38 protein-coding genes are annotated in these 44,056 nt (G+C 73.0%); 19 read left to right on the top strand and 19 right to left on the bottom strand.

Annotation, left to right across the window (positions count from 1 at the left end; all coding sequences use genetic code 11):
* Positions 1–122: 122 nt before the first annotated feature.
* The 3 genes from ACIA8D_RS25740 to ACIA8D_RS25730 are packed head-to-tail and all read right to left on the bottom strand — an operon-like array spanning position 123 to position 1,875.
* On the bottom strand, positions 123–713 hold the full coding sequence (locus tag ACIA8D_RS25740; RefSeq protein ID WP_399235826.1) for a dTDP-4-dehydrorhamnose 3,5-epimerase family protein: 591 nt from the start codon (positions 711–713) through the stop codon (positions 123–125).
* A 16-nt stretch (positions 714–729) separates the two neighbouring features.
* Positions 730–1,416 carry a sulfotransferase family protein gene (locus tag ACIA8D_RS25735; protein ID WP_399235785.1) on the bottom strand — a complete coding sequence of 229 codons (687 nt, stop codon included), beginning with the start codon at positions 1,414–1,416 and terminating at the stop codon, positions 730–732.
* A gap of 15 nt (positions 1,417–1,431) precedes the next feature.
* Positions 1,432–1,875: a carboxymuconolactone decarboxylase family protein gene (locus tag ACIA8D_RS25730; protein ID WP_399235786.1), complete on the bottom strand. Its 444-nt coding sequence runs from the start codon at positions 1,873–1,875 to the stop codon at positions 1,432–1,434.
* A 287-nt stretch (positions 1,876–2,162) separates the two neighbouring features.
* Between ACIA8D_RS25730 and ACIA8D_RS25725 the strand changes: the two genes are divergently transcribed.
* Genes ACIA8D_RS25725 through ACIA8D_RS25710 form a run of 4 tightly spaced genes read left to right on the top strand, consistent with a single transcriptional unit; the run spans position 2,163 to position 7,248 of the window.
* A complete protein-coding gene (locus tag ACIA8D_RS25725; RefSeq protein WP_399235788.1) occupies positions 2,163–3,467 on the top strand; it encodes an amidase in 1,305 nt (434 codons plus the stop codon).
* A gap of 2 nt (positions 3,468–3,469) precedes the next feature.
* The gene (locus tag ACIA8D_RS25720; RefSeq protein WP_399235790.1) at positions 3,470–4,978 is read left to right on the top strand and encodes a glutamine synthetase family protein; all 1,509 of its coding nucleotides are present in this window, start codon (positions 3,470–3,472) and stop codon (positions 4,976–4,978) included.
* A 39-nt stretch (positions 4,979–5,017) separates the two neighbouring features.
* Positions 5,018–5,353 (top strand): 4Fe-4S dicluster-binding protein, encoded by a 336-nt coding sequence (locus ACIA8D_RS25715; protein ID WP_399235792.1) that lies wholly within the window; start codon positions 5,018–5,020, stop codon positions 5,351–5,353.
* On the top strand, positions 5,350–7,248 hold the full coding sequence (locus ACIA8D_RS25710) for a hypothetical protein (RefSeq protein WP_399235793.1): 1,899 nt from the start codon (positions 5,350–5,352) through the stop codon (positions 7,246–7,248). The genes ACIA8D_RS25715 and ACIA8D_RS25710 overlap by 4 nt, the downstream gene beginning before the upstream one ends.
* A gap of 67 nt (positions 7,249–7,315) precedes the next feature.
* Here ACIA8D_RS25710 and ACIA8D_RS25705 read toward each other — a convergent pair whose 3' ends face one another.
* From ACIA8D_RS25705 to ACIA8D_RS25680, 6 genes are read right to left on the bottom strand one after another with little or no spacing between them, the layout of a single operon-like run.
* On the bottom strand, positions 7,316–8,059 hold the full coding sequence (locus ACIA8D_RS25705) for an antibiotic biosynthesis monooxygenase family protein (RefSeq protein ID WP_399235795.1): 744 nt from the start codon (positions 8,057–8,059) through the stop codon (positions 7,316–7,318).
* Between the two features lie 13 nt (positions 8,060–8,072).
* Positions 8,073–9,527 (bottom strand): FAD-dependent monooxygenase, encoded by a 1,455-nt coding sequence (locus ACIA8D_RS25700; protein WP_399235828.1) that lies wholly within the window; start codon positions 9,525–9,527, stop codon positions 8,073–8,075.
* Positions 9,528–9,561: 34 nt separating this feature from the next.
* On the bottom strand, positions 9,562–10,761 hold the full coding sequence (locus tag ACIA8D_RS25695; RefSeq protein WP_399235796.1) for an FAD-dependent monooxygenase: 1,200 nt from the start codon (positions 10,759–10,761) through the stop codon (positions 9,562–9,564).
* Positions 10,758–11,717 (bottom strand): aromatase/cyclase, encoded by a 960-nt coding sequence (locus ACIA8D_RS25690; RefSeq protein ID WP_399235797.1) that lies wholly within the window; start codon positions 11,715–11,717, stop codon positions 10,758–10,760. Before ACIA8D_RS25690 ends, ACIA8D_RS25695 begins: the two co-directional genes overlap by 4 nt.
* Before the next feature lie 17 nt (positions 11,718–11,734).
* Complete coding sequence (locus ACIA8D_RS25685; protein WP_399235800.1) at positions 11,735–13,222, bottom strand: FAD-dependent monooxygenase; 1,488 nt, start codon at positions 13,220–13,222, stop codon at positions 11,735–11,737.
* A 56-nt stretch (positions 13,223–13,278) separates the two neighbouring features.
* On the bottom strand, positions 13,279–14,307 hold the full coding sequence (locus ACIA8D_RS25680) for a methyltransferase (RefSeq protein ID WP_399235802.1): 1,029 nt from the start codon (positions 14,305–14,307) through the stop codon (positions 13,279–13,281).
* A gap of 250 nt (positions 14,308–14,557) precedes the next feature.
* Here ACIA8D_RS25680 and ACIA8D_RS25675 point away from each other — a divergent pair, with 250 nt between their 5' ends.
* The gene (locus ACIA8D_RS25675) at positions 14,558–15,175 is read left to right on the top strand and encodes a DsbA family protein (RefSeq protein WP_399235803.1); all 618 of its coding nucleotides are present in this window, start codon (positions 14,558–14,560) and stop codon (positions 15,173–15,175) included.
* Positions 15,176–15,212: 37 nt separating this feature from the next.
* On the opposite strand, the gene ACIA8D_RS25670 is transcribed toward ACIA8D_RS25675, so the two are convergent.
* Both ACIA8D_RS25670 and ACIA8D_RS25665 read right to left on the bottom strand, forming a co-directional pair.
* The gene (locus tag ACIA8D_RS25670; RefSeq protein ID WP_399235805.1) at positions 15,213–16,343 is read right to left on the bottom strand and encodes an NmrA family NAD(P)-binding protein; all 1,131 of its coding nucleotides are present in this window, start codon (positions 16,341–16,343) and stop codon (positions 15,213–15,215) included.
* A gap of 89 nt (positions 16,344–16,432) precedes the next feature.
* Positions 16,433–17,161: an SDR family oxidoreductase gene (locus ACIA8D_RS25665; RefSeq protein WP_399235806.1), complete on the bottom strand. Its 729-nt coding sequence runs from the start codon at positions 17,159–17,161 to the stop codon at positions 16,433–16,435.
* A gap of 234 nt (positions 17,162–17,395) precedes the next feature.
* Between ACIA8D_RS25665 and ACIA8D_RS25660 the strand changes: the two genes are divergently transcribed.
* From ACIA8D_RS25660 to hemG (ACIA8D_RS25650), 3 genes are all read left to right on the top strand, one after another.
* Positions 17,396–18,916 (top strand): FAD-dependent monooxygenase, encoded by a 1,521-nt coding sequence (locus ACIA8D_RS25660; protein ID WP_399235808.1) that lies wholly within the window; start codon positions 17,396–17,398, stop codon positions 18,914–18,916.
* Between the two features lie 11 nt (positions 18,917–18,927).
* The gene (locus ACIA8D_RS25655) at positions 18,928–20,385 is read left to right on the top strand and encodes an FAD-dependent monooxygenase (protein ID WP_399235810.1); all 1,458 of its coding nucleotides are present in this window, start codon (positions 18,928–18,930) and stop codon (positions 20,383–20,385) included.
* Positions 20,386–20,500: 115 nt separating this feature from the next.
* Positions 20,501–21,982, top strand: a complete 1,482-nt coding sequence (gene hemG, locus ACIA8D_RS25650; protein WP_399235812.1) for a protoporphyrinogen oxidase — start codon at positions 20,501–20,503, stop codon at positions 21,980–21,982.
* Positions 21,983–22,074: 92 nt separating this feature from the next.
* On the opposite strand, the gene hemG (ACIA8D_RS25645) is transcribed toward hemG (ACIA8D_RS25650), so the two are convergent.
* From hemG (ACIA8D_RS25645) to ACIA8D_RS25635, 3 genes are all read right to left on the bottom strand, one after another.
* Positions 22,075–23,556 carry a protoporphyrinogen oxidase gene (gene hemG, locus ACIA8D_RS25645; protein ID WP_399235812.1) on the bottom strand — a complete coding sequence of 494 codons (1,482 nt, stop codon included), beginning with the start codon at positions 23,554–23,556 and terminating at the stop codon, positions 22,075–22,077.
* A gap of 115 nt (positions 23,557–23,671) precedes the next feature.
* On the bottom strand, positions 23,672–25,129 hold the full coding sequence (locus ACIA8D_RS25640; RefSeq protein WP_399235810.1) for an FAD-dependent monooxygenase: 1,458 nt from the start codon (positions 25,127–25,129) through the stop codon (positions 23,672–23,674).
* A gap of 11 nt (positions 25,130–25,140) precedes the next feature.
* Positions 25,141–26,661: an FAD-dependent monooxygenase gene (locus ACIA8D_RS25635; protein ID WP_399235808.1), complete on the bottom strand. Its 1,521-nt coding sequence runs from the start codon at positions 26,659–26,661 to the stop codon at positions 25,141–25,143.
* Positions 26,662–26,895: 234 nt separating this feature from the next.
* Here ACIA8D_RS25635 and ACIA8D_RS25630 point away from each other — a divergent pair, with 234 nt between their 5' ends.
* Together ACIA8D_RS25630 and ACIA8D_RS25625 are read left to right on the top strand one after the other, a co-directional pair.
* Positions 26,896–27,624 (top strand): SDR family oxidoreductase, encoded by a 729-nt coding sequence (locus ACIA8D_RS25630; protein WP_399235806.1) that lies wholly within the window; start codon positions 26,896–26,898, stop codon positions 27,622–27,624.
* 89 nt (positions 27,625–27,713) lie between these two features.
* Positions 27,714–28,844, top strand: a complete 1,131-nt coding sequence (locus ACIA8D_RS25625) for an NmrA family NAD(P)-binding protein (protein ID WP_399235805.1) — start codon at positions 27,714–27,716, stop codon at positions 28,842–28,844.
* 37 nt (positions 28,845–28,881) lie between these two features.
* Here the strand turns inward: ACIA8D_RS25625 and ACIA8D_RS25620 are convergent, their stop codons facing one another.
* Positions 28,882–29,499, bottom strand: a complete 618-nt coding sequence (locus ACIA8D_RS25620) for a DsbA family protein (protein WP_399235803.1) — start codon at positions 29,497–29,499, stop codon at positions 28,882–28,884.
* A 250-nt stretch (positions 29,500–29,749) separates the two neighbouring features.
* On the opposite strand from ACIA8D_RS25620, the gene ACIA8D_RS25615 reads away from it, so the two are divergent.
* The 6 genes from ACIA8D_RS25615 to ACIA8D_RS25590 are packed head-to-tail and all read left to right on the top strand — an operon-like array spanning position 29,750 to position 36,741.
* A complete protein-coding gene (locus ACIA8D_RS25615) occupies positions 29,750–30,778 on the top strand; it encodes a methyltransferase (protein ID WP_399235802.1) in 1,029 nt (342 codons plus the stop codon).
* Positions 30,779–30,834: 56 nt separating this feature from the next.
* The gene (locus ACIA8D_RS25610; protein ID WP_399235800.1) at positions 30,835–32,322 is read left to right on the top strand and encodes an FAD-dependent monooxygenase; all 1,488 of its coding nucleotides are present in this window, start codon (positions 30,835–30,837) and stop codon (positions 32,320–32,322) included.
* 17 nt (positions 32,323–32,339) lie between these two features.
* On the top strand, positions 32,340–33,299 hold the full coding sequence (locus ACIA8D_RS25605; protein ID WP_399235797.1) for an aromatase/cyclase: 960 nt from the start codon (positions 32,340–32,342) through the stop codon (positions 33,297–33,299).
* The gene (locus tag ACIA8D_RS25600; RefSeq protein ID WP_399235796.1) at positions 33,296–34,495 is read left to right on the top strand and encodes an FAD-dependent monooxygenase; all 1,200 of its coding nucleotides are present in this window, start codon (positions 33,296–33,298) and stop codon (positions 34,493–34,495) included. Before ACIA8D_RS25605 ends, ACIA8D_RS25600 begins: the two co-directional genes overlap by 4 nt.
* Positions 34,496–34,529: 34 nt before the next feature.
* The gene (locus ACIA8D_RS25595) at positions 34,530–35,984 is read left to right on the top strand and encodes an FAD-dependent monooxygenase (RefSeq protein ID WP_399235828.1); all 1,455 of its coding nucleotides are present in this window, start codon (positions 34,530–34,532) and stop codon (positions 35,982–35,984) included.
* A 13-nt stretch (positions 35,985–35,997) separates the two neighbouring features.
* Positions 35,998–36,741, top strand: a complete 744-nt coding sequence (locus ACIA8D_RS25590) for an antibiotic biosynthesis monooxygenase family protein (RefSeq protein WP_399235795.1) — start codon at positions 35,998–36,000, stop codon at positions 36,739–36,741.
* Positions 36,742–36,808: 67 nt separating this feature from the next.
* Here the strand turns inward: ACIA8D_RS25590 and ACIA8D_RS25585 are convergent, their stop codons facing one another.
* From ACIA8D_RS25585 to ACIA8D_RS25570, 4 genes are read right to left on the bottom strand one after another with little or no spacing between them, the layout of a single operon-like run.
* On the bottom strand, positions 36,809–38,707 hold the full coding sequence (locus ACIA8D_RS25585; protein WP_399235793.1) for a hypothetical protein: 1,899 nt from the start codon (positions 38,705–38,707) through the stop codon (positions 36,809–36,811).
* Entirely contained in the window at positions 38,704–39,039 is a 336-nt protein-coding gene (locus ACIA8D_RS25580; protein WP_399235792.1) for a 4Fe-4S dicluster-binding protein, read from the bottom strand. Before ACIA8D_RS25580 ends, ACIA8D_RS25585 begins: the two co-directional genes overlap by 4 nt.
* A 39-nt stretch (positions 39,040–39,078) precedes the next feature.
* On the bottom strand, positions 39,079–40,587 hold the full coding sequence (locus ACIA8D_RS25575) for a glutamine synthetase family protein (protein ID WP_399235790.1): 1,509 nt from the start codon (positions 40,585–40,587) through the stop codon (positions 39,079–39,081).
* A gap of 2 nt (positions 40,588–40,589) precedes the next feature.
* Positions 40,590–41,894, bottom strand: a complete 1,305-nt coding sequence (locus ACIA8D_RS25570) for an amidase (RefSeq protein WP_399235788.1) — start codon at positions 41,892–41,894, stop codon at positions 40,590–40,592.
* 287 nt (positions 41,895–42,181) lie between these two features.
* Here ACIA8D_RS25570 and ACIA8D_RS25565 point away from each other — a divergent pair, with 287 nt between their 5' ends.
* The 3 genes from ACIA8D_RS25565 to ACIA8D_RS25555 are packed head-to-tail and all read left to right on the top strand — an operon-like array spanning position 42,182 to position 43,934.
* On the top strand, positions 42,182–42,625 hold the full coding sequence (locus ACIA8D_RS25565; RefSeq protein WP_399235786.1) for a carboxymuconolactone decarboxylase family protein: 444 nt from the start codon (positions 42,182–42,184) through the stop codon (positions 42,623–42,625).
* Positions 42,626–42,640: 15 nt separating this feature from the next.
* Positions 42,641–43,327, top strand: coding sequence for a sulfotransferase family protein (locus ACIA8D_RS25560; protein WP_399235785.1), 687 nt, complete (start codon positions 42,641–42,643; stop codon positions 43,325–43,327).
* Positions 43,328–43,343: 16 nt separating this feature from the next.
* Positions 43,344–43,934, top strand: coding sequence for a dTDP-4-dehydrorhamnose 3,5-epimerase family protein (locus ACIA8D_RS25555; protein ID WP_399235826.1), 591 nt, complete (start codon positions 43,344–43,346; stop codon positions 43,932–43,934).
* The last annotated feature ends 122 nt before the right edge of the window (positions 43,935–44,056 follow it).

Genomic DNA, 44,056 nt, shown 5'->3' with positions numbered 1-44,056 from the left:
ACTATGTCGGCCCCGCCCCCGGGGGGTGGCCCCCCCCCGGGGGGGCGGGGCGGGGGGGGGGGCCCCACCCCCCCGGGCCCCCCCCCCGCCGCCGTACCCCGTGAACCGCCCCGTGCCCCGGCTCAGCCCGGCCGCGCCCCGGCCGCGGAGCGCGGCCTGCACTGCTCGTACGTCGGAAGCAGCCCCGCGGCCGCCGCCTGCGCCAGGGTGGGCGCGGCGGCGTCCTTGTCCGAGCGGATCGGCGGCTCCTTCAGGTCCCACGGCAGCGCGAGCCCCGGGTCGAGCGCGTCGACGTCGATCATGGTGCCGGGCACGTACTCCTCCCCGCACAGATAGCTCATGCACGTGTCGTCGGTGAGGGCGAGGAACGCGTGCCCGATCCCGTCCGGCAGATACACGGCCACTCCCGACTCCGGGCTCTGGTGCGTGACGTCGTAGTGGCCGAACGTCGGCGAGCCCACGCGGAGATCGACGGCAATGTCCAGGGCGGCGCCCCGTACGCATGTCACGAACTTGGCCTGTCCGGGCGGGAGTTTCGTGCCGTGAATACCGCGCAGCGTATTCCGTTTCGACACCGAGTAATTCACCTGCCGGACCTGGAAGTCCCAGCCGCTCGCGGCCGAGATCTCCGCCGCCCGCACCGATTCGAAGAAAAGGCCGCGGCGGTCGCTCAGCGGCTCGGGCTCCACCCGATAGGCGCCGGGCACCGACATTTCCGAGATCCGCACCTCAAGCTCCTCTGGCCGGGGCCGGAGCCGTGTCCGTGGCCGGTCCCGCCGAGGCGGCGCTCGCGATCCGCTGCCGCATCGCCGAGCTGTCGTTGGCGCGCGGGAACTCCACGTCGGGCACGTCGGCGCCGAGGAACGCGCACAGCGGCTCCCAGCCCTGGCGGACGTCGTACACGAGGACCCGGTCGGCGCCGAGGGCCCGGACCACGTCCTCGTTGTGCCGGCGGTAGACCTCCATCGCGTGCTCCTGGTCGGTGAACCGGCCGCCGAACAGGCCGTCCCAGACCATGGTGCTGGTGACGCGGAGCAGCCTGGCCTGGTGGGAGCCGGGCGCCGGCGGGTGCTCGGCGCTGCGCAGCACGAACTGGTAGAGGGTGTCGTAGGTGCTGCGCCACCAGCTCTCCGCGTCGCGCACCGTGAGGATCACCTTGGCGTCGGGGCAGGCCGCGGCGAGCTGCTCGTAGTACACGGCGCAGGGTCCGTCCACGGCGGCGCGGGAGCCCTCGAAGAGGACGTCCCAGTCGGGGCGTTCGCCGTCACAGACGACGCTCTCCCACTGCCGCAGCCGGCGCTCGTCGCTGACGATGTCGAACATGTGGAAGGAGGGGCCGAGGCCGAGGACGTCGAGGGCGGCCTTGAGCGAGGTGGTGCCGGTTCTGCCCAGTCCCGCGTTGAAGATTTCGAGCACGGTGTCGTCTCCTTCTCAGCGCCAGGCCGCGGCTTCTTGGCGGGTGGCGACGTTCACCCGGTTCCAGAAGTTGACCAGGCCGATGTGCATGACCAGGGCGCCCAGCTGCTCGTCGGTGTAGAAGCGGGCCGAGTGCTCCCAGATCTCGTCGGTCGCCATGTCCTGAGGGTCCGTCATGAGCGTGATGGCCTCAGCCATTTCGAGGGCGGCGCGCTCGGCGTCGTCGAAGCAGGTCTCGGTGCGCCAGGTGGCCACCTGCGGCAGCCGACCGTCGGCGCCCGCGGCCCCCGGGTCGTCCGGTAGGTCGTAGGCGCGGCCGTTGATCTCGCTGACCCGCAGCCGCACGAGGTCGAGCGTGGCCCGCGGCACGCCGACCGTGCCGATGACCTTGGTCAGATCGAGCAGGGGTTGCAGGGCACCGGGAACGACCAAGGAAGGGTTGTCCATCCGCGGGGTCATCGATTTCCTCCTGTGCGGCAAGCGAGTATGAAATACCCGGGAAATCCTGCTCAGGTCACTGATCCTTGGCAACAGCCGGCCGTTCAATAGCGCCGTTCAACCGCGGAATACGCGCAGATGAAACATCAACATTCCGTAAGTTGCGCGGAATTGAAGCAATGGCTTGTAGTGGTCCGGTGTCAGAGTCCACCAAGACCAGGAGCAGACCGCGGGTCTGCGGAACCATTCATGAGACGCGGCAGGCTTTTCTCGACGGTGATTCCACGGTCACGGAGCATGTCGCCGGCGTGCTCGACGCCGTCCGGGCCGCGAACCCGCGCCTTCGCGCCTTCGTCGAGGTCGCGCACGGCACGGCGCTGGACGAGGCGCGCGCCGCGGACCGGCTGCTCGCCGCCCGTGGCGAGGCCGCGTTCGCCGGGCGTCCGCTGCTGGGCGTCACCGTGTCGGTGAAGGACCTGATCCAGACCGAGCAACTGCCCACGCGGCGCGGCTCCCTGCTCCCCAACCGGCGGGCCGCGGTGGACGCGCCGTCGGTGGCCCGGCTGCGGGCGGCGGGGGCGGTGGTCATCGGCAAGACGGCCACGTCCGAATACGGCTGGAGCGCGAGCACCGTCGGCCGAACCGGCGCCGCCACCCGCAATCCGTGGTCCGCGGAGCACAGCGCGGGCGGCTCCAGCGGCGGTTCGGCCGCGGCCGTGGCGGCGGGGCTCGGCACGGCGTCGCTGGGCACCGACGGCGCGGGCTCGGTCCGCATCCCGGCGGCGTTCTGCGGCGTGGTGGGCCTCAAGCCGTCCTTCGGGCAGATCCCCTACGTACCGCCGTGCCCCGAACGCCTCTCGCACGTGGGCCCGTTGACCCGGTGCGTGGCCGACGCCCGCGCGCTGTTCCGGGTCATGGCGGGGCCCGACCCGCGGGACCCGCAGTCCGTGCCCGTCCCGGCCGACACTCCCTCCTACGGAGCGCCGCCGCGCATCGGCTGGATCGAGTTCGCCGGTACGAGCGCCCCCGTGCGCGGCGTCACCGAAGAGGCCCTGGCGGTCCTCGCGGACCTCGGACAGCACGTCGACCGCATCGAGTCCCCCTTCACCGACCCCTACGAGGCGCTGGTGGACGTCCTGGCCGCGGCCGAGGCGCACGGCACCGCGATCGAGGACGAACCGTGGTGCGACGAGGGCCGGTTGGCGCTCGTACGGTACGGGCGGGCGCTGAGCGCGGCCGCCGTGGCGCGCGCCGAACAGACCCGGCTCGCCCTGCGCACCCGGCTCGGGGAGCTGATGCGCTCGTACGACCTGCTGGCCATGGCCACCGTGCCCGTCGAGCCCTTCGCCGCCGACGCGATCGCCCCCGACTGGGCCGCGGACCCCGAGGGCCTGCGCTGGCTCGCGTGGTCCCCGGCCACCTATCCCTTCAACCTCACCGGCCAGCCCGCGCTCTCCCTGCCGGTCGGCCGCACCCCTCAAGGTCTGCCGGTCGGGCTCCAGTTGGTCGGCCGCACCGGTGAGGACCTGCGGGTGCTCGCCACCGCCGAACGCCTCGAATCGGCCCTCGGCCCGATGCCGGCGCCTCCCGCGCCCACAGCGAAAGGAAGCTGACCATGCTGTCCAGAACGTGGTCCCTGCCCGGCGGCGACAGCGGCGTCGGCCGCCCCTCCTTCGTCGCCGAGTTCGGCCTGTGGGACGACCGCCGCGTCGAGGCGGCCGAGCACGTCGAGCGCCAACTCGACGAGGTCGACCTCGTGCGCGTCGTGTTCTGCGACCCGCACGGGCTCGCACGGTCCAAGACGGTGCCCGCCCGCGTGTTCCGCTCGGTGCTGCGCAACGGCATGGACTTCAGCGCGGGCCCCTTCCTCTTCGACACCGGGCACGCGGTCGCCGTCGACTTCCTCGCGGACGCCGGTCTCGGTGTCGGCGAGCTGCGCGGGGCGGGCGACTTCGTGCTCGTCCCCGATCCGCGCACCTTCCAGGTGCTGCCCCGCTCCGAGCCGCGCACCGCCTGGGTGCTGGGCGACGAGTACCTGCGCGACGGGCGCCCGCACCCGCTGTCGGCGCGCGCGGTGCTGCGCCGGGTGTGCGAGCAGTACGCGCGCCACGACCTCTCACCCGTGATCGGCCTGGAGGTCGAGTGGTACCTCACGCGGCTGACCGAGGGCCCGGTGGGCAACGAGGGCAACGGCTTCGGCCAACAGGGCGCCGCCCCGTCGGTGCGGGCCGTCAACCCCGGCTACCAGTTCAATCTCGACAGCCACTACGACTCGGTGGCCCATGTCGCGGACCCGCTGGCCGCGATGCTGATGCAACTCGGGCTGCCATTGCGGTCGTTCGAGCACGAGTCGGGCCCCGGGCAGCTGGAGACGACCTTCGACCCGATGCTCGCCCTGGACGCCGCCGACGCGATGCTGCTGCTGCGCACCCGGCTCAAGCAGGAGTGCCGGCGCCTGGGCCACCACGCCTCGTTCATGACCCTGCCGCGGCTGCCCGGCTTCGACCCCAGCGGCTGGCATCTGCACCAGTCGGTGACCAGCGCCAAGAACGGGGCCAACGTCTTCGCCGACGACGGCCCTGTGCTGGACGGCATCTCCCCCGCCGGCGAGGCCTACATCGGCGGACTGCTCGCCCGCGCCCGCGAGTTCAGCCTGCTGTCGGTGCCGACGGTGAACGGCTACCGGCGGCTGTCCCCAGACTTCCCGCTCGCCCCGACGTCGGTCGACTGGCGGTTCGAGGACCGCAGCGCCCTGGTGCGGGTCCTGAGCGGCGGCAGCTCCACCCACGTCGAGAACCGCATCGGGGAGCCCTGCGCCAACCCCTACTTCGCGATCGCCTCCCAACTGCACGCCGGGCTCGAAGGCATGCAGTCGGCGGGCGCGCCCGCGGGCTCCCCCCACCCGGCGCTGCCGGCCTCGCTGCGCGAGGCCCTCGACGCCTTCCGCGCGAGCGACAGCGCGGAGCGGCTGCTCGGCAGCCCGCTCAAGAACTGCCTGGCCCTGCTCAAGGAGAGCGAGGCCACCCGCTTCGAGGCGTGGTGCGCCGCGGGGACTGAGAGCGCCGAGGACATCGCGCGCTCCGTCACGGCGTGGGAGCACCGCGAGTACTTCGGACCGTTCTGACCGACCCGCCCCGGCACTTCCGATGAGGGTGAGACCCGCATGCCAAAGACCCAGGACAGCTCCGCCGTGGTCGCCTCGGCCCGTACCGAGCGCATCAACCGGCAGTCCCGCGACGAGAACTGGAAGAAGCCTCCGCGGCGCATCGACACCACGGAATGCATCACCTGCGACACCTGCCTGCGCAGTTGCCCGGCCGAGTTCGGCGCGATCTTCGACGACGGACTGAACGTCAGGATCGTCCCGGAACTCTGCTCGGGCTGCCCCACCTGCGTACTGGTCTGCCCCGTCGACTGCATCTACGTGGACGAGGACTGGTCGCCCACCGACGCCCGCATGTGGGACCACGTCACGCTCAACTCCGGGGGCCAGGCATGACGCTGCCCACCGAGCGGGACCGTACGCTCAGCCGCAGAGCGGCCATGGCGAAGGCCCGGCAGAGCCGCCGCCCCAGTCGGCTCGGCAGGCCCGCGGGCGCCGCGGACGGGCCCGACCGCGCGGCCGAGCCGGACGCCGGGTTCCCCGCCCTGCTGAAGGACACCTGGCAGCAGGCCGTGCAGGCGCCCGACCTCGCCTCCGCCGTGGACGTGCTGCTGACGCTCGGCGGGCACGTCCCGGCCGACATCCAGTTGCGCGCGCTCGACCTGGAGGCCGAGACGACCCTCAAGGTGGTCGCGGGCCGCAGCTGGCGCGACGGCAGTACCACCGGACCGACCGGCCTCCCGCGTGAACACCGCCCCGACGACGTCGCGTTCCTCGGCGAGATCGGCCTCGACACGAGCGGCAGGGTCGTCCTGCGCGGCCCGTCGCGGGCGCCGCTGGCCACCGGGACAGAGCTGGTGGGCGGCGTCCTGCGGATGCCGTGGAGCGCCGCCGACCTGAGCGCCTACGAACGTGAACTGGCCGCGGCCACCGAACGGGAGCGCGCCGCGGTGGCGGACTGCCGCAGCTGGCTGCACGCCGCCGGCGCCGAGGGCCGCGAGCAGATGCTGACGGACCTGACGGAAGCGGCGCTGCGCACGGCGCCGTTCGTCCTGTACGCGGGCGAGCGCAAGTACACGAATTTCCGCGGGCCGAACAACCTGACCGGGAAGACGCTGCGCCCCGGGCACCCGGACTGCGCGCTGAGCAGCCTCGCGGGCGTGCCGCTCGGCCTGTGGTCGGACGGCGACGTACTCCTGGTCGTGTGTCTGACGCTGCTGGTGCGCTCGGCCGGGTACGCCCGGATCGAGGAGGCCAACGGGACCCGTCTGACGCCCGATCACGTGGCGCTGCTCCTGGAGCGCACCCGCCTCGGGTACAACGCGGCACGTCCCGAGCTGCCCGCGGTGCCCGCCGCTCCGGCTCCGACGGTGGAGGCGCTCGACACGCTCGCCGGACGACTCGCGGCGCGGCGCCCGGAGGTCGGCGCGGCGCGGCAGCTGTACCGCGAGATCCACGGCCCGCTGATGCACAAGATCGAGCGGATCGCCGGGCCGGTGAAGGACGAGGCGCGGCGCCTGGAGGGCGAGTTGTGCGCCCGGCTCGGTGAGCGGCTGCCGGTCGCGGGCGGCACGCTGGCGGCCCTCGGCGAGCAGGTGCGCGACGCGCCGCACTGGCTGGCGGCGCCGCACGGCGCGTTCGCGACCGGCCTGGAGTCGCTCGTGCACGAGACGGTGCGCGCGGCGACGGAGGTCTTCGACGCCGACTTCGCGATGAGCCGGGGCATGCGCTCGCTGCCCGCGCTGATCACGGCGCTGCGCGCGGAGGACTACGCGACGGTCGCCGGCTGGGAGATACCGCACTTCTTCTGCTGCGTGGTGCCGTCCGCTGACGCGCCGCGTCTGTTCGACGGCAGCGCGCGACGCCTTGCCGACACCGCGTGGGCGATCTCCTCGCGCATGCAGTACAACTCGTGGCACTTCCTGGTGGGCAATCTGCCGAAGACTCCGGAGATCCTGGCGCGGGACCACTTCGTGCCGCCCGCGATCCCCGACCTCGGCCACTACTCGGACCAGCACCACAACGGCCATGTCGCGGCGCGGGTGCGCTTCACGGTCCGCAGCCCGCAGGCGGTCCAGGTCCTTGGTCGGCCGTTCGGCGGCTTCATGGACCTTCGGCTGCTGCGCTGCGAGGGGCTGCCCTTCGACGAGCAGGACCTGCTGGCGGCGCACCGAACGTCTGCGTTCGTCGCGGGGGCCACGAGCGCGGCAGCCTCGCTCGTGGCCGCGGGCACCGACCTGGAGGTCACGTCGTTCGACTCGCAGTGGCACTGGGACACCATCGCCGGTTAGCCACGGCACGACCGGTACGCGAAAGGGGCCCCACCGCCGCGGCGGTGGGGCCCCTTCGTGGTGTCCGTCAGGCCGCGACCGGCTGGTCCGCGGAGCGGGTGTGCACGGCGCGGTAGCCGTTCCAGTCGACGTCACGGGTCAGCGCGTCCAGGGCGTCCTGGAAGCCCTCGCGGGCCGGCATCCACACGGCGCGGTCGAGGGTGCGGTGCGCATCGTAGGCCTCCTTGCTGTCCCACTGGGAGTACACGACGACGAAGTCGTTGTCGGTGCCGACGGTGGCGAGGGTGCCCGCGCCGCCCTCCAGGTTGCGCGAGCGGATGCCGCGCAGCACGCTCCGCGAGCGGTAGCCGGGCACGTCCACCAGCCAGGAGTGGGCGCCGCCGAGCGTCTTGACGACGTCCTTCTGGTCCGCGGGGTCCACGTTGAGGATCTCGATGACGGTGTAGTCGTCACGGTCGGGCGAGACCGTGGTGACCGCTCCCTGGCCGGGGTGACGGTGGCTCAGCTCGACCTCGGTCTGCATGAGGCGCACGAAGGTGGTGATCTCCCGGAAGACGGGCACCGTGTGGTGCTTGAACTCGGTGTCGTTGTACCGGGTTTCGAGGTCCTGCATGCCGCGCCACTGGATGAAGTTGGCGGTGCCAGGGGTGTGCTCCCCGCGGTGCACGGTGCTGGAGATCCAGCCGGGGAACGCCGCCGTGTCGACGATCTTCTTCATCTCGGTGACGAGCGTGTCGACGCGCGGGCGGCTGTCGGTCTTGAACAGGTTGAGGACGGTCAGGTGCCCGGCCTCGGGGTCGATGAACGGCATGGTGTCTCCTTGGTCAGTTGTGGCGGTTGTCTCGGGGCGCGCCGAACCAGCGGCCGAGGGCCTCCGTGAGACCGTCCGGGCCCGCGCCCGGTCCGCCGGCCCAGGCGATGTAGCCGTCGGGGCGCACCAGCAGGGCGTCGACCCCCTCCGGCGCGTCCTCGGGGCGGGTCTTCGGGCGGACCACGTCGATCCGGTCGGACCACGGCTCGGCCGCCGCCGGCACGGTGTCGTCGGCGGCGAGGTCGAGGACGAAGCCGCGTCCACCGTGCAGCAGGGCGTAGGCGGTGCCGGCGCCGGACGTCTCGTCGGTGAGGCCGAAGTCCGGCAGCCGGCGGCCAAGCAGCGGGTGGCCGCCGCCATCAGCGTCGCCGTCGGTGTCGCCGTAGGTGATGTCGAGGCCGGTGACCATCCCGACGAGCAGCTTGCGCGCGTCCTCGTACTCCATGAGCTCGGCGAAGACCGAGCGCATCGGGTCCATTTCGGGGCCGCCGAGGTACAGGCTGCGCTGGGTGAGGGTGTTGGCGAGGATGCGGGCGCCGACCGGGTGCCGCTCCTCGTGGTAGGTGTCGAGCAGGCCCTCGGGGGCGGTGCCGTGCAGTTCGGCGGCCAGCTTCCAGCCGAGGTTGACGGCGTCGCCGACCCCGGCGCTGATGCCCTGGGCGCCGATCGGCATGTGGATGTGGGCGGCGTCCCCGGCGAGCAGGACACGGTCCTTGCGGTACGTGGCGGCCTGCCGGCTGGAGTCGGTGAAGTAGCTGAGCCAGCGCGGCGTACCGGCGTGGATGTCGTCCCCGGTGACCCGCTTGAAGGCGTCGGCGACCTCCTGGAAGGTGGGCGGCTGCGAGGTCGGGCGCACGCCCGCGCCGCGTTCGAAGACGACGACGCGGGTGGTGTTCGGGCCGACGGGCAGCACGACGACCATGCCGGCCTCGCCCAGTTCCCCGGTGGGCCGCAGCCGCACCTGGACGTCGGACACGTCGGCCATCAGCATCTCGATGGTGGCCTCGTAGCCGGGGAAGTCGATGCCCGCCAGGGTGCGCACGGCGCTTCGGGCGCCGTCGCAGCCCACGATGTAGCGGGCGCGCAGGCCGCGTTCGCCGTCCGGGGTGTTCGCCCGCACCTCGACGCCTTCGTCGTCGGTGGTGAGCGCGGTGAGTTCCCAGCCGCGCCGGATCTCGGCGCCGCGGCCGGTCGCCCAGGTGTGCAGGATGGACTCGGTGAGGGCCTGCGGGACGCCGCGCACCCCGAAGTTGCCGCCGGGCACGATGGTGTAGTCGAGCGGCATGCCGCCGAAGTGGCCGACGGGTATGACGCCCAGGTCCCCGAAGTGTTCCAGGAGTCCGCGCTGGCCGAACTCCTCCATGGTGCGGGCGGAGAAGCCGAGGGCCCGCGACTGGCGCATCGGCTCGGTGAGCCGCTCCAGGACGACGGCGTCGACCCCGGCCAGGCGCAGCTCGCCGGCGAGCATCAGTCCGGTGGGGCCTGCCCCCACGATGATCACGTCAGTGTCGAAGTCTTGCACTGTCTTCCCTGCCTCCCGTGCTTACGTGCGCAAACTGGCGGTCGAGGTTGCTCGCCACCGCTGACAGATGGGTGCGGACCTGGTCCAGGGCGGTCAGTTCGGCGAGGACCGCGCGCAGCGGGCCCGCCTCCGTGCCTCCGTACATGAGCTGTTCCTGGGCCGCGACGTGGCGGATGACGCGGGCCGCGACGGGGTGCCGCTGCCGCTGGTAGTCGTCCAGGAGGCCGTCGGGCGCCTCGCCGCGCACCGTGCGGGCGAGGGCGGGCCCGAGGGCGACGGCGTCCTGGAGGCCGGTGTTGAGTGCCTGACCGCCGACGGGCGGATGCCAGTGGGCGGCGTCGCCCGCCAGCAGGACGCGTCCGCGCCGGTAGGTGTCCGCCTGCCCCTTGGTGTCGTCGAACGCGTCGAGCCACAGCGGCTCGCCCGCAGCGATGTCCTCGCCGGTGACCTGTGCCCACGCGCGGACCACCTCGTCGAACGCGGGCCGCCGGTGGCGGGCGCGTACGCCGGTGCCGAAGGCGTGCACCATCACGCGGGTGACGCCCGCGCGCGTCGAGGCCACGGCGAAGCCGCCGGGCAGGCGCTCGAAGCGGCGGTCGCGGACGGTGAGTCCGGCGACGTCGGCCCGCAGCAGGGTTCTGGTGGCGGGCGCAACGGTGGTGGGGAACGCCGCGAGGCGGCGCACGGTGCTGTCGGCGCCGTCGCATCCCACCAGGTACGCCGCGCGGACGGTGGTGGGTCCCGCGGGTCCGCCGAGCGTGCACACGACGGCGTCCGGCTCCTGGCGGATGCCGGTCAGCCCGTGGCCGCGTGCGAGGCGGACGCCCAACTCGGCGGCGCGCAGCCCGAGATGGTGCTCGGTGCGGTACTGGGGCACCTTCCAGTGCCCCGCGTACGCGCCGTCCCCGTCCGGCGGCGCGGCCAGCGGGAAGGACAGTCCGCCGAAGTGGGCCCGCGGCTCGTGGACGGCCTCGTCGAGCAGCGCGTCGAATCCGCGCTCGTGCAGCAACCGCGCGGTGCGCGTGGTGAGTTGGCTGGCCCGGGACTCGTCCGTCGGGGCGGTGAGCCGCTCCACGACGAGGACCTCGACCCGGGCCCGCCGCAGTTCGCAGGCGAGCAGGAGTCCGACGGGTCCTGCGCCGACGACGACGACCGGATGGTCCGTCCGGTCCCCGCTCACGACCGCGTTCGCCCGGCGGCCAGGCCCTCGGCGTGCGTCTTGGCGAGGTTGAGGGTGGCCAGGCTGTTGCCGCTCAGCGCGGTGCGCACGAAGGTACGCGCGGTGTCGACGGTGGCGTCGGCTCCGAGCACCGCGGCGATGTTGTCGGTGTTGATGCGCACGGTGTGCCGGGAGGTGACCAAGACCCGGCCGCCGTCGAGCTCCTCGATGAGCCAGCGCCCGGTGTGCAGTGTCATCAGCGCCGGCAGCACGGTCTGCTTGTAGACGATCGACGTCGCGGCCCGGCACACCCGCACGGAGCGAGTCGTGTGGCTGCTGCCGTCCTTGGTGCGGGTGTCCATCTCCAGGACCTGGAGGCCGGGTTCGTCCTCGTCGAGCGTCACCCGGGCGACGTGCGGCAGACGCTCCCGCCACAGCTGGGCCTCGTTGAGGAAGTCGTAGACGTCCTTGCCGCTTCCGTCGACGGTGACCGTGTCCTCGAACGTGAGGGGCTCGTCGGCGCCGGCGGCCTCGGCCGCCGTCTTGAGCGCGGCGAGTTCGGAGGCGCTGTTGCGGTCCACCGCCTGCTTGATCCAGTCGAGGTCGGCGGGGTCGTCGGTGGCGGCGTGGAAGTCGTGCAGCAGGCGCACCCGGCACTCGTGCGCGGACAGCGGCTCGACGATCCAGGCGCCTCCCATGCCGCCGACCGGGTGCTGCGAACGCTCCTGACGGAACGTCACCCTGCGGCCCGCGGAGTCGTGTTCGCGACGCGACGTCCAGGTCTTGGCCGTCCCGTTCGCGGTGGCCCACAGCCGGATCAGCTCCGCGTCGCCGGAGCGCTCCACGACCTCGGCGTGCACGGTCGGCGGGAACGTCTCGGGCCACCGGGTGACGTCGGCGACCAGGGCGTACACCGTGTCGGCCGGGGCCCGGACGGTGGTCGTGTGCTCGGTCTCGGTGACGGGGTTCTCAGTCATGTCTCTTCTCCTGTGGGTCACGCGGTGCGGGCGGCGTCGCCGAACCAGCGGCGCAGCGCCGCCGGGAGGCCGCCGCCGTCGGGAGCGGTCCAGGCGACGTAGCCGTCGGGGCGGACGAGCACCGATTCGACGGGGGCGGCGTCCTCCTCGGGCCCGGCGGGGAAGGTCTCGACGCGGACCACGTCGACGCGGTCGGCCCACGGGGCGGCCGCGTCGGCGGTGGCACCGGTGGCGTCGGCGGTGATCAGCACGCCGCGCGCCGGGTGCAGCAGCCGGGCCACCCGGTCGACTCCGCCGTCGGCGCGCCTGAGTTCACGGTCTGCGAGCCGGGCGCCGAGCAGCGGGTGGGTGGCGCCCTCGACCGGCTCGTCCGGTGCGTAGCGGACGTCGAGGCCGCTGACGAGGCCGGACAGGTGCCGGGCCACGGCCGGCAGCGCGATCAGTTCCGCCATCACGGAGCGCATCGGCGCCACCGCGCGACCGGTGAGGTTGAGCGTGCCCTGGGCGAGGGTGGTGCGCAGGACGCGCGCGGCGACCGGGTGCCGCTCGGCGTGGTACGTGTCGAGCAGCCCCGCCGGGGCGGTGCCGCGCACCGTGGCCGCCAGCTTCCAGCCGAGGTTGAAGGCGTCCTGCACGCCGATGCTCAACCCCTGTCCGCCGGCCGGCAGATGGATGTGGGCGGCGTCCCCCGCCAGCAGCACCCGGCCGCGCCGGTACGCGGTGGCCTGCCGGGTGGCGTCGGTGAAGCTGCTCACCCAGCGCGCCTCGCCGTGGTGGATGGAGTCGCCGGTCAACCGCTGCCAGGCGTCCGCGACCTGATGGAACGTCAGCTCACGGTCGCGGTCGGGCCGGGTGCCGTTCTCGCAGACGATGATGCGGGTGTACCCCTCCTCCAGCGGCGCGGACATCACCATGCCGTCCGGCAGCAGCTCGCCGATCATGCGCGGCTTGATGTCGCAGCCCTTGACGTCGGCGAGGTACATCTCGCGGGTGGCGTCGGAGCCGGCGAACTCGAAGCCCGCGAGCCGCCGTACCGCGCTGCGCCCGCCGTCGCAGCCGACCAGGTAGCGGGCGGTGCACTCCTCGACGCCGTCCGGACCGCTCACGGTCGCGGTGACGCTGTCGCCCGTGTCCGTGAGCGCGGTCAGTTCGCGGCCGCGGCGCAGCCGCACGCCCCGTTCGAGGGCCCAGCCCTCCAGCATTTCCTCGATCTTGTACTGCGGGGCGCCACGCACCCCGAAGTGCGAGCCCTCCAGCACCCCGTAGTCGATCGGGATGCCGCCGAAGTGGCCCTGGCGGGTGATCTCGATGTTCTCCAGGCGTTCGAGAAGGCCACGCTGTTGGAAGGCCTCCGTGGCACGGGCGGTGAATCCGATGCCGCGCGACTCCCAGCTGCGTTCGGTGCGCTGCTCGAAGACGGTGACCTCGGCTCCGCCGAGACGCAGTTCGGCGGCGAGCGTCAGCCCGGCGGGACCTGCCCCGATCACTATGACGTCGGTGTCCATGTTCCTGTCCAAAGGCTCGTCTTCGGCGGTGTGCGGGAATCGCGCACCCGGGCGGGTCAGACCGGGATGGCCTCGATGACCGAGATGGGCGCGGTGGTGGGCACGGCGCGGGTGACCTGGAAACCGGCCTTGGCGAACAGCTCGGTGTACTCGGCGAGCGTGCGGTCCTGGGCGCCGAGCATGAGCATCAGCCACAGGTCGATGGTGTGACCGAGGTGGTTCTCATTGCGCTCCGGCAGCACGTACTCGATGACGAGGAGCTTGCCGCCGGGGGCGATCGCCTCACGGGCGTTGCGCAGCGCGGTCAGCGCGTCCTCCTCGGAGAAGTCGTGGAGGATGTGCTTGAACACGTACGCGTCGGCGCCCGCCGGGGGCTTGTCGAGGTAGCCGCCGTGCTCGATGGTGTAGCGGTCCGCGACGCCCGACTCCTCGAACAGGGCAGGCGAGTCGACGGTGGCGACCTCGGAGTCGAAGAGGATGCCCTTGGTCTCCGGGGCCTGCCGCAGGATGCCGGCGAGCAGCCCGCCGCGCCCGGCGATGACGTCGACGACGGTGCCGAATTGGGAGAAGTCGTAGGCGGCCAGGACCGGGTCCGTCTCCGAGGCGGAGAGGTCGCCGAAGGCCTTGAAGAAGAAGGCCGCGTACTCCGGCGTCGCGTGGAAGAAGTCCAGCGCGCCCATGCCGCGCAGCTTGGGCAGGTTGGGCTCGCCGGTCTCCGCGGTGGTGAGCAGATGCCCCCACTCCTCCCACAGGATGGGGTGGTTCATCAGCAGGGCGAAGCCGCGCATGGAGTCCTGGGCGTCCTCGCGCAGCTTGTCGGAGAGCGGCGTCTGCTCGTAGCGGCCGTCCTCGCGGACCGCGAAGACCCCGTGTCCCGCGAGCGCGCGCAGGATCCGGTGGGTCGCCCTGGGGTCCGCCCCCACGCGCGCCGCGATGTCGTCGGCCGTCAGGGGTCCTTCGGCCAGGACGTCCGCGACACCGAGCTTCGCGACGACGGCGATGGCCTGGGTGACGACCGCGCCCTGAATGAGATTGAGCAACGCGTACGAGTCGGACTGGTCACGGACCTCGGGCAGTACAGACATGTTTTCCCTTTCGGAGCACCCTTTTCGCGGATTCCAGACGATAGGACCGCGCTTCTCGGGCTGGCAACAATGAAATTGGCGGAATTCGGGGATCGCCGTTCAACCGGGGAGAACGGGCAGTCGAACAGGAATTGTCGAGCGGCGCTCCAGCGGAATTCCGGTGTGCGTTGTCAGGTTGGTTCGGCCCCGCAGGCCCGCGCGCACCCCGCCGCGCGGTCGGTGCGCGGTCGGTGCGTCAAGGAGGCCCCCTTTGCGGCACGACATCCCGACTCCCGTGGACTTCTGGTTCGACCCGACCTGTCCGTGGGCCTGGCTGACCTCGCGCTGGGTCCTGGAGGTCGCCGAGCACCGTCCGCTGACGGTGCGTTGGCATCTGATGAGCCTGACGGTCCTGAACGAGGGGCGCACCGGGCTGCCGGAGCGCTGGCACCGGGAGCTGTCCGTGCGGCTCGAACCGGTGCGCGTGTGCGCCGCCGCAGTACGCGAGTACGGGCCCGGAGTCCTGGGCCGGCTCTATACGGAGCTGGGGACCCGGTTCCACCTGGAGCAGGCGCCGAAGGAGCGGGCCACGTACGCCGCGGCGCTCGGCGCGGCGGGGCTCGATCCCGCCCTGGCCGCCGCCGCGCACGCGTCGGAGTTCGACGAGGCGGTGCGGGCCTCGCACCACGACGGCATCGGCCGCGTCGGCACCGATGTGGGCACACCCGTCGTGGCGGTCGGCGATGTCGCGTTCTTCGGCCCGGTGCTGTCGCCGGCCCCGCACGGCGAGGCGGCCGTCCGGCTGTGGGACGGCGTGCTGGCCGTGGCGGGGACCGACGGTTTCTTCGAGCTCAAGCGGACCCGCGACCGGGCGCCGCGGTTCGCCTGAGTACGCGGTCCCGCGCCCGGCACCCGCGTACGGGAGGTCAGTGCGCGGCCGGCACCGGGGCGGTCCAGTTCTCGGTCAGCCAGCTTTGCAGGGACACGAGGCCGGGCCGGGTGCCGCGCAGTGCGGGCAGGTCGGCGCGGTAGCCGTCGCGCTCGAACCAGTCGAACATGTTGGCCAGGTCCGGGCGGGCCGCGCGCAGCGGCTCGATGGGCAGCTGCTGAAAGCGGGTCGGGATGCCGCAGGCGCCCTCGAAGGCCGCCGCCATCTGCGGTCCGGTGAGGCTGTCGCCGGCGATCTCGACGACGCGGCCGAGCCAGTCGCCGGGGTTCTCGAAGGCGTCCGCGGCGAACACACCGATGTCGCTGGTGGCGATGAGCTGCACCTCGGTGGCCGGGTCGAGCCACATGGCGAGCACCAGTTCGCCGTCCGTCGGGCGCGGTGCGATGTCGAGCAGGATGTCGTGGAACATCACGGGCCGGAGCACGGTGGTGGGCAGGTCGAGCGTGCGCAGATGGGCCTCGACGCGGTTCTTGCTCTCGAAGTGCGGCACCCGGGTGTCGCGGTCCGCGCCGCCCACGGAGCTGTAGACGAAGTGCCGCACCCCGGCGCGCACGGCGGCGTCCGCGACCGCGCGGCCCTGCCGCTCCTCCGCCTCCACGCCGCCCGGACCGCGGAAGGTCTGCACGCTGAAGACTCCGTGGACGCCGGTCATCGCCTCGGCCAGCGAGGCCTCGTCGTCCAGGTCGCCGCGGACGAGCACGGCGCCGGCCGCTTCGAGCGCGCGGGCCGCCTCCTTGTCCGGGTCGCGGACCAGGGCGTGCACGGTGTGGCCACGGCGCAGCAGTTCGCGCGCCACCGCGCCGCCCTGCCGGCCGGTGCCGCCGAGGACGAGGACCGGGCCCGCCACCACCCCGGTCGGCTCCGACGCCCTTCGCAACGAGTTGACGAGGTCCACGAGTTCGCGGGGCGTGGTGAGGTCGACGGCCTCGTCGTCACAGAGCGCGACGCCGAAGTCCCGCTCGATGTGGCCGTGGGCCTCCAGGAGGGCGACGGAGTCGTAGCCCAGGTGCTCGAACGAGAGGTCCGGCGCCTCGTCGAAGGGCTGGGTCGGCTCGCCCGCGCACTGGCGCAGGATCTCCTGGAGGTCGCTGACGGTGAACTGTCGCAAGGTCTTGCCTCTCTTCTGTTCCGGGTCGGGTGCGGTCCTGGCCCACAGGGCTGGGCTCCCGTCGCCACGAAGGGACCGGGTCCTCGTCGCTACCAAGGCACGGGGCCCTCGTCGGCCACGCTCGCGCCCGAGGGGCCGTCCTCGTCGAGCAGGGCGAGCCGGACGACGACGGCGGCGCCCTGCGCGGGTGTGCGCGGGCCGCGGTGGTGGTTGATGTCCGTGGCGACGACGCCGGGCAGCGCCGCGTTGACCTTGACGGTGGTGCCGCGCAGCGCCTTGGCGTAGGCGACGGTGAGGGCGTTGAGCGCCGTCTTGGAGGACTGGTAGGCGATCATGTCGACGCCCGCGAGCGGGGAGTCCGGATCGCCGTTGAGGGCGAGCGAGCCCACGTGGCTGGACAGGTTCACGATCCGTCCGGCCGGGGCGCGCCGCAGCAGCGGCAGCAGGGCGCGGGTGACGGTGGCGACGCCGAAGACGTTGGTCTCGTAGACCTCGCGCAGGTCGTCGGCGCCTGCCTGGTCGGCGGTTCCGGTGAACGAGCCCGCGGTTCCCGCGTTGTTGACCAGGATGTCAAGCCGCCCGTAGCCGCTCTCCACGAAGCGGGCCGCCTCCGAGACGGAGGTCTCGTCGCGGACGTCGAGGCGCACCGGCGTCACGGTGATGCCGTCGGCGCTCAGCGCGTCGGCGGCCTGCTTGCCCAGGACCTCGTCGCGCGCGCCGAGCACGACGGTGACGCCCCGCTCCCCCAGCTCGCGGGCCACGGCGAGGCCGATGCCCTTGTTGGCGCCCGTGATGAGCGCGATCTTCTCGGCCGTCACACCTGATTCCTTTCCGCGCGAATTCGCCGCCGGGAGAAATTCCCCGGAGGTCGCCCCCGATGGTGGTGCTGTGCGCGGCACGCCTTCAAGTATTCGGCGGCACGTTCAAGCTCGGCCGATCCGCGGTCGAACGCTCCACCAGAACTCCAGAATTGCCGTTCTTTGCGCGGCGGCATTGTGCTGAGTAGCTTCGCCCTGGCCAACTATTGCCGCAGCGCAGAGGGCCTCAAAACAATGAAGAGAACTGACGTCATAGTGGTGGGCGCGGGTCCTGTCGGCCTGCTGCTCGCCGGCGAACTGCGCCTGGGCGGCGCCGATGTCGTCGTCCACGACGCGGCGCCCCGGCCGAGCGGGGAGTCCCGCGCCCTGGGCTTCAACCGCCGGGCGGCGGAGTGTCTGGACCAGCGGGGACTGCTGCCGCGCCTCGGCGAGTTCCGGTGGGGACCGATGGGGCACTTCGGCGGTGTCCGCTTCGACCTCGGCATGCTCGACGAGGACCACAGCGGGGTGCTGGGCCTCTCCCAGGCCAGGACCGAGGAGGCGCTCACCGGCTGGCTCGCCGAACTGGGCGTCCCGGTGCACCGGGGCAGCCGGGTCACCGCCCTTGAGGAAAGCCCGGACGAGGTGCTCGTGCACGTCGAGGGGCCGGACGGCGCCGCCCGGGCACGGGCCGCGTACGTGGTCGGCTGCGACGGCGCGGACAGCGCCGTACGGGAGTTGGCGGGGTTCACGGTGCGCCGCTGGGAGCCGACCCGCGGCATGTACACCGCGGAGATCGAGGGAGCAGCCCCGCGCCCGCGGCCGATCGGTGAGCGGCTGCCCGGCGGCCGCATGGTCGTCTGCACCCCGGTGGGCGCGGGACGCCACCGCATCGTGGTACACGATCCGGCGCTGCCCGCCCGCCCCGACAACGCGGCGCTGACCTTCGCGGAGGTGGCCGCGGCGTGGCAGCGGCTGACCGGCGAGCCCCTCGACGGCGCCCGGCCCGTGTGGTGGTGGGCCTGCGGCAACTCGGCGGCCCTCGCCGACGACTACCGGCGCGGCCGGGTGCTGCTCGCGGGCGACGCGGCGCACGAGATCCCGCCGCTGGCCGCCTGGGGGCTCAGCGCCGGGCTCCAGGACGCGGCGAACCTGGGCTGGAAGCTGGCCGCGGTGGTCACCGGCCGGAGCGGCGCGCAGCTGCTGGACACGTACCACGTCGAACGCGGTCCGGTGGGCGCGGAGTTGGTGAGGAACGCACGCGCGGCGCAGAAGATCTACCTCGGTGACGACGCGCTGGATCCGGTGCGCGAGGTGATGGGCGAGCTGCTGGCCCACAAGGACGCCGCCGAGCAGGTGGCGGGCATCGTGAGCGGGCTCGGCATCCGCTACGACGTCGCCAAGGGCGACCACCCGCTGCTCGGCCGCCGCCTGGCACCCCACCACCAACTCACCCTCCCCGACGGCACCCGCACCCGCGTCGCCGACCTCCAGCACACCGGACACGGCCTCCTCATCACCACACCCGACACCACCGTCGGCACCCACCAACTCCCCCACCGCCTCGACCACATCACCGCCACCTGGCACACCCCACCCCACCCCGCACCCGACGCCCTCCTCGTCCGCCCCGACGGCCACATCGCCTGGACCTCCCCCGGCACCACCGACGACCTCACCCACGCCATCGACCGCTGGTTCGGCACCACCCGGCCCTCCGCCGGCGCCCGATCCACCGGCCGCGGTCCCGTGACCGCCTGCGGGCTCGACCGATGAGGAGCACCCACATGACCAGGGACGTGATCGTCGTCGGCGCGGGCCCCGTCGGCCTGATGCTGGCGGGTGAACTGGCGCTCGGCGGCGCGGACGTCGTCGTACTGGAGCGCCTGGACGCACCGGCGCGGGAGTCGCGGGGCGCGAGCTTCACCAGGCGCACCGCCGAGTGCTTCGACATGCGCGGGCTGCTGGAGCGGCTGGGCGCCACGGAGCCCGCCGACAGCCACTTCGGCGGGGTCCCGATCCCGCTGGGCACCCTCGCGGAGGAACACCGGGGTCACCGGGGCGTCTCCCAGTTCCGCACCGAGCGGATGCTGGCGGAGCGGGCCGGTGAACTGGGCGTTCCGGTACTGCGCGGGCACGAGGTCACGGCGATCGAGCAGACCGCCGACGGTGTCGTGGTGCACGTGTCCGGGCCGGCCGGACCACAGCGCATGACGGCCCGTCACCTCGTCGGGTGCGACGGCGGCCGCAGCACCGTCCGCAGGCTGGCCGGGATCGACTTCCCCGGCACCGAGGGGCGGCGCGGCTTCCTGACCGCCGACGTCACCGGCATCGACACCCGCAAGCGGCGGATCGGCGAGGACCTGCCCGGCGGCAGCATGGTGATGGCGATGGACCTGGAGAACGGGGTGACCCGGGTCGTGGTCCACGAGGCCGGTACGCCGCCCCGCGACCGTGCCACCCTCACGTACGGCGATCTGGCCGACGCCTGGCAGCGGCTCACCGGCGAGTCCATCCACCACGGCACGTGCCGGTGGATCAGCTGCTTCACGGACGCCTCCCGGGCCGCGGCCGAGTACCGGCACGGCCGGGTGTTCCTGGCCGGTGACTCCGCCCATGTGCAACCTCCGGCCATGGCGCAGGGGTTGAGCGTCGGCGTGCAGGACGCGATGAACCTGGGCTGGAAGCTGGCCGCGGTGGTCACCGGCCGGAGCGGCGCGGAGCTGCTCGACACCTACCACGCCGAACGCCACCCCATCGGCGCGCAGTTGGCGCGCAACGCGCGCGCCGCCATCGAACTCCGCCTGACCGGCGAGGAGATGGACCCGGTGCGCGAGGTGATGGGCGAGCTGCTGGCCCACCAGGACACCGCGGGGCACCTCGCGGGCATGCTGAGCAATCTCTCCGTCCGCTACGACGTCGCCAAGGGCGACCACCCGCTGCTCGGCCGCCGCCTGGCACCCCACCACCAACTCACCCTCCCCGACGGCACCCGCACCCGCGTCGCCGACCTCCAGCACACCGGACACGGCCTCCTCATCACCACACCCGACACCACCGTCGGCACCCACCAACTCCCCCACCGCCTCGACCACATCACCGCCACCTGGCACACCCCACCCCACCCCGCACCCGACGCCCTCCTCGTCCGCCCCGACGGCCACATCGCCTGGACCTCCCCCGGCACCACCGACGACCTCACCCACGCCATCGACCGCTGGTTCGGCACCACCGCGTCGTCCTAGGCGCTCTCGACCGGGCTTCCACGCGCCCCGGTCAGACTTCCGACACCCGCCGTGGCGCCGTGCGTCGGCGACCGACGGCCTCTTCGTCTCCCCAACCAATGAAGGATCTGGTGGAATGGCTGGCACCGAACGGGATCAGGTGAGTGGAAAGCCCCACGTGGTCGTCATCGGGGGTGGTATCGCGGGTCTGGCGGCGGCGTTCTGTCTGCGCCACGAGCCCGTGCGGGTGACGGTCCTGGAGGGATCGTCACGGACCGGCGGCAAACTGTCGGTCTCCGACGTGGCGGGCGTGCCCGTCGACGAGGCCGCCGAATCGCTGTACGCCAACCGCCGCAAGACCACCGACCTGATCGCGGAAGCCGGGCTCGGCGAGCGGATCCGGCCGGCGGGTCTGACGACGGCGGCGATCTGGACACGCGGCGCGATCCGCCCGCAGCCGAGCCGGCAGTTCATGGGCGTGCCCTGCACCATGGAGGACCTGGCCGCGTCCGGAGTGCTCTCCGAGGAGGGCCTCGCGCGGGCGCGGCAGGACCTCGTGCTGCCCGCCTTCGACCGCGACGGCGACGTCTCGGTGGCCGACCACGTCGGCGGCAGGCTCGGCCAGGAGGTCGTGGACCGCCTCGTCGAGCCGTTCCTCGCGGGCGTGTTCGCGGGCCGCGCCAAGGACCTGTCGTTCGAGGCCACGCTGACCCCGCTGGCCCGGGGTGGCGCCCGGCACGCCTCGCTCGCCGACACGGCCGACGCGCTCGTGCCGCGGCTCTCCAAGGACGAGGCGCCCGCGTCGGTGAAGGTGGCGACGCTGGAAGGCGGGTTCGGTTCGCTGCCGCCCGTCCTCGTCAAGGAGGTGCTGGCCGCCGCCCCGGACGCGGCGGTGCGCACCGACGCCCCGGTGAGCCGTCTGGAGCGCACCGAGGAAGGCTGGCGGGTCACCGTCGGCACCGGTGTCGCGGCGCGCCAACTGGCCGCGGACGCCGTGGTCCTGGCCGTCCCCGCGACCGCCGCGGCGCGACTGCTCGGCACGGTTCCCGGGGTTTCGGTGGCCGCCTCCGCGCTGGCCGAGGTCCCGTACTCGAGCGTCGTCACGGTCACGCTCGCCTACCCCCGCACCGCGTTCCCCGGCGGTCTGGGCGGCCGGGGCCACTCCTCGTACCGGGTGCCCGCGGTGGACGGCAAGGCCGTCAAGGAGGTCACCTTCACGACGGTCAAGTGGCCTCATCTGGCAGGCGCGTTCGACATCGTGCGCTGCTCGCTCGGACGGCTCGGCGAGGAGTCCCTCCTGGAGCGCGACGACGCGGATCTGCTCGCGTTGACCACGGCGGAGCTGGCCGAGGCGACCGGGGTGAGCGGGCCTCCCGTGGCCGGCCGGGTCAGCCGCTGGGCCGAGGCGCTGCCGCAGTACACCGTCGGACACGCGGCCCGCGTGAAGCGGATCCGCGCCTCGGTGGCCGAGCAGCCGGGCCTGGCCGTGTGCGGCGCGCTGTACGAAGGCGTCGGCGTCGGCGTCTGCATGGCCACCGCGCGCAAGGCCGTCGACCAGGTCCTCCGGTTCCTCGCGCCGGAGCGCGCCGGGCGCGCCGATGTCGCGGCGGGCGTCTGAGCCCGCCCCCGGGCCGCTGCCCGAACGAGAAGTGGCCGTGCCCCCCGGGGGGCACGGCCACTTCTCGTTCGGGCAGCGGCCCGGGGGCGGGCTCAGACGCCCGCCGCGACATCGGCGCGCCCGGCGCGCTCCGGCGCGAGGAACCGGAGGACCTGGTCGACGGCCTTGCGCGCGGTGGCCATGCAGACGCCGACGCCGACGCCTTCGTACAGCGCGCCGCACACGGCCAGGCCCGGCTGCTCGGCCACCGAGGCGCGGATCCGCTTCACGCGGGCCGCGTGTCCGACGGTGTACTGCGGCAGCGCCTCGGCCCAGCGGCTGACCCGGCCGGCCACGGGAGGCCCGCTCACCCCGGTCGCCTCGGCCAGCTCCGCCGTGGTCAACGCGAGCAGATCCGCGTCGTCGCGCTCCAGGAGGGACTCCTCGCCGAGCCGTCCGAGCGAGCAGCGCACGATGTCGAACGCGCCTGCCAGATGAGGCCACTTGACCGTCGTGAAGGTGACCTCCTTGACGGCCTTGCCGTCCACCGCGGGCACCCGGTACGAGGAGTGGCCCCGGCCGCCCAGACCGCCGGGGAACGCGGTGCGGGGGTAGGCGAGCGTGACCGTGACGACGCTCGAGTACGGGACCTCGGCCAGCGCGGAGGCGGCCACCGAAACCCCGGGAACCGTGCCGAGCAGTCGCGCCGCGGCGGTCGCGGGGACGGCCAGGACCACGGCGTCCGCGGCCAGTTGGCGCGCCGCGACACCGGTGCCGACGGTGACCCGCCAGCCTTCCTCGGTGCGCTCCAGACGGCTCACCGGGGCGTCGGTGCGCACCGCCGCGTCCGGGGCGGCGGCCAGCACCTCCTTGACGAGGACGGGCGGCAGCGAACCGAACCCGCCTTCCAGCGTCGCCACCTTCACCGACGCGGGCGCCTCGTCCTTGGAGAGCCGCGGCACGAGCGCGTCGGCCGTGTCGGCGAGCGAGGCGTGCCGGGCGCCACCCCGGGCCAGCGGGGTCAGCGTGGCCTCGAACGACAGGTCCTTGGCGCGGCCCGCGAACACGCCCGCGAGGAACGGCTCGACGAGGCGGTCCACGACCTCCTGGCCGAGCCTGCCGCCGACGTGGTCGGCCACCGAGACGTCGCCGTCGCGGTCGAAGGCGGGCAGCACGAGGTCCTGCCGCGCCCGCGCGAGGCCCTCCTCGGAGAGCACTCCGGACGCGGCCAGGTCCTCCATGGTGCAGGGCACGCCCATGAACTGCCGGCTCGGCTGCGGGCGGATCGCGCCGCGTGTCCAGATCGCCGCCGTCGTCAGACCCGCCGGCCGGATCCGCTCGCCGAGCCCGGCTTCCGCGATCAGGTCGGTGGTCTTGCGGCGGTTGGCGTACAGCGATTCGGCGGCCTCGTCGACGGGCACGCCCGCCACGTCGGAGACCGACAGTTTGCCGCCGGTCCGTGACGATCCCTCCAGGACCGTCACCCGCACGGGCTCGTGGCGCAGACAGAACGCCGCCGCCAGACCCGCGATACCACCCCCGATGACGACCACGTGGGGCTTTCCACTCACCTGATCCCGTTCGGTGCCAGCCATTCCACCAGATCCTTCATTGGTTGGGGAGACGAAGAGGCCGTCGGTCGCCGACGCACGGCGCCACGGCGGGTGTCGGAAGTCTGACCGGGGCGCGTGGAAGCCCGGTCGAGAGCGCCTAGGACGACGCGGTGGTGCCGAACCAGCGGTCGATGGCGTGGGTGAGGTCGTCGGTGGTGCCGGGGGAGGTCCAGGCGATGTGGCCGTCGGGGCGGACGAGGAGGGCGTCGGGTGCGGGGTGGGGTGGGGTGTGCCAGGTGGCGGTGATGTGGTCGAGGCGGTGGGGGAGTTGGTGGGTGCCGACGGTGGTGTCGGGTGTGGTGATGAGGAGGCCGTGTCCGGTGTGCTGGAGGTCGGCGACGCGGGTGCGGGTGCCGTCGGGGAGGGTGAGTTGGTGGTGGGGTGCCAGGCGGCGGCCGAGCAGCGGGTGGTCGCCCTTGGCGACGTCGTAGCGGACGGAGAGATTGCTCAGCATGCCCGCGAGGTGCCCCGCGGTGTCCTGGTGGGCCAGCAGCTCGCCCATCACCTCGCGCACCGGGTCCATCTCCTCGCCGGTCAGGCGGAGTTCGATGGCGGCGCGCGCGTTGCGCGCCAACTGCGCGCCGATGGGGTGGCGTTCGGCGTGGTAGGTGTCGAGCAGCTCCGCGCCGCTCCGGCCGGTGACCACCGCGGCCAGCTTCCAGCCCAGGTTCATCGCGTCCTGCACGCCGACGCTCAACCCCTGCGCCATGGCCGGAGGTTGCACATGGGCGGAGTCACCGGCCAGGAACACCCGGCCGTGCCGGTACTCGGCCGCGGCCCGGGAGGCGTCCGTGAAGCAGCTGATCCACCGGCACGTGCCGTGGTGGATGGACTCGCCGGTGAGCCGCTGCCAGGCGTCGGCCAGATCGCCGTACGTGAGGGTGGCACGGTCGCGGGGCGGCGTACCGGCCTCGTGGACCACGACCCGGGTCACCCCGTTCTCCAGGTCCATCGCCATCACCATGCTGCCGCCGGGCAGGTCCTCGCCGATCCGCCGCTTGCGGGTGTCGATGCCGGTGACGTCGGCGGTCAGGAAGCCGCGCCGCCCCTCGGTGCCGGGGAAGTCGATCCCGGCCAGCCTGCGGACGGTGCTGCGGCCGCCGTCGCACCCGACGAGGTGACGGGCCGTCATGCGCTGTGGTCCGGCCGGCCCGGACACGTGCACCACGACACCGTCGGCGGTCTGCTCGATCGCCGTGACCTCGTGCCCGCGCAGTACCGGAACGCCCAGTTCACCGGCCCGCTCCGCCAGCATCCGCTCGGTGCGGAACTGGGAGACGCCCCGGTGACCCCGGTGTTCCTCCGCGAGGGTGCCCAGCGGGATCGGGACCCCGCCGAAGTGGCTGTCGGCGGGCTCCGTGGCGCCCAGCCGCTCCAGCAGCCCGCGCATGTCGAAGCACTCGGCGGTGCGCCTGGTGAAGCTCGCGCCCCGCGACTCCCGCGCCGGTGCGTCCAGGCGCTCCAGTACGACGACGTCCGCGCCGCCGAGCGCCAGTTCACCCGCCAGCATCAGGCCGACGGGGCCCGCGCCGACGACGATCACGTCCCTGGTCATGTGGGTGCTCCTCATCGGTCGAGCCCGCAGGCGGTCACGGGACCGCGGCCGGTGGATCGGGCGCCGGCGGAGGGCCGGGTGGTGCCGAACCAGCGGTCGATGGCGTGGGTGAGGTCGTCGGTGGTGCCGGGGGAGGTCCAGGCGATGTGGCCGTCGGGGCGGACGAGGAGGGCGTCGGGTGCGGGGTGGGGTGGGGTGTGCCAGGTGGCGGTGATGTGGTCGAGGCGGTGGGGGAGTTGGTGGGTGCCGACGGTGGTGTCGGGTGTGGTGATGAGGAGGCCGTGTCCGGTGTGCTGGAGGTCGGCGACGCGGGTGCGGGTGCCGTCGGGGAGGGTGAGTTGGTGGTGGGGTGCCAGGCGGCGGCCGAGCAGCGGGTGGTCGCCCTTGGCGACGTCGTAGCGGATGCCGAGCCCGCTCACGATGCCCGCCACCTGCTCGGCGGCGTCCTTGTGGGCCAGCAGCTCGCCCATCACCTCGCGCACCGGATCCAGCGCGTCGTCACCGAGGTAGATCTTCTGCGCCGCGCGTGCGTTCCTCACCAACTCCGCGCCCACCGGACCGCGTTCGACGTGGTACGTGTCCAGCAGCTGCGCGCCGCTCCGGCCGGTGACCACCGCGGCCAGCTTCCAGCCCAGGTTCGCCGCGTCCTGGAGCCCGGCGCTGAGCCCCCAGGCGGCCAGCGGCGGGATCTCGTGCGCCGCGTCGCCCGCGAGCAGCACCCGGCCGCGCCGGTAGTCGTCGGCGAGGGCCGCCGAGTTGCCGCAGGCCCACCACCACACGGGCCGGGCGCCGTCGAGGGGCTCGCCGGTCAGCCGCTGCCACGCCGCGGCCACCTCCGCGAAGGTCAGCGCCGCGTTGTCGGGGCGGGCGGGCAGCGCCGGATCGTGTACCACGATGCGGTGGCGTCCCGCGCCCACCGGGGTGCAGACGACCATGCGGCCGCCGGGCAGCCGCTCACCGATCGGCCGCGGGCGCGGGGCTGCTCCCTCGATCTCCGCGGTGTACATGCCGCGGGTCGGCTCCCAGCGGCGCACCGTGAACCCCGCCAACTCCCGTACGGCGCTGTCCGCGCCGTCGCAGCCGACCACGTACGCGGCCCGTGCCCGGGCGGCGCCGTCCGGCCCCTCGACGTGCACGAGCACCTCGTCCGGGCTTTCCTCAAGGGCGGTGACCCGGCTGCCCCGGTGCACCGGGACGCCCAGTTCGGCGAGCCAGCCGGTGAGCGCCTCCTCGGTCCTGGCCTGGGAGAGGCCCAGCACCCCGCTGTGGTCCTCGTCGAGCATGCCGAGGTCGAAGCGGACACCGCCGAAGTGCCCCATCGGTCCCCACCGGAACTCGCCGAGGCGCGGCAGCAGTCCCCGCTGGTCCAGACACTCCGCCGCCCGGCGGTTGAAGCCCAGGGCGCGGGACTCCCCGCTCGGCCGGGGCGCCGCGTCGTGGACGACGACATCGGCGCCGCCCAGGCGCAGTTCGCCGGCGAGCAGCAGGCCGACAGGACCCGCGCCCACCACTATGACGTCAGTTCTCTTCATTGTTTTGAGGCCCTCTGCGCTGCGGCAATAGTTGGCCAGGGCGAAGCTACTCAGCACAATGCCGCCGCGCAAAGAACGGCAATTCTGGAGTTCTGGTGGAGCGTTCGACCGCGGATCGGCCGAGCTTGAACGTGCCGCCGAATACTTGAAGGCGTGCCGCGCACAGCACCACCATCGGGGGCGACCTCCGGGGAATTTCTCCCGGCGGCGAATTCGCGCGGAAAGGAATCAGGTGTGACGGCCGAGAAGATCGCGCTCATCACGGGCGCCAACAAGGGCATCGGCCTCGCCGTGGCCCGCGAGCTGGGGGAGCGGGGCGTCACCGTCGTGCTCGGCGCGCGCGACGAGGTCCTGGGCAAGCAGGCCGCCGACGCGCTGAGCGCCGACGGCATCACCGTGACGCCGGTGCGCCTCGACGTCCGCGACGAGACCTCCGTCTCGGAGGCGGCCCGCTTCGTGGAGAGCGGCTACGGGCGGCTTGACATCCTGGTCAACAACGCGGGAACCGCGGGCTCGTTCACCGGAACCGCCGACCAGGCAGGCGCCGACGACCTGCGCGAGGTCTACGAGACCAACGTCTTCGGCGTCGCCACCGTCACCCGCGCCCTGCTGCCGCTGCTGCGGCGCGCCCCGGCCGGACGGATCGTGAACCTGTCCAGCCACGTGGGCTCGCTCGCCCTCAACGGCGATCCGGACTCCCCGCTCGCGGGCGTCGACATGATCGCCTACCAGTCCTCCAAGACGGCGCTCAACGCCCTCACCGTCGCCTACGCCAAGGCGCTGCGCGGCACCACCGTCAAGGTCAACGCGGCGCTGCCCGGCGTCGTCGCCACGGACATCAACCACCACCGCGGCCCGCGCACACCCGCGCAGGGCGCCGCCGTCGTCGTCCGGCTCGCCCTGCTCGACGAGGACGGCCCCTCGGGCGCGAGCGTGGCCGACGAGGGCCCCGTGCCTTGGTAGCGACGAGGACCCGGTCCCTTCGTGGCGACGGGAGCCCAGCCCTGTGGGCCAGGACCGCACCCGACCCGGAACAGAAGAGAGGCAAGACCTTGCGACAGTTCACCGTCAGCGACCTCCAGGAGATCCTGCGCCAGTGCGCGGGCGAGCCGACCCAGCCCTTCGACGAGGCGCCGGACCTCTCGTTCGAGCACCTGGGCTACGACTCCGTCGCCCTCCTGGAGGCCCACGGCCACATCGAGCGGGACTTCGGCGTCGCGCTCTGTGACGACGAGGCCGTCGACCTCACCACGCCCCGCGAACTCGTGGACCTCGTCAACTCGTTGCGAAGGGCGTCGGAGCCGACCGGGGTGGTGGCGGGCCCGGTCCTCGTCCTCGGCGGCACCGGCCGGCAGGGCGGCGCGGTGGCGCGCGAACTGCTGCGCCGTGGCCACACCGTGCACGCCCTGGTCCGCGACCCGGACAAGGAGGCGGCCCGCGCGCTCGAAGCGGCCGGCGCCGTGCTCGTCCGCGGCGACCTGGACGACGAGGCCTCGCTGGCCGAGGCGATGACCGGCGTCCACGGAGTCTTCAGCGTGCAGACCTTCCGCGGTCCGGGCGGCGTGGAGGCGGAGGAGCGGCAGGGCCGCGCGGTCGCGGACGCCGCCGTGCGCGCCGGGGTGCGGCACTTCGTCTACAGCTCCGTGGGCGGCGCGGACCGCGACACCCGGGTGCCGCACTTCGAGAGCAAGAACCGCGTCGAGGCCCATCTGCGCACGCTCGACCTGCCCACCACCGTGCTCCGGCCCGTGATGTTCCACGACATCCTGCTCGACATCGCACCGCGCCCGACGGACGGCGAACTGGTGCTCGCCATGTGGCTCGACCCGGCCACCGAGGTGCAGCTCATCGCCACCAGCGACATCGGTGTGTTCGCCGCGGACGCCTTCGAGAACCCCGGCGACTGGCTCGGCCGCGTCGTCGAGATCGCCGGCGACAGCCTCACCGGACCGCAGATGGCGGCGGCCTTCGAGGGCGCCTGCGGCATCCCGACCCGCTTTCAGCAGCTGCCCATCGAGCCGCTGCGCGCGGCCCGCCCGGACCTGGCCAACATGTTCGACTGGTTCGAGCGCGACGGCTACCGCGCCGACCTGCCCGCACTGCGCGGCACCCGGCCCGGCCTCGTGTCCCTGCAAAGCTGGCTGACCGAGAACTGGACCGCCCCGGTGCCGGCCGCGCACTGACCTCCCGTACGCGGGTGCCGGGCGCGGGACCGCGTACTCAGGCGAACCGCGGCGCCCGGTCGCGGGTCCGCTTGAGCTCGAAGAAACCGTCGGTCCCCGCCACGGCCAGCACGCCGTCCCACAGCCGGACGGCCGCCTCGCCGTGCGGGGCCGGCGACAGCACCGGGCCGAAGAACGCGACATCGCCGACCGCCACGACGGGTGTGCCCACATCGGTGCCGACGCGGCCGATGCCGTCGTGGTGCGAGGCCCGCACCGCCTCGTCGAACTCCGACGCGTGCGCGGCGGCGGCCAGGGCGGGATCGAGCCCCGCCGCGCCGAGCGCCGCGGCGTACGTGGCCCGCTCCTTCGGCGCCTGCTCCAGGTGGAACCGGGTCCCCAGCTCCGTATAGAGCCGGCCCAGGACTCCGGGCCCGTACTCGCGTACTGCGGCGGCGCACACGCGCACCGGTTCGAGCCGCACGGACAGCTCCCGGTGCCAGCGCTCCGGCAGCCCGGTGCGCCCCTCGTTCAGGACCGTCAGGCTCATCAGATGCCAACGCACCGTCAGCGGACGGTGCTCGGCGACCTCCAGGACCCAGCGCGAGGTCAGCCAGGCCCACGGACAGGTCGGGTCGAACCAGAAGTCCACGGGAGTCGGGATGTCGTGCCGCAAAGGGGGCCTCCTTGACGCACCGACCGCGCACCGACCGCGCGGCGGGGTGCGCGCGGGCCTGCGGGGCCGAACCAACCTGACAACGCACACCGGAATTCCGCTGGAGCGCCGCTCGACAATTCCTGTTCGACTGCCCGTTCTCCCCGGTTGAACGGCGATCCCCGAATTCCGCCAATTTCATTGTTGCCAGCCCGAGAAGCGCGGTCCTATCGTCTGGAATCCGCGAAAAGGGTGCTCCGAAAGGGAAAACATGTCTGTACTGCCCGAGGTCCGTGACCAGTCCGACTCGTACGCGTTGCTCAATCTCATTCAGGGCGCGGTCGTCACCCAGGCCATCGCCGTCGTCGCGAAGCTCGGTGTCGCGGACGTCCTGGCCGAAGGACCCCTGACGGCCGACGACATCGCGGCGCGCGTGGGGGCGGACCCCAGGGCGACCCACCGGATCCTGCGCGCGCTCGCGGGACACGGGGTCTTCGCGGTCCGCGAGGACGGCCGCTACGAGCAGACGCCGCTCTCCGACAAGCTGCGCGAGGACGCCCAGGACTCCATGCGCGGCTTCGCCCTGCTGATGAACCACCCCATCCTGTGGGAGGAGTGGGGGCATCTGCTCACCACCGCGGAGACCGGCGAGCCCAACCTGCCCAAGCTGCGCGGCATGGGCGCGCTGGACTTCTTCCACGCGACGCCGGAGTACGCGGCCTTCTTCTTCAAGGCCTTCGGCGACCTCTCCGCCTCGGAGACGGACCCGGTCCTGGCCGCCTACGACTTCTCCCAATTCGGCACCGTCGTCGACGTCATCGCCGGGCGCGGCGGGCTGCTCGCCGGCATCCTGCGGCAGGCCCCGGAGACCAAGGGCATCCTCTTCGACTCCGAGGTCGCCACCGTCGACTCGCCTGCCCTGTTCGAGGAGTCGGGCGTCGCGGACCGCTACACCATCGAGCACGGCGGCTACCTCGACAAGCCCCCGGCGGGCGCCGACGCGTACGTGTTCAAGCACATCCTCCACGACTTCTCCGAGGAGGACGCGCTGACCGCGCTGCGCAACGCCCGTGAGGCGATCGCCCCCGGCGGCAAGCTCCTCGTCATCGAGTACGTGCTGCCGGAGCGCAATGAGAACCACCTCGGTCACACCATCGACCTGTGGCTGATGCTCATGCTCGGCGCCCAGGACCGCACGCTCGCCGAGTACACCGAGCTGTTCGCCAAGGCCGGTTTCCAGGTCACCCGCGCCGTGCCCACCACCGCGCCCATCTCGGTCATCGAGGCCATCCCGGTCTGACCCGCCCGGGTGCGCGATTCCCGCACACCGCCGAAGACGAGCCTTTGGACAGGAACATGGACACCGACGTCATAGTGATCGGGGCAGGTCCCGCCGGGCTGACGCTCGCCGCCGAACTGCGTCTCGGCGGAGCCGAGGTCACCGTCTTCGAGCAGCGCACCGAACGCAGCTGGGAGTCGCGCGGCATCGGATTCACCGCCCGTGCCACGGAGGCCTTCCAACAGCGTGGCCTTCTCGAACGCCTGGAGAACATCGAGATCACCCGCCAGGGCCACTTCGGCGGCATCCCGATCGACTACGGGGTGCTGGAGGGCTCGCACTTCGGGGTGCGTGGCGCCCCGCAGTACAAGATCGAGGAAATGCTGGAGGGCTGGGCCCTCGAACGGGGCGTGCGGCTGCGCCGCGGCCGCGAACTGACCGCGCTCACGGACACGGGCGACAGCGTCACCGCGACCGTGAGCGGTCCGGACGGCGTCGAGGAGTGCACCGCCCGCTACCTGGTCGGCTGCGACGGCGGGCGCAGCGCGGTACGGCGGCTCGCGGGCTTCGAGTTCGCCGGCTCCGACGCCACCCGCGAGATGTACCTCGCCGACGTCAAGGGCTGCGACATCAAGCCGCGCATGATCGGCGAGCTGCTGCCGGACGGCATGGTGATGTCCGCGCCGCTGGAGGAGGGGTACACCCGCATCATCGTCTGCGAGAACGGCACCCGGCCCGACCGCGACCGTGAGCTGACGTTCCATCAGGTCGCGGACGCCTGGCAGCGGTTGACCGGCGACTCCATCCACCACGGCGAGGCGCGCTGGGTGAGCAGCTTCACCGACGCCACCCGGCAGGCCACCGCGTACCGGCGCGGCCGGGTGCTGCTGGCGGGGGACGCCGCCCACATCCATCTGCCGGCCGGCGGACAGGGGTTGAGCATCGGCGTGCAGGACGCCTTCAACCTCGGCTGGAAGCTGGCGGCCACGGTGCGCGGCACCGCCCCGGCGGGGCTGCTCGACACGTACCACGCCGAGCGGCACCCGGTCGCCGCGCGCGTCCTGCGCACCACCCTCGCCCAGGGCACGCTCAACCTCACCGGTCGCGCGGTGGCGCCGATGCGCTCCGTGATGGCGGAACTGATCGCGCTGCCGGCCGTGGCCCGGCACCTGTCCGGCCTCGTCAGCGGCCTCGACGTCCGCTACGCACCGGACGAGCCGGTCGAGGGCGCCACCCACCCGCTGCTCGGCGCCCGGCTCGCAGACCGTGAACTCAGGCGCGCCGACGGCGGAGTCGACCGGGTGGCCCGGCTGCTGCACCCGGCGCGCGGCGTGCTGATCACCGCCGACGCCACCGGTGCCACCGCCGACGCGGCCGCCCCGTGGGCCGACCGCGTCGACGTGGTCCGCGTCGAGACCTTCCCCGCCGGGCCCGAGGAGGACGCCGCCCCCGTCGAATCGGTGCTCGTCCGCCCCGACGGCTACGTCGCCTGGACCGCTCCCGACGGCGGCGGCCTCCCGGCGGCGCTGCGCCGCTGGTTCGGCGACGCCGCCCGCACCGCGTGACCCACAGGAGAAGAGACATGACTGAGAACCCCGTCACCGAGACCGAGCACACGACCACCGTCCGGGCCCCGGCCGACACGGTGTACGCCCTGGTCGCCGACGTCACCCGGTGGCCCGAGACGTTCCCGCCGACCGTGCACGCCGAGGTCGTGGAGCGCTCCGGCGACGCGGAGCTGATCCGGCTGTGGGCCACCGCGAACGGGACGGCCAAGACCTGGACGTCGCGTCGCGAACACGACTCCGCGGGCCGCAGGGTGACGTTCCGTCAGGAGCGTTCGCAGCACCCGGTCGGCGGCATGGGAGGCGCCTGGATCGTCGAGCCGCTGTCCGCGCACGAGTGCCGGGTGCGCCTGCTGCACGACTTCCACGCCGCCACCGACGACCCCGCCGACCTCGACTGGATCAAGCAGGCGGTGGACCGCAACAGCGCCTCCGAACTCGCCGCGCTCAAGACGGCGGCCGAGGCCGCCGGCGCCGACGAGCCCCTCACGTTCGAGGACACGGTCACCGTCGACGGAAGCGGCAAGGACGTCTACGACTTCCTCAACGAGGCCCAGCTGTGGCGGGAGCGTCTGCCGCACGTCGCCCGGGTGACGCTCGACGAGGACGAACCCGGCCTCCAGGTCCTGGAGATGGACACCCGCACCAAGGACGGCAGCAGCCACACGACTCGCTCCGTGCGGGTGTGCCGGGCCGCGACGTCGATCGTCTACAAGCAGACCGTGCTGCCGGCGCTGATGACACTGCACACCGGGCGCTGGCTCATCGAGGAGCTCGACGGCGGCCGGGTCTTGGTCACCTCCCGGCACACCGTGCGCATCAACACCGACAACATCGCCGCGGTGCTCGGAGCCGACGCCACCGTCGACACCGCGCGTACCTTCGTGCGCACCGCGCTGAGCGGCAACAGCCTGGCCACCCTCAACCTCGCCAAGACGCACGCCGAGGGCCTGGCCGCCGGGCGAACGCGGTCGTGAGCGGGGACCGGACGGACCATCCGGTCGTCGTCGTCGGCGCAGGACCCGTCGGACTCCTGCTCGCCTGCGAACTGCGGCGGGCCCGGGTCGAGGTCCTCGTCGTGGAGCGGCTCACCGCCCCGACGGACGAGTCCCGGGCCAGCCAACTCACCACGCGCACCGCGCGGTTGCTGCACGAGCGCGGATTCGACGCGCTGCTCGACGAGGCCGTCCACGAGCCGCGGGCCCACTTCGGCGGACTGTCCTTCCCGCTGGCCGCGCCGCCGGACGGGGACGGCGCGTACGCGGGGCACTGGAAGGTGCCCCAGTACCGCACCGAGCACCATCTCGGGCTGCGCGCCGCCGAGTTGGGCGTCCGCCTCGCACGCGGCCACGGGCTGACCGGCATCCGCCAGGAGCCGGACGCCGTCGTGTGCACGCTCGGCGGACCCGCGGGACCCACCACCGTCCGCGCGGCGTACCTGGTGGGATGCGACGGCGCCGACAGCACCGTGCGCCGCCTCGCGGCGTTCCCCACCACCGTTGCGCCCGCCACCAGAACCCTGCTGCGGGCCGACGTCGCCGGACTCACCGTCCGCGACCGCCGCTTCGAGCGCCTGCCCGGCGGCTTCGCCGTGGCCTCGACGCGCGCGGGCGTCACCCGCGTGATGGTGCACGCCTTCGGCACCGGCGTACGCGCCCGCCACCGGCGGCCCGCGTTCGACGAGGTGGTCCGCGCGTGGGCACAGGTCACCGGCGAGGACATCGCTGCGGGCGAGCCGCTGTGGCTCGACGCGTTCGACGACACCAAGGGGCAGGCGGACACCTACCGGCGCGGACGCGTCCTGCTGGCGGGCGACGCCGCCCACTGGCATCCGCCCGTCGGCGGTCAGGCACTCAACACCGGCCTCCAGGACGCCGTCGCCCTCGGGCCCGCCCTCGCCCGCACGGTGCGCGGCGAGGCGCCCGACGGCCTCCTGGACGACTACCAGCGGCAGCGGCACCCCGTCGCGGCCCGCGTCATCCGCCACGTCGCGGCCCAGGAACAGCTCATGTACGGAGGCACGGAGGCGGGCCCGCTGCGCGCGGTCCTCGCCGAACTGACCGCCCTGGACCAGGTCCGCACCCATCTGTCAGCGGTGGCGAGCAACCTCGACCGCCAGTTTGCGCACGTAAGCACGGGAGGCAGGGAAGACAGTGCAAGACTTCGACACTGACGTGATCATCGTGGGGGCAGGCCCCACCGGACTGATGCTCGCCGGCGAGCTGCGCCTGGCCGGGGTCGACGCCGTCGTCCTGGAGCGGCTCACCGAGCCGATGCGCCAGTCGCGGGCCCTCGGCTTCTCCGCCCGCACCATGGAGGAGTTCGGCCAGCGCGGACTCCTGGAACACTTCGGGGACCTGGGCGTCATACCCGTCGGCCACTTCGGCGGCATGCCGCTCGACTACACCATCGTGCCCGGCGGCAACTTCGGGGTGCGCGGCGTCCCGCAGGCCCTCACCGAGTCCATCCTGCACACCTGGGCGACCGGCCGCGGCGCCGAGATCCGGCGCGGCTGGGAACTCACCGCGCTCACCACCGACGACGAAGGCGTCGAGGTGCGGGCGAACACCCCGGACGGCGAACGCGGCCTGCGCGCCCGCTACATCGTGGGCTGCGACGGCGCCCGAAGCGCCGTGCGCACCCTGGCGGGCATCGACTTCCCCGGCTACGAGGCCACCATCGAGATGCTGATGGCCGACGTGTCCGACGTCCAGGTGCGGCTGCGGCCCACCGGGGAACTGGGCGAGGCCGGCATGGTCGTCGTGCTGCCCGTCGGCCCGAACACCACCCGCGTCGTCGTCTTCGAACGCGGCGCGGGCGTGCGCCCGACCTCGCAGCCGCCCACCTTCCAGGAGGTCGCCGACGCCTTCAAGCGGGTCACCGGGGACGACATCCACGCCGGTACGCCGCGCTGGCTCAGCTACTTCACCGACTCCAGCCGGCAGGCCGCCACGTACCGCAAGGACCGTGTCCTGCTCGCCGGGGACGCCGCCCACATCCACATGCCGATCGGCGCCCAGGGCATCAGCGCCGGGGTCGGCGACGCCGTCAACCTCGGCTGGAAGCTGGCCGCCGAACTGCACGGCACCGCCCCCGAGGGCCTGCTCGACACCTACCACGAGGAGCGGCACCCGGTCGGCGCCCGCATCCTCGCCAACACCCTCACCCAGCGCAGCCTGTACCTCGGCGGCCCCGAAATGGACCCGATGCGCTCGGTCTTCGCCGAGCTCATGGAGTACGAGGACGCGCGCAAGCTGCTCGTCGGGATGGTCACCGGCCTCGACATCACCTACGGCGACACCGACGGCGACGCTGATGGCGGCGGCCACCCGCTGCTTGGCCGCCGGCTGCCGGACTTCGGCCTCACCGACGAGACGTCCGGCGCCGGCACCGCCTACGCCCTGCTGCACGGTGGACGCGGCTTCGTCCTCGACCTCGCCGCCGACGACACCGTGCCGGCGGCGGCCGAGCCGTGGTCCGACCGGATCGACGTGGTCCGCCCGAAGACCCGCCCCGAGGACGCGCCGGAGGGGGTCGACGCCCTGCTGGTGCGCCCCGACGGCTACATCGCCTGGGCCGGCGGACCGGGCGCGGGCCCGGACGGTCTCACGGAGGCCCTCGGCCGCTGGTTCGGCGCGCCCCGAGACAACCGCCACAACTGACCAAGGAGACACCATGCCGTTCATCGACCCCGAGGCCGGGCACCTGACCGTCCTCAACCTGTTCAAGACCGACAGCCGCCCGCGCGTCGACACGCTCGTCACCGAGATGAAGAAGATCGTCGACACGGCGGCGTTCCCCGGCTGGATCTCCAGCACCGTGCACCGCGGGGAGCACACCCCTGGCACCGCCAACTTCATCCAGTGGCGCGGCATGCAGGACCTCGAAACCCGGTACAACGACACCGAGTTCAAGCACCACACGGTGCCCGTCTTCCGGGAGATCACCACCTTCGTGCGCCTCATGCAGACCGAGGTCGAGCTGAGCCACCGTCACCCCGGCCAGGGAGCGGTCACCACGGTCTCGCCCGACCGTGACGACTACACCGTCATCGAGATCCTCAACGTGGACCCCGCGGACCAGAAGGACGTCGTCAAGACGCTCGGCGGCGCCCACTCCTGGCTGGTGGACGTGCCCGGCTACCGCTCGCGGAGCGTGCTGCGCGGCATCCGCTCGCGCAACCTGGAGGGCGGCGCGGGCACCCTCGCCACCGTCGGCACCGACAACGACTTCGTCGTCGTGTACTCCCAGTGGGACAGCAAGGAGGCCTACGATGCGCACCGCACCCTCGACCGCGCCGTGTGGATGCCGGCCCGCGAGGGCTTCCAGGACGCCCTGGACGCGCTGACCCGTGACGTCGACTGGAACGGCTACCGCGCCGTGCACACCCGCTCCGCGGACCAGCCGGTCGCGGCCTGACGGACACCACGAAGGGGCCCCACCGCCGCGGCGGTGGGGCCCCTTTCGCGTACCGGTCGTGCCGTGGCTAACCGGCGATGGTGTCCCAGTGCCACTGCGAGTCGAACGACGTGACCTCCAGGTCGGTGCCCGCGGCCACGAGCGAGGCTGCCGCGCTCGTGGCCCCCGCGACGAACGCAGACGTTCGGTGCGCCGCCAGCAGGTCCTGCTCGTCGAAGGGCAGCCCCTCGCAGCGCAGCAGCCGAAGGTCCATGAAGCCGCCGAACGGCCGACCAAGGACCTGGACCGCCTGCGGGCTGCGGACCGTGAAGCGCACCCGCGCCGCGACATGGCCGTTGTGGTGCTGGTCCGAGTAGTGGCCGAGGTCGGGGATCGCGGGCGGCACGAAGTGGTCCCGCGCCAGGATCTCCGGAGTCTTCGGCAGATTGCCCACCAGGAAGTGCCACGAGTTGTACTGCATGCGCGAGGAGATCGCCCACGCGGTGTCGGCAAGGCGTCGCGCGCTGCCGTCGAACAGACGCGGCGCGTCAGCGGACGGCACCACGCAGCAGAAGAAGTGCGGTATCTCCCAGCCGGCGACCGTCGCGTAGTCCTCCGCGCGCAGCGCCGTGATCAGCGCGGGCAGCGAGCGCATGCCCCGGCTCATCGCGAAGTCGGCGTCGAAGACCTCCGTCGCCGCGCGCACCGTCTCGTGCACGAGCGACTCCAGGCCGGTCGCGAACGCGCCGTGCGGCGCCGCCAGCCAGTGCGGCGCGTCGCGCACCTGCTCGCCGAGGGCCGCCAGCGTGCCGCCCGCGACCGGCAGCCGCTCACCGAGCCGGGCGCACAACTCGCCCTCCAGGCGCCGCGCCTCGTCCTTCACCGGCCCGGCGATCCGCTCGATCTTGTGCATCAGCGGGCCGTGGATCTCGCGGTACAGCTGCCGCGCCGCGCCGACCTCCGGGCGCCGCGCCGCGAGTCGTCCGGCGAGCGTGTCGAGCGCCTCCACCGTCGGAGCCGGAGCGGCGGGCACCGCGGGCAGCTCGGGACGTGCCGCGTTGTACCCGAGGCGGGTGCGCTCCAGGAGCAGCGCCACGTGATCGGGCGTCAGACGGGTCCCGTTGGCCTCCTCGATCCGGGCGTACCCGGCCGAGCGCACCAGCAGCGTCAGACACACGACCAGGAGTACGTCGCCGTCCGACCACAGGCCGAGCGGCACGCCCGCGAGGCTGCTCAGCGCGCAGTCCGGGTGCCCGGGGCGCAGCGTCTTCCCGGTCAGGTTGTTCGGCCCGCGGAAATTCGTGTACTTGCGCTCGCCCGCGTACAGGACGAACGGCGCCGTGCGCAGCGCCGCTTCCGTCAGGTCCGTCAGCATCTGCTCGCGGCCCTCGGCGCCGGCGGCGTGCAGCCAGCTGCGGCAGTCCGCCACCGCGGCGCGCTCCCGTTCGGTGGCCGCGGCCAGTTCACGTTCGTAGGCGCTCAGGTCGGCGGCGCTCCACGGCATCCGCAGGACGCCGCCCACCAGCTCTGTCCCGGTGGCCAGCGGCGCCCGCGACGGGCCGCGCAGGACGACCCTGCCGCTCGTGTCGAGGCCGATCTCGCCGAGGAACGCGACGTCGTCGGGGCGGTGTTCACGCGGGAGGCCGGTCGGTCCGGTGGTACTGCCGTCGCGCCAGCTGCGGCCCGCGACCACCTTGAGGGTCGTCTCGGCCTCCAGGTCGAGCGCGCGCAACTGGATGTCGGCCGGGACGTGCCCGCCGAGCGTCAGCAGCACGTCCACGGCGGAGGCGAGGTCGGGCGCCTGCACGGCCTGCTGCCAGGTGTCCTTCAGCAGGGCGGGGAACCCGGCGTCCGGCTCGGCCGCGCGGTCGGGCCCGTCCGCGGCGCCCGCGGGCCTGCCGAGCCGACTGGGGCGGCGGCTCTGCCGGGCCTTCGCCATGGCCGCTCTGCGGCTGAGCGTACGGTCCCGCTCGGTGGGCAGCGTCATGCCTGGCCCCCGGAGTTGAGCGTGACGTGGTCCCACATGCGGGCGTCGGTGGGCGACCAGTCCTCGTCCACGTAGATGCAGTCGACGGGGCAGACCAGTACGCAGGTGGGGCAGCCCGAGCAGAGTTCCGGGACGATCCTGACGTTCAGTCCGTCGTCGAAGATCGCGCCGAACTCGGCCGGGCAACTGCGCAGGCAGGTGTCGCAGGTGATGCATTCCGTGGTGTCGATGCGCCGCGGAGGCTTCTTCCAGTTCTCGTCGCGGGACTGCCGGTTGATGCGCTCGGTACGGGCCGAGGCGACCACGGCGGAGCTGTCCTGGGTCTTTGGCATGCGGGTCTCACCCTCATCGGAAGTGCCGGGGCGGGTCGGTCAGAACGGTCCGAAGTACTCGCGGTGCTCCCACGCCGTGACGGAGCGCGCGATGTCCTCGGCGCTCTCAGTCCCCGCGGCGCACCACGCCTCGAAGCGGGTGGCCTCGCTCTCCTTGAGCAGGGCCAGGCAGTTCTTGAGCGGGCTGCCGAGCAGCCGCTCCGCGCTGTCGCTCGCGCGGAAGGCGTCGAGGGCCTCGCGCAGCGAGGCCGGCAGCGCCGGGTGGGGGGAGCCCGCGGGCGCGCCCGCCGACTGCATGCCTTCGAGCCCGGCGTGCAGTTGGGAGGCGATCGCGAAGTAGGGGTTGGCGCAGGGCTCCCCGATGCGGTTCTCGACGTGGGTGGAGCTGCCGCCGCTCAGGACCCGCACCAGGGCGCTGCGGTCCTCGAACCGCCAGTCGACCGACGTCGGGGCGAGCGGGAAGTCTGGGGACAGCCGCCGGTAGCCGTTCACCGTCGGCACCGACAGCAGGCTGAACTCGCGGGCGCGGGCGAGCAGTCCGCCGATGTAGGCCTCGCCGGCGGGGGAGATGCCGTCCAGCACAGGGCCGTCGTCGGCGAAGACGTTGGCCCCGTTCTTGGCGCTGGTCACCGACTGGTGCAGATGCCAGCCGCTGGGGTCGAAGCCGGGCAGCCGCGGCAGGGTCATGAACGAGGCGTGGTGGCCCAGGCGCCGGCACTCCTGCTTGAGCCGGGTGCGCAGCAGCAGCATCGCGTCGGCGGCGTCCAGGGCGAGCATCGGGTCGAAGGTCGTCTCCAGCTGCCCGGGGCCCGACTCGTGCTCGAACGACCGCAATGGCAGCCCGAGTTGCATCAGCATCGCGGCCAGCGGGTCCGCGACATGGGCCACCGAGTCGTAGTGGCTGTCGAGATTGAACTGGTAGCCGGGGTTGACGGCCCGCACCGACGGGGCGGCGCCCTGTTGGCCGAAGCCGTTGCCCTCGTTGCCCACCGGGCCCTCGGTCAGCCGCGTGAGGTACCACTCGACCTCCAGGCCGATCACGGGTGAGAGGTCGTGGCGCGCGTACTGCTCGCACACCCGGCGCAGCACCGCGCGCGCCGACAGCGGGTGCGGGCGCCCGTCGCGCAGGTACTCGTCGCCCAGCACCCAGGCGGTGCGCGGCTCGGAGCGGGGCAGCACCTGGAAGGTGCGCGGATCGGGGACGAGCACGAAGTCGCCCGCCCCGCGCAGCTCGCCGACACCGAGACCGGCGTCCGCGAGGAAGTCGACGGCGACCGCGTGCCCGGTGTCGAAGAGGAAGGGGCCCGCGCTGAAGTCCATGCCGTTGCGCAGCACCGAGCGGAACACGCGGGCGGGCACCGTCTTGGACCGTGCGAGCCCGTGCGGGTCGCAGAACACGACGCGCACGAGGTCGACCTCGTCGAGTTGGCGCTCGACGTGCTCGGCCGCCTCGACGCGGCGGTCGTCCCACAGGCCGAACTCGGCGACGAAGGAGGGGCGGCCGACGCCGCTGTCGCCGCCGGGCAGGGACCACGTTCTGGACAGCATGGTCAGCTTCCTTTCGCTGTGGGCGCGGGAGGCGCCGGCATCGGGCCGAGGGCCGATTCGAGGCGTTCGGCGGTGGCGAGCACCCGCAGGTCCTCACCGGTGCGGCCGACCAACTGGAGCCCGACCGGCAGACCTTGAGGGGTGCGGCCGACCGGCAGGGAGAGCGCGGGCTGGCCGGTGAGGTTGAAGGGATAGGTGGCCGGGGACCACGCGAGCCAGCGCAGGCCCTCGGGGTCCGCGGCCCAGTCGGGGGCGATCGCGTCGGCGGCGAAGGGCTCGACGGGCACGGTGGCCATGGCCAGCAGGTCGTACGAGCGCATCAGCTCCCCGAGCCGGGTGCGCAGGGCGAGCCGGGTCTGTTCGGCGCGCGCCACGGCGGCCGCGCTCAGCGCCCGCCCGTACCGTACGAGCGCCAACCGGCCCTCGTCGCACCACGGTTCGTCCTCGATCGCGGTGCCGTGCGCCTCGGCCGCGGCCAGGACGTCCACCAGCGCCTCGTAGGGGTCGGTGAAGGGGGACTCGATGCGGTCGACGTGCTGTCCGAGGTCCGCGAGGACCGCCAGGGCCTCTTCGGTGACGCCGCGCACGGGGGCGCTCGTACCGGCGAACTCGATCCAGCCGATGCGCGGCGGCGCTCCGTAGGAGGGAGTGTCGGCCGGGACGGGCACGGACTGCGGGTCCCGCGGGTCGGGCCCCGCCATGACCCGGAACAGCGCGCGGGCGTCGGCCACGCACCGGGTCAACGGGCCCACGTGCGAGAGGCGTTCGGGGCACGGCGGTACGTAGGGGATCTGCCCGAAGGACGGCTTGAGGCCCACCACGCCGCAGAACGCCGCCGGGATGCGGACCGAGCCCGCGCCGTCGGTGCCCAGCGACGCCGTGCCGAGCCCCGCCGCCACGGCCGCGGCCGAACCGCCGCTGGAGCCGCCCGCGCTGTGCTCCGCGGACCACGGATTGCGGGTGGCGGCGCCGGTTCGGCCGACGGTGCTCGCGCTCCAGCCGTATTCGGACGTGGCCGTCTTGCCGATGACCACCGCCCCCGCCGCCCGCAGCCGGGCCACCGACGGCGCGTCCACCGCGGCCCGCCGGTTGGGGAGCAGGGAGCCGCGCCGCGTGGGCAGTTGCTCGGTCTGGATCAGGTCCTTCACCGACACGGTGACGCCCAGCAGCGGACGCCCGGCGAACGCGGCCTCGCCACGGGCGGCGAGCAGCCGGTCCGCGGCGCGCGCCTCGTCCAGCGCCGTGCCGTGCGCGACCTCGACGAAGGCGCGAAGGCGCGGGTTCGCGGCCCGGACGGCGTCGAGCACGCCGGCGACATGCTCCGTGACCGTGGAATCACCGTCGAGAAAAGCCTGCCGCGTCTCATGAATGGTTCCGCAGACCCGCGGTCTGCTCCTGGTCTTGGTGGACTCTGACACCGGACCACTACAAGCCATTGCTTCAATTCCGCGCAACTTACGGAATGTTGATGTTTCATCTGCGCGTATTCCGCGGTTGAACGGCGCTATTGAACGGCCGGCTGTTGCCAAGGATCAGTGACCTGAGCAGGATTTCCCGGGTATTTCATACTCGCTTGCCGCACAGGAGGAAATCGATGACCCCGCGGATGGACAACCCTTCCTTGGTCGTTCCCGGTGCCCTGCAACCCCTGCTCGATCTGACCAAGGTCATCGGCACGGTCGGCGTGCCGCGGGCCACGCTCGACCTCGTGCGGCTGCGGGTCAGCGAGATCAACGGCCGCGCCTACGACCTACCGGACGACCCGGGGGCCGCGGGCGCCGACGGTCGGCTGCCGCAGGTGGCCACCTGGCGCACCGAGACCTGCTTCGACGACGCCGAGCGCGCCGCCCTCGAAATGGCTGAGGCCATCACGCTCATGACGGACCCTCAGGACATGGCGACCGACGAGATCTGGGAGCACTCGGCCCGCTTCTACACCGACGAGCAGCTGGGCGCCCTGGTCATGCACATCGGCCTGGTCAACTTCTGGAACCGGGTGAACGTCGCCACCCGCCAAGAAGCCGCGGCCTGGCGCTGAGAAGGAGACGACACCGTGCTCGAAATCTTCAACGCGGGACTGGGCAGAACCGGCACCACCTCGCTCAAGGCCGCCCTCGACGTCCTCGGCCTCGGCCCCTCCTTCCACATGTTCGACATCGTCAGCGACGAGCGCCGGCTGCGGCAGTGGGAGAGCGTCGTCTGTGACGGCGAACGCCCCGACTGGGACGTCCTCTTCGAGGGCTCCCGCGCCGCCGTGGACGGACCCTGCGCCGTGTACTACGAGCAGCTCGCCGCGGCCTGCCCCGACGCCAAGGTGATCCTCACGGTGCGCGACGCGGAGAGCTGGTGGCGCAGCACCTACGACACCCTCTACCAGTTCGTGCTGCGCAGCGCCGAGCACCCGCCGGCGCCCGGCTCCCACCAGGCCAGGCTGCTCCGCGTCACCAGCACCATGGTCTGGGACGGCCTGTTCGGCGGCCGGTTCACCGACCAGGAGCACGCGATGGAGGTCTACCGCCGGCACAACGAGGACGTGGTCCGGGCCCTCGGCGCCGACCGGGTCCTCGTGTACGACGTCCGCCAGGGCTGGGAGCCGCTGTGCGCGTTCCTCGGCGCCGACGTGCCCGACGTGGAGTTCCCGCGCGCCAACGACAGCTCGGCGATGCGGCAGCGGATCGCGAGCGCCGCCTCGGCGGGACCGGCCACGGACACGGCTCCGGCCCCGGCCAGAGGAGCTTGAGGTGCGGATCTCGGAAATGTCGGTGCCCGGCGCCTATCGGGTGGAGCCCGAGCCGCTGAGCGACCGCCGCGGCCTTTTCTTCGAATCGGTGCGGGCGGCGGAGATCTCGGCCGCGAGCGGCTGGGACTTCCAGGTCCGGCAGGTGAATTACTCGGTGTCGAAACGGAATACGCTGCGCGGTATTCACGGCACGAAACTCCCGCCCGGACAGGCCAAGTTCGTGACATGCGTACGGGGCGCCGCCCTGGACATTGCCGTCGATCTCCGCGTGGGCTCGCCGACGTTCGGCCACTACGACGTCACGCACCAGAGCCCGGAGTCGGGAGTGGCCGTGTATCTGCCGGACGGGATCGGGCACGCGTTCCTCGCCCTCACCGACGACACGTGCATGAGCTATCTGTGCGGGGAGGAGTACGTGCCCGGCACCATGATCGACGTCGACGCGCTCGACCCGGGGCTCGCGCTGCCGTGGGACCTGAAGGAGCCGCCGATCCGCTCGGACAAGGACGCCGCCGCGCCCACCCTGGCGCAGGCGGCGGCCGCGGGGCTGCTTCCGACGTACGAGCAGTGCAGGCCGCGCTCCGCGGCCGGGGCGCGGCCGGGCTGAGCCGGGGCACGGGGCGGTTCACGGGGTACGGCGGCGGGGGGGGGGCCCGGGGGGGTGGGGCCCCCCCCCCCGCCCCGCCCCCCCGGGGGGGGGCCACCCCCCGGGGGCGGGGCCGACATAGT

Source organism: Streptomyces sp. NPDC051684 (genome assembly GCF_044453445.1).
Classification (GTDB): Bacteria; Actinomycetota; Actinomycetes; order Streptomycetales; family Streptomycetaceae; genus Streptomyces.
This window is presented reverse-complemented; position numbering and strand designations above follow the sequence as displayed.

Coding starts and splice junctions, on each gene's coding strand:
- ACIA8D_RS25740 (WP_399235826.1), bottom strand. CDS start 713: ATGTCGGTGCCCGGCGCCTATCGGGTGGAGCCCGAGCCGCTGAGCGAC.
- ACIA8D_RS25730 (WP_399235786.1), bottom strand. CDS start 1,875: ATGACCCCGCGGATGGACAACCCTTCCTTGGTCGTTCCCGGTGCCCTG.
- ACIA8D_RS25720 (WP_399235790.1), top strand. CDS start 3,470: ATGCTGTCCAGAACGTGGTCCCTGCCCGGCGGCGACAGCGGCGTCGGC.
- ACIA8D_RS25715 (WP_399235792.1), top strand. CDS start 5,018: ATGCCAAAGACCCAGGACAGCTCCGCCGTGGTCGCCTCGGCCCGTACC.
- ACIA8D_RS25710 (WP_399235793.1), top strand. CDS start 5,350: ATGACGCTGCCCACCGAGCGGGACCGTACGCTCAGCCGCAGAGCGGCC.
- ACIA8D_RS25705 (WP_399235795.1), bottom strand. CDS start 8,059: ATGCCGTTCATCGACCCCGAGGCCGGGCACCTGACCGTCCTCAACCTG.
- ACIA8D_RS25700 (WP_399235828.1), bottom strand. CDS start 9,527: ATGCTCGCCGGCGAGCTGCGCCTGGCCGGGGTCGACGCCGTCGTCCTG.
- ACIA8D_RS25690 (WP_399235797.1), bottom strand. CDS start 11,717: ATGACTGAGAACCCCGTCACCGAGACCGAGCACACGACCACCGTCCGG.
- ACIA8D_RS25685 (WP_399235800.1), bottom strand. CDS start 13,222: ATGGACACCGACGTCATAGTGATCGGGGCAGGTCCCGCCGGGCTGACG.
- ACIA8D_RS25680 (WP_399235802.1), bottom strand. CDS start 14,307: ATGTCTGTACTGCCCGAGGTCCGTGACCAGTCCGACTCGTACGCGTTG.
- ACIA8D_RS25660 (WP_399235808.1), top strand. CDS start 17,396: ATGAAGAGAACTGACGTCATAGTGGTGGGCGCGGGTCCTGTCGGCCTG.
- ACIA8D_RS25655 (WP_399235810.1), top strand. CDS start 18,928: ATGACCAGGGACGTGATCGTCGTCGGCGCGGGCCCCGTCGGCCTGATG.
- hemG (WP_399235812.1), top strand. CDS start 20,501: ATGGCTGGCACCGAACGGGATCAGGTGAGTGGAAAGCCCCACGTGGTC.
- hemG (WP_399235812.1), bottom strand. CDS start 23,556: ATGGCTGGCACCGAACGGGATCAGGTGAGTGGAAAGCCCCACGTGGTC.
- ACIA8D_RS25640 (WP_399235810.1), bottom strand. CDS start 25,129: ATGACCAGGGACGTGATCGTCGTCGGCGCGGGCCCCGTCGGCCTGATG.
- ACIA8D_RS25635 (WP_399235808.1), bottom strand. CDS start 26,661: ATGAAGAGAACTGACGTCATAGTGGTGGGCGCGGGTCCTGTCGGCCTG.
- ACIA8D_RS25615 (WP_399235802.1), top strand. CDS start 29,750: ATGTCTGTACTGCCCGAGGTCCGTGACCAGTCCGACTCGTACGCGTTG.
- ACIA8D_RS25610 (WP_399235800.1), top strand. CDS start 30,835: ATGGACACCGACGTCATAGTGATCGGGGCAGGTCCCGCCGGGCTGACG.
- ACIA8D_RS25605 (WP_399235797.1), top strand. CDS start 32,340: ATGACTGAGAACCCCGTCACCGAGACCGAGCACACGACCACCGTCCGG.
- ACIA8D_RS25595 (WP_399235828.1), top strand. CDS start 34,530: ATGCTCGCCGGCGAGCTGCGCCTGGCCGGGGTCGACGCCGTCGTCCTG.
- ACIA8D_RS25590 (WP_399235795.1), top strand. CDS start 35,998: ATGCCGTTCATCGACCCCGAGGCCGGGCACCTGACCGTCCTCAACCTG.
- ACIA8D_RS25585 (WP_399235793.1), bottom strand. CDS start 38,707: ATGACGCTGCCCACCGAGCGGGACCGTACGCTCAGCCGCAGAGCGGCC.
- ACIA8D_RS25580 (WP_399235792.1), bottom strand. CDS start 39,039: ATGCCAAAGACCCAGGACAGCTCCGCCGTGGTCGCCTCGGCCCGTACC.
- ACIA8D_RS25575 (WP_399235790.1), bottom strand. CDS start 40,587: ATGCTGTCCAGAACGTGGTCCCTGCCCGGCGGCGACAGCGGCGTCGGC.
- ACIA8D_RS25565 (WP_399235786.1), top strand. CDS start 42,182: ATGACCCCGCGGATGGACAACCCTTCCTTGGTCGTTCCCGGTGCCCTG.
- ACIA8D_RS25555 (WP_399235826.1), top strand. CDS start 43,344: ATGTCGGTGCCCGGCGCCTATCGGGTGGAGCCCGAGCCGCTGAGCGAC.